The 57671-nt window shown below is 36.0% G+C and carries 53 protein-coding genes (1 of these 53 running past the window's edge); 9 read left to right on the forward strand and 44 right to left on the reverse strand.

Translation table 11 applies throughout. The features are described 5' to 3' along the window. Positions 1-42: 42 nt before the first annotated feature. From HMPREF3106_RS06490 to HMPREF3106_RS06545, 12 genes are all read right to left on the reverse strand, one after another. Positions 43-669 carry a DUF624 domain-containing protein gene (locus tag HMPREF3106_RS06490; RefSeq protein ID WP_070445183.1) on the reverse strand — a complete coding sequence of 209 codons (627 nt, stop codon included), beginning with the start codon at positions 667-669 and terminating at the stop codon, positions 43-45. 204 nt (positions 670-873) lie between these two features. Next, positions 874-4569 (reverse strand): helicase-exonuclease AddAB subunit AddA, encoded by a 3696-nt coding sequence (gene addA, locus HMPREF3106_RS06495; RefSeq protein WP_070445187.1) that lies wholly within the window; start codon positions 4567-4569, stop codon positions 874-876. Then, positions 4566-8135 (reverse strand): PD-(D/E)XK nuclease family protein, encoded by a 3570-nt coding sequence (locus HMPREF3106_RS06500; protein WP_070445190.1) that lies wholly within the window; start codon positions 8133-8135, stop codon positions 4566-4568. The genes addA and HMPREF3106_RS06500 overlap by 4 nt, the downstream gene beginning before the upstream one ends. 126 nt (positions 8136-8261) lie before the next feature. Beyond that, positions 8262-8498: a glutaredoxin-like protein NrdH gene (nrdH, locus tag HMPREF3106_RS06505; protein WP_070445193.1), complete on the reverse strand. Its 237-nt coding sequence runs from the start codon at positions 8496-8498 to the stop codon at positions 8262-8264. 126 nt (positions 8499-8624) lie between these two features. Beyond that, positions 8625-9269 (reverse strand): thermonuclease family protein, encoded by a 645-nt coding sequence (locus tag HMPREF3106_RS06510; protein WP_049555425.1) that lies wholly within the window; start codon positions 9267-9269, stop codon positions 8625-8627. A 52-nt stretch (positions 9270-9321) separates the two neighbouring features. After that, entirely contained in the window at positions 9322-9882 is a 561-nt protein-coding gene (gene frr, locus HMPREF3106_RS06515) for a ribosome recycling factor (protein WP_049555424.1), read from the reverse strand. A 3-nt stretch (positions 9883-9885) separates the two neighbouring features. Next, positions 9886-10608, reverse strand: coding sequence for a UMP kinase (pyrH, locus tag HMPREF3106_RS06520; RefSeq protein ID WP_070445197.1), 723 nt, complete (start codon positions 10606-10608; stop codon positions 9886-9888). A 77-nt stretch (positions 10609-10685) separates the two neighbouring features. Further along, a complete protein-coding gene (gene tsf / locus HMPREF3106_RS06525) occupies positions 10686-11567 on the reverse strand; it encodes a translation elongation factor Ts (protein ID WP_070445202.1) in 882 nt (293 codons plus the stop codon). A 115-nt stretch (positions 11568-11682) separates the two neighbouring features. Next, on the reverse strand, positions 11683-12453 hold the full coding sequence (gene rpsB, locus HMPREF3106_RS06530; RefSeq protein ID WP_039848780.1) for a 30S ribosomal protein S2: 771 nt from the start codon (positions 12451-12453) through the stop codon (positions 11683-11685). A 163-nt stretch (positions 12454-12616) separates the two neighbouring features. Continuing rightward, complete coding sequence (locus HMPREF3106_RS06535) at positions 12617-13030, reverse strand: hypothetical protein (protein ID WP_070445203.1); 414 nt, start codon at positions 13028-13030, stop codon at positions 12617-12619. A 14-nt stretch (positions 13031-13044) separates the two neighbouring features. Beyond that, entirely contained in the window at positions 13045-14337 is a 1293-nt protein-coding gene (locus HMPREF3106_RS06540) for a hypothetical protein (RefSeq protein ID WP_070445206.1), read from the reverse strand. Between the two features lie 26 nt (positions 14338-14363). After that, positions 14364-15644, reverse strand: a complete 1281-nt coding sequence (locus HMPREF3106_RS06545; RefSeq protein WP_070445209.1) for a hypothetical protein — start codon at positions 15642-15644, stop codon at positions 14364-14366. 139 nt (positions 15645-15783) lie between these two features. On the opposite strand from HMPREF3106_RS06545, the gene HMPREF3106_RS06550 reads away from it, so the two are divergent. Continuing rightward, on the forward strand, positions 15784-16407 hold the full coding sequence (locus HMPREF3106_RS06550; RefSeq protein WP_070445212.1) for a lysophospholipid acyltransferase family protein: 624 nt from the start codon (positions 15784-15786) through the stop codon (positions 16405-16407). A 61-nt stretch (positions 16408-16468) separates the two neighbouring features. Here HMPREF3106_RS06550 and HMPREF3106_RS06555 read toward each other — a convergent pair whose 3' ends face one another. The 5 genes from HMPREF3106_RS06555 to mgtE form a co-directional block, all read right to left on the reverse strand. Beyond that, positions 16469-16702 (reverse strand): YneF family protein, encoded by a 234-nt coding sequence (locus HMPREF3106_RS06555; protein WP_005605509.1) that lies wholly within the window; start codon positions 16700-16702, stop codon positions 16469-16471. 121 nt (positions 16703-16823) lie between these two features. After that, positions 16824-17711 (reverse strand): fructokinase ScrK, encoded by an 888-nt coding sequence (scrK, locus tag HMPREF3106_RS06560; protein WP_070445215.1) that lies wholly within the window; start codon positions 17709-17711, stop codon positions 16824-16826. 105 nt (positions 17712-17816) lie between these two features. Then, positions 17817-19175, reverse strand: coding sequence for an MATE family efflux transporter (locus HMPREF3106_RS06565; RefSeq protein ID WP_070445218.1), 1359 nt, complete (start codon positions 19173-19175; stop codon positions 17817-17819). Positions 19176-19234: 59 nt separating this feature from the next. Continuing rightward, positions 19235-21064 (reverse strand): translation elongation factor 4, encoded by a 1830-nt coding sequence (gene lepA, locus HMPREF3106_RS06570; protein ID WP_070445222.1) that lies wholly within the window; start codon positions 21062-21064, stop codon positions 19235-19237. Between the two features lie 49 nt (positions 21065-21113). Beyond that, positions 21114-22445 (reverse strand): magnesium transporter, encoded by a 1332-nt coding sequence (gene mgtE, locus HMPREF3106_RS06575; RefSeq protein WP_070445225.1) that lies wholly within the window; start codon positions 22443-22445, stop codon positions 21114-21116. Between the two features lie 116 nt (positions 22446-22561). On the opposite strand from mgtE, the gene HMPREF3106_RS06580 reads away from it, so the two are divergent. Next, positions 22562-23056, forward strand: coding sequence for a cupin domain-containing protein (locus tag HMPREF3106_RS06580; RefSeq protein WP_070445228.1), 495 nt, complete (start codon positions 22562-22564; stop codon positions 23054-23056). 43 nt (positions 23057-23099) lie between these two features. On the opposite strand, the gene dnaJ is transcribed toward HMPREF3106_RS06580, so the two are convergent. The 4 genes from dnaJ to hrcA form a co-directional block, all read right to left on the reverse strand. Then, positions 23100-24272, reverse strand: coding sequence for a molecular chaperone DnaJ (gene dnaJ / locus HMPREF3106_RS06585; protein ID WP_005605523.1), 1173 nt, complete (start codon positions 24270-24272; stop codon positions 23100-23102). Positions 24273-24360: 88 nt separating this feature from the next. Next, the gene (dnaK, locus tag HMPREF3106_RS06590) at positions 24361-26196 is read right to left on the reverse strand and encodes a molecular chaperone DnaK (RefSeq protein ID WP_070445231.1); all 1836 of its coding nucleotides are present in this window, start codon (positions 26194-26196) and stop codon (positions 24361-24363) included. A 53-nt stretch (positions 26197-26249) separates the two neighbouring features. Next, positions 26250-26804 (reverse strand): nucleotide exchange factor GrpE, encoded by a 555-nt coding sequence (gene grpE, locus HMPREF3106_RS06595; protein ID WP_070445235.1) that lies wholly within the window; start codon positions 26802-26804, stop codon positions 26250-26252. 17 nt (positions 26805-26821) lie between these two features. Continuing rightward, positions 26822-27865: a heat-inducible transcriptional repressor HrcA gene (gene hrcA, locus HMPREF3106_RS06600; protein WP_083281622.1), complete on the reverse strand. Its 1044-nt coding sequence runs from the start codon at positions 27863-27865 to the stop codon at positions 26822-26824. Between the two features lie 348 nt (positions 27866-28213). Here hrcA and HMPREF3106_RS09560 point away from each other — a divergent pair, with 348 nt between their 5' ends. Together HMPREF3106_RS09560 and HMPREF3106_RS06605 are read left to right on the forward strand one after the other, a co-directional pair. After that, a complete protein-coding gene (locus tag HMPREF3106_RS09560) occupies positions 28214-28369 on the forward strand; it encodes a hypothetical protein (protein WP_168160701.1) in 156 nt (51 codons plus the stop codon). Positions 28370-28387: 18 nt separating this feature from the next. After that, positions 28388-28720 (forward strand): hypothetical protein, encoded by a 333-nt coding sequence (locus HMPREF3106_RS06605; RefSeq protein ID WP_070445238.1) that lies wholly within the window; start codon positions 28388-28390, stop codon positions 28718-28720. A gap of 263 nt (positions 28721-28983) precedes the next feature. On the opposite strand, the gene HMPREF3106_RS06610 is transcribed toward HMPREF3106_RS06605, so the two are convergent. The 7 genes from HMPREF3106_RS06610 to truB all read right to left on the reverse strand — a co-directional run bounded on the left by HMPREF3106_RS06610 (position 28984) and on the right by truB (position 34606). Next, a complete protein-coding gene (locus tag HMPREF3106_RS06610; RefSeq protein ID WP_083281623.1) occupies positions 28984-29625 on the reverse strand; it encodes a hypothetical protein in 642 nt (213 codons plus the stop codon). Continuing rightward, positions 29622-30284: a glutamate racemase gene (locus HMPREF3106_RS06615; protein WP_070445240.1), complete on the reverse strand. Its 663-nt coding sequence runs from the start codon at positions 30282-30284 to the stop codon at positions 29622-29624. Before HMPREF3106_RS06615 ends, HMPREF3106_RS06610 begins: the two co-directional genes overlap by 4 nt. 64 nt (positions 30285-30348) lie before the next feature. Next, a complete protein-coding gene (gene efp, locus HMPREF3106_RS06620; RefSeq protein ID WP_005605540.1) occupies positions 30349-30912 on the reverse strand; it encodes an elongation factor P in 564 nt (187 codons plus the stop codon). An 84-nt stretch (positions 30913-30996) separates the two neighbouring features. Next, the gene (purB, locus tag HMPREF3106_RS06625; protein ID WP_070445242.1) at positions 30997-32292 is read right to left on the reverse strand and encodes an adenylosuccinate lyase; all 1296 of its coding nucleotides are present in this window, start codon (positions 32290-32292) and stop codon (positions 30997-30999) included. A 9-nt stretch (positions 32293-32301) separates the two neighbouring features. Next, entirely contained in the window at positions 32302-32733 is a 432-nt protein-coding gene (locus HMPREF3106_RS06630) for a GNAT family N-acetyltransferase (protein ID WP_070445245.1), read from the reverse strand. A gap of 6 nt (positions 32734-32739) precedes the next feature. Next, positions 32740-33690, reverse strand: a complete 951-nt coding sequence (gene ribF, locus HMPREF3106_RS06635) for a riboflavin biosynthesis protein RibF (protein ID WP_070445248.1) — start codon at positions 33688-33690, stop codon at positions 32740-32742. Between the two features lie 13 nt (positions 33691-33703). Next, complete coding sequence (truB, locus tag HMPREF3106_RS06640; protein ID WP_070445251.1) at positions 33704-34606, reverse strand: tRNA pseudouridine(55) synthase TruB; 903 nt, start codon at positions 34604-34606, stop codon at positions 33704-33706. 138 nt (positions 34607-34744) lie between these two features. Here truB and HMPREF3106_RS06645 point away from each other — a divergent pair, with 138 nt between their 5' ends. Then, positions 34745-35593, forward strand: coding sequence for a DegV family protein (locus tag HMPREF3106_RS06645; protein ID WP_070445254.1), 849 nt, complete (start codon positions 34745-34747; stop codon positions 35591-35593). Positions 35594-35639: 46 nt separating this feature from the next. On the opposite strand, the gene HMPREF3106_RS06650 is transcribed toward HMPREF3106_RS06645, so the two are convergent. The 11 genes from HMPREF3106_RS06650 to HMPREF3106_RS06700 form a co-directional block, all read right to left on the reverse strand. After that, complete coding sequence (locus HMPREF3106_RS06650; protein ID WP_070445257.1) at positions 35640-36794, reverse strand: DUF819 family protein; 1155 nt, start codon at positions 36792-36794, stop codon at positions 35640-35642. A 112-nt stretch (positions 36795-36906) separates the two neighbouring features. Beyond that, a complete protein-coding gene (rbfA, locus tag HMPREF3106_RS06655; RefSeq protein ID WP_070445262.1) occupies positions 36907-37266 on the reverse strand; it encodes a 30S ribosome-binding factor RbfA in 360 nt (119 codons plus the stop codon). Between the two features lie 348 nt (positions 37267-37614). Beyond that, positions 37615-40068, reverse strand: a complete 2454-nt coding sequence (infB, locus tag HMPREF3106_RS06660) for a translation initiation factor IF-2 (RefSeq protein WP_049555492.1) — start codon at positions 40066-40068, stop codon at positions 37615-37617. A 12-nt stretch (positions 40069-40080) separates the two neighbouring features. Further along, positions 40081-40407, reverse strand: a complete 327-nt coding sequence (locus HMPREF3106_RS06665; protein WP_005605555.1) for a L7Ae/L30e/S12e/Gadd45 family ribosomal protein — start codon at positions 40405-40407, stop codon at positions 40081-40083. Further along, entirely contained in the window at positions 40391-40696 is a 306-nt protein-coding gene (gene rnpM / locus HMPREF3106_RS06670; protein ID WP_048712070.1) for an RNase P modulator RnpM, read from the reverse strand. The genes HMPREF3106_RS06665 and rnpM overlap by 17 nt, the downstream gene beginning before the upstream one ends. A 17-nt stretch (positions 40697-40713) precedes the next feature. Then, positions 40714-41814, reverse strand: a complete 1101-nt coding sequence (gene nusA, locus HMPREF3106_RS06675) for a transcription termination factor NusA (protein ID WP_005605559.1) — start codon at positions 41812-41814, stop codon at positions 40714-40716. A 19-nt stretch (positions 41815-41833) separates the two neighbouring features. Beyond that, entirely contained in the window at positions 41834-42307 is a 474-nt protein-coding gene (gene rimP, locus HMPREF3106_RS06680; RefSeq protein ID WP_070445265.1) for a ribosome maturation factor RimP, read from the reverse strand. A 131-nt stretch (positions 42308-42438) separates the two neighbouring features. Next, positions 42439-46773: a PolC-type DNA polymerase III gene (locus tag HMPREF3106_RS06685; protein WP_070445268.1), complete on the reverse strand. Its 4335-nt coding sequence runs from the start codon at positions 46771-46773 to the stop codon at positions 42439-42441. Positions 46774-46831: 58 nt separating this feature from the next. Continuing rightward, positions 46832-48097, reverse strand: a complete 1266-nt coding sequence (gene rseP / locus HMPREF3106_RS06690; RefSeq protein WP_049555490.1) for an RIP metalloprotease RseP — start codon at positions 48095-48097, stop codon at positions 46832-46834. A 14-nt stretch (positions 48098-48111) separates the two neighbouring features. Beyond that, complete coding sequence (locus tag HMPREF3106_RS06695; RefSeq protein ID WP_049555489.1) at positions 48112-48912, reverse strand: phosphatidate cytidylyltransferase; 801 nt, start codon at positions 48910-48912, stop codon at positions 48112-48114. Next, complete coding sequence (locus HMPREF3106_RS06700; RefSeq protein ID WP_070445272.1) at positions 48913-49695, reverse strand: isoprenyl transferase; 783 nt, start codon at positions 49693-49695, stop codon at positions 48913-48915. Between the two features lie 164 nt (positions 49696-49859). Here HMPREF3106_RS06700 and def point away from each other — a divergent pair, with 164 nt between their 5' ends. The 4 genes from def to rnjA all read left to right on the forward strand — a co-directional run bounded on the left by def (position 49860) and on the right by rnjA (position 53105). After that, positions 49860-50420: a peptide deformylase gene (def, locus tag HMPREF3106_RS06705; protein ID WP_070445275.1), complete on the forward strand. Its 561-nt coding sequence runs from the start codon at positions 49860-49862 to the stop codon at positions 50418-50420. Further along, positions 50410-51117: an HAD family hydrolase gene (locus tag HMPREF3106_RS06710; RefSeq protein ID WP_070445278.1), complete on the forward strand. Its 708-nt coding sequence runs from the start codon at positions 50410-50412 to the stop codon at positions 51115-51117. Before def ends, HMPREF3106_RS06710 begins: the two co-directional genes overlap by 11 nt. Positions 51118-51190: 73 nt before the next feature. Next, positions 51191-51406: a DNA-directed RNA polymerase subunit epsilon gene (locus tag HMPREF3106_RS06715; RefSeq protein WP_005605573.1), complete on the forward strand. Its 216-nt coding sequence runs from the start codon at positions 51191-51193 to the stop codon at positions 51404-51406. Position 51407: 1 nt separating this feature from the next. Then, entirely contained in the window at positions 51408-53105 is a 1698-nt protein-coding gene (gene rnjA, locus HMPREF3106_RS06720; RefSeq protein ID WP_005605575.1) for a ribonuclease J1, read from the forward strand. Positions 53106-53183: 78 nt separating this feature from the next. Here the strand turns inward: rnjA and HMPREF3106_RS06725 are convergent, their stop codons facing one another. From HMPREF3106_RS06725 to rpoD, 5 genes are all read right to left on the reverse strand, one after another. Then, positions 53184-54152: a siderophore ABC transporter substrate-binding protein gene (locus tag HMPREF3106_RS06725; RefSeq protein ID WP_070445281.1), complete on the reverse strand. Its 969-nt coding sequence runs from the start codon at positions 54150-54152 to the stop codon at positions 53184-53186. Next, positions 54149-54916, reverse strand: a complete 768-nt coding sequence (locus tag HMPREF3106_RS06730; protein WP_070445284.1) for an ATP-binding cassette domain-containing protein — start codon at positions 54914-54916, stop codon at positions 54149-54151. Before HMPREF3106_RS06730 ends, HMPREF3106_RS06725 begins: the two co-directional genes overlap by 4 nt. Beyond that, positions 54903-55880: an iron chelate uptake ABC transporter family permease subunit gene (locus HMPREF3106_RS06735; protein WP_070445287.1), complete on the reverse strand. Its 978-nt coding sequence runs from the start codon at positions 55878-55880 to the stop codon at positions 54903-54905. Before HMPREF3106_RS06735 ends, HMPREF3106_RS06730 begins: the two co-directional genes overlap by 14 nt. Next, on the reverse strand, positions 55877-56839 hold the full coding sequence (locus HMPREF3106_RS06740; RefSeq protein WP_070445290.1) for an ABC transporter permease: 963 nt from the start codon (positions 56837-56839) through the stop codon (positions 55877-55879). The genes HMPREF3106_RS06735 and HMPREF3106_RS06740 overlap by 4 nt, the downstream gene beginning before the upstream one ends. 159 nt (positions 56840-56998) lie before the next feature. Further along, positions 56999-57671 carry the 3' portion of an RNA polymerase sigma factor RpoD gene (gene rpoD / locus HMPREF3106_RS06745; RefSeq protein ID WP_070445415.1) on the reverse strand. Its footprint extends 401 nt past the window's final position, so only the last 673 of its 1074 coding nucleotides appear in the window; its start codon lies off the right edge, out of view — the gene reads right to left on this strand; the stop codon is at positions 56999-57001.

A 57671-nucleotide genomic window follows, 5' to 3' on the forward strand; every position in this document is an offset into this window, starting at 1 on the left:
AATTCTTCATCAACACTATTTGACAAAGAGCCATAAAGATATCTATTTTACTTTTGTGAAAAACTCACGAACTAAAGGTGCAAAGCTATAAGCTAAAGCAGCAAAACCAATTACAAGGAAAAATGATAAGACAGGCACCGTTTGATAGATAAAGAATAAGGTTGAAGCTACTAAAACTGCAGCCATAATAAAAGCCTGAATCGGCAATACAATAATTAATAAGTAACTATTCTTTACTAATCGTTTAATCGGACTGAAATATCTTGTCGTCATTGCAAGACCAATAATTGAAGCTACAATAGTTGCAACTAAAATCAACGCTGATAACACAAATAACATAAACCCGATAATTCTCAATAAATCAACGTTATTATTCGCAAAATTCCAGTAGAATTGAGCCATATATACCATAGCAGCGATTAAAACTAAATACACAATCCATAAGACCATCTTTTTAGTGATATCACGCTTAAATTCATTCCAGAAAGGTTTGATAATAGTTCGATTTTCATCCTCAGAAAGTTTAAGTGTTGTATGAATTAAGGCAGAAATTGCTGGACCAATCGTAACAACAGGTATACATAGAACGATAAATAATAGATTTAATAAAATAAAATCAGCAACTAATGTAGCAAAATGCCAAAACTTGCTGTCTTGATTATATTGCATGAGAGACCATCCTTAATAATTAATTACTTTAATAGTATACGTTGAGGGGCTTTAAAATGCAATGATGTTTCTTTATTCTATTTCAAATAAATAATTAGGTTTACATAATATATATTATACTAAGTTGTTCATCAGAAAGTTAATATATCCTCCATCATCAACAAAATACGCTCAGCATTTTTAAGAAACACTGAGCCCATAACGTTATATAGCTTTTAATGTATCGATATCTATATTCTTATTGATTGATAATAAACATAGAACTTTTTTTGTAACTTTTTTGTTACAACTAATGCTTAATGCATCGGCGTATATATTCAATTGGTCCTTATATTTACGGACAATGCTTTGAATTCCTTCTATAGAATCTACGACAAAATCTGTCTTATAGTCAAATACAATAATCTCATCGTCTAACTCGACATATCCATCGATAATACCGTGAATCATCATCAAATCATTTGTCTGAATCGATTTGAAGAATTTGCTAGCTTCAAGTACATATGAAAATGCTTGCTCACGGACTAATGCATGTGAATTTTGAACAATCCATTGACCAAATGTTGATTGGAAGAATTCGAACGCTTGTGTCACTGGAACTTTTGCAGCAACTTCTGGTGTAATTTCATTGGATTCCACTAAACTTCTAAGTATTTGTTCTAACGAATCTATTGTAATGGTACTTGAAAAGTCAACTTTCTGCATTAATAGGTGAAGAGCGCTACCTCTTTGAGCTCCAGAAACAGTTGTTGAACTAGTTTCCATAAAGCGTGGTTGTTCCAATGTAGGAGAGAGATAAATGGCTCTTCTCCCCTCTTCTATCAAGCTATTTTGCGATAATTCTTCGATGATTGGATCTTCAAGTACACGTTTTAATTCAGACACACTTTGATAGCTTGTTGTCTTGCTTTCAACGTCAAACTGGTAATCTTGTTGAATGGTTTTTAGAATTCTTTGAACTCGACTCTTCAATTCACCCGGAGAATTGGCTTCATTATAATATTCATGCCAATCTTCTTGGAAGACTTCCTTATCACTGATTTCATGGATATAGTGTTTGCTATTAGATACAATATCCGCCTTAGCAACAATTTCAGGAGTAATCTTGTATTGTTCGCGAATCGCACTCAGTAGCATCCAATTAAGGAATGTACTGCTTTTGAATCGTGCTTGATACGGTAAAATTTCACTAGATTCGTTTGTTAAAAAAGCATATTTCTTCTTAAATGACTCGTAGTTTTTAAGCGTACCTACAATAATTAGCTTTTCACGTGCACGGGTCATTGCTACATACAATTTACGCATTTCTTCGGATAACAATTTCTTTTTCTCGAAGTTTCTTGTGGCTACAGCTTGTACAGTTGGATACGTAATACGAGTATTTAAGTCAAAGTAATTTGTACCTACACCAATCTCATCAGAGCACATAATAGATGCTTTTAAGTCTTGCATGTTAAATTTACGATTCGTATCGATTAAGAATACGACTGGGAATTCCAACCCTTTACTTGCGTGAATCGTCATCACTTGAACAGCATTTGAATCCGTTGCAATTGGCGCTTCATCTAGATCTTTTTCTTTCTTTTGAAGAGCTTCAATGAAGCGAATAAAGTTACGAACGCCCTTAAAACTGCTGGATTCATATTGATGGGCATGTTCATATAATGCATGCAAGTTTACAGCTCTTTGCGTACCATTGGACTGTCCATGAACATATTCCAAATAATGAGTATCCATATAAATTTCCCAAATTAACTGAGCAATCGATTCGTTATTAGCGCTGTCTCTCCATTTATTTAATAATGTTAAAAAGCCTTCAAGACGTTCTTTAAGCGCTAATTGTTGCTTAGAATCATAATAGTCTACGTCCTTGAGTTTAAAATCAGAAATAAATTGACAAACAGCTTCATAGTAACTTGTATTTTTGGATGTTGTACGAATATGAGCTAATGCGATTTCGTCTAATCCAACAAGTCCAGAACGCAATACAGCAACTAATGGAATATCTTGTAATGGATTATCAATCACTTTTAGTAAAGAAACCATTGTCGTAATTTCAGTACGTTTAAAGTACGATTGCGCCTTTTGAACGTTCACTGGAATCCCATATGCTGCAAAAATAGATTCGATTTTATCATTATTACTCTTTGTAGATGAAAGGATGGCGAAGTCTCCATAATTTACTGGACGTTTGGCATCCGCGTTATCATTCATCACTTCAAAAGGAGTATGAATCATCTCTTGAATGCGTTGAGCGACATAATGAATCTCATTTTCTACCTTTTCGAACCCTTCAGCATCTTCTAAATCGTCCGTGCTTTCATCTAAATCCACATCTTCAATTAAAATAATTTCACTGGATTTATCATCATCTTGAGAATATGAAAGATTCCCTGTTTTTAATGCAGCGACATCGTCATATTCCACTTGTCCCAACTCTTTATTCATAATTTGTTGGAAAACTTTATTCGTAAAGGAAAGAACTTCATCTCTAGAACGGAAATTCTCTGCTAGGACGATTCTCTCCCCACTCTTTCCTTCGGCATACGCTTCGTATTTTTCGCGGAAAAGAGACGGGTCTGCTAGTCGGAAGCCGTAAATAGATTGTTTCACGTCACCTACCATAAAACGGTTAACAGGCTTACTTACGAGCTCTAAAATCGCTTCTTGGACACGGTTAACGTCTTGATACTCATCTACCATGACTTCTTTAAAGTGATTTTGATAGTATTCTGAAGCAATCTTTAACCCATTTTGATCCAATTTCGTCAAAATTCTCAAAGTATCATGCTCTAAATCTGAGAAATCGAGCTTGTTTAACTGATGCTTTTCATCCTGGAAACGGTCATAGAACATCACTGCAATATCTGATAGCTTCGATAGAATTCGATTCACTTTCGTCAATTGTTGAAGCTGAACTTCTGGCGAAATCACAAAGTAATCCTCTTTGATCTTTTGGAAGTCTTTTTTCAAACCTTCACGAATCGCTTTAATCTCATCTAGGCTTTCTTTAACGGTTTCATCCACTTTAGCTGTAGACCAGTTCTTAAATTTTCTATCTTCGAATGTTTGATACGCAAAAACATAGGATTCTTCTTGGATATGTACCAGAACAGCTTTAACAAAATCTAAATCATCTTCTAAAACTGCTTGATGCTTCGGTGCTCCAAGAAGTTCAATTTCTTTAAGAAGTTGATTATATTGAGCGATGAGATAAGTTAATTCTTCAATGAGTGCCGGTTTCACGTATGTTTTAACAAAAGGTGTTGAAGCATAATCAGTTCCTACAGCATAGTTCTGCGTTAAATTCGATAACCATGTTTTAGGTTCTCTTTTTGAACGAGAATATTGATATAGATGGTAAACAGTATTAGTAATGCCATCGTCAGAGCGATCGTTTGAGAATGTTGCAAATACTTCTTCATATTCTGGTTGTTCAAGAAGCTCTTCTTCCAACGCTCTCCAGACCTTTTCTTGCAATAGTTGCCCTTCAATTTCATCCATCATCGTAAATACGGGGTCAATCCCTGCTAAATAGAAATAACGACGAATCACCTTCATACAGAAACTATGGATTGTTGAAATCATAGCAGACGGAATCAGTTGTAATTGTTTAGAGAAACGTTGCTGAAGAACTTCATCCGTTGATTTTTCAATCGCTTCTTCTAATTTAGAACGAAGACGCTCCTTCATTTCTTTTGCTGCAAGTTCTGTAAAGGTTACAACTAGCAACTCATTAATGTCGATCCCCTCTTGGATATGCATGAGAATCCGTTCTACAAGAACTTTTGTTTTCCCTGAACCAGCTGAGGCAGAAACAAGAAGATTGTTCCCACGAGTAGCTATCGCTTTCCATTGATCAGGGGTTGCTTGTAATCCTTTTGGTTTCTCTGGAATCATTCTTCTGTCTCTCCTTTCTTCTCTTGTAATTCGTCTTGAATAAATGTAATTCCCTCTTCTTTTTCAAATTTAGGAAGAGTACGATATCTATTTTCTGGTTTTGTAGCATCGAACTGTGCAATACTACTAAATTTACCGGATACAGAATCTGCATATTGTTTAAAGTCCTCGTAAGGAGCTAGTGTGATATCCCCAGATAGGATTCCTTTACCTGCTTCTTGAATCTTTTCCCATACGAAATCTTTGAATAACTTCAATTCTTCTGTCGTATAAACACCATTTTTATAAGTTGCACTAATGCCTCCGTCTTTCTTAAGAGCAACATTCAAGACATTCGACTTACTCGTCTCAACTAATTCTGGATTAAGTCTAGCAATCTCATCAGAATTGATTAATCCACGGTGTTTAAACGCTTTTGTCCATTCTTGCATAAACTTATCTTCCGTTGGCACTTCTTTAATGCTGAATTTAGGATTATGCACATGGATATAGCTTGCTTCTAAAGGCGTTGGAATTACGCCTTTTTCACTGCGAATGATTTCTTCTGAAACTTTTAAATACGTTAATAGTTGGATTTGAACTCCTGCAATGAGTTTAGCGATTTCGAATTTTTGTTCAGAAGATTTATAATCAATAATTCCGTTAAAAATTCCATTATCTGCTTGTAGTAAGTCGATACGGTCAATCTTCCCACGTAAATGAATCGACTGATCCTTACCAATTGGAATATAAATTGGGTAGTTTCCAGAAGTCCCGAATACCACTTCAGTCATCCAAGGTTTTGTCTCTAGCGCTAAGGCTTGTTTTTGAAGCGCATTTGTCGTTTGCATTAGAGTTTGGTGTAACAATCCTTGGACAAAGTTTAAACGTCTAGAAGAGGCTAAAATCGCAAATTTCGGATTGTCTTTCATTTGATTGAAGATATCTTTTTCAATAGCCAACTTTTGCTCTAACGTTAAGTCTCTTAGAGATATCCCACGTGCATTTAACTCTTTAATAAACTGATCAAAGAATTCATGGAAGTATTCACCAGTATTGGCTGGTGAAAGCTCAAATTCTTGACGTTCTTTCAGTCTTAATCCGTATTGTAAGAAATGACTAAATGGATCTTTATAGTACGTTTCAATTTGAGATGTTGATAAATTTAATTGATTTCCATAAAGCTCTTGCGCAAGAGAAAGTGGCAATTTACTTGCTACATTCAATCTAAAGACAGACGCTAGTAATGCGTGATAGTTAGCGCTGAATGTGGCGTCAACTTTTAGTAAATGCGGAATTAATTTCCACAAGAAATCAATCTCTTCTTTTTCTTTGAACTTGTTTGCTCTCATCTTCAATAGAAGCGTTGTAAAGAGTTCATATGGAACAACGAAATCACCTTGTTCTAAGCGGTTTTGTCGGTTCAACGACCCATCCATTTCTTCTAGTTCATAGTGTTTTAATAAACGTTGAATGAAATTTGAAACCAGTTGTTCCTTACCATCTTTAGAAATAGCACAAGAGAGATATAGGTGATCTGTTGCGCTCATGAGTAACTGATAGAATACAAACGGCTCAACGGATTGCAGTTGACCTGTTGTTGGCGCAAGGAAGCGTCCACTATCTAGCTGGCTCGAAAAAAGTTCACGTTCGTCGTCGGTTAATAATCCTGTTTCATCGATATTTCGTGGCATTACACCTTGCGAGAGCCCTACTGCAAAAGTGATTTTCTTCGGTGTATAACGAACGGAATCCATCCCAGTAATGGTTAATTCATCTAATGTAGATGGTGCTAAATTATAGTGCGTTTGTTCAAAACCAGTATGAAGTAACATCATAAAAGTTTCCCAATCAAAGGATTTTTCACCAAAAATATAAATATATTCATCTAGCAATCGGATAAATTCGGACCAAACTTGTTCTTGACGTCTAGCTGTTTCTACATCTCCTTCTTCAGCAGCAACATCTCTCCAATAAATAAAGGATTGATCAACGCCTAAAGTTAATAGTAATTGATATAGTACAGAAACAGCTTCTTTCGTTGTAGCTGCTTGTTCTATTTTTTTGAATGCAGGTAATAATACACTTGTTAATTCATCGCGAAGTTGCTCTGCTTTTAGTAGAACTCGTGTATTTTTATCAGTCTGTTCCACTTTCGAATCTTCGTCAATGGAATCTTCCACATACGCCCACGGTTTTCCGTTTGTCCATTGATACCCTTCGTAACCATTTGCAAGAATAACCGTTTCTGTTTCATCTAATTGTTGTCTAAACGCTTGTAATTGGTCCTTAAGTGAAGTTTCATCATCTTTATGCCATAAGACATATTCACTACGAAGAAGACTCATAATATCGGCATAACGCCAATCATATTGCCAAATAGCAAAAAGCGCGTCTAGTACTTGAATGATTGGATGATGTTCCATAGAATCTGATAAATCGATAAATCCAGGAATATCGTATTGCTTTAAAAGCGATTCTAAGAATAAATGATTCTCTTCTAAATTACGTCCTAAAATTTGGATATCTTTGTAGCGAACTTTTCCAGTTTGCACCATTCTTTTAATTTGGGCAAAAGTTTCTTGGTACTCTTCTCTTTCGTCCGTATATTTAGTAAAAGTAATCTTTTGTAATGGAATTTTTTGTTCTGGTGTTCTTTTCACCTTTGGAAGTCCACCATTTGTTTCTAGCCAGAACTGTTCCACCTCTTTAAATTCTTCACCAAAGATAGATTCAGTATTTTCCCATTCGATGATGCGTGCTAAGTCATCTCCTCTATTGATCCATCTTGAGAGTCTCTCCAGGAGAATTCTATTTGAAGTAAACAGTGAATCTCCTATTTCATTCTTGGCAGTATGTACACCATAAGTTGTTAATGTAGCATGAAATTCAACAGTGGCACCACTTCTCACTAAAGCTTCAATTACTTCCATTTCAGCCTTCGATAACGTAACCATTTCATCAATCGCAATAAAGGTATTGGATAAATCTTTAGAAGCAATGACACAACATAACTGGGCATAACTTTCTTCTTGGTGAACAAAATCTTGTTTGAGTGCATTCGTATAGTAACGATAAATAATTCCAAATTCCTTTAATCGTTGCTCATTTTCAGTAGGGTTGGTTGCTTCAAAAAAGCTTGAGAAATCCTCAATTTCAATTCCTCCTGATTGTAATTCATTCATTACTTTGCTTAGTTGTTCAAGAAAACCTTTATGACGAGCTTCGTTTTTAAAGAGTAATAGTTCGTCAGAATGTTCCTCCAAAATAGATTTCAAAAGCATTGTAATTCCTACTTTTGAAATGGAAATCTTTTCTGTAATAGCTTCATTACGAAGGAGATACCATAATAAACGTTTAAAACTATAAACTTGTAGTCTCGTAGAAGCATAACTTCGGTTGGTTGAATTCGATAACAACTCTCCGACATTTCGAATCATTTCCATTTCAGCAGTAAATTTAATATGATCTGGAACGATATAGAACACTTGGTGTGTTTCTTTTTCTTTCAACCAATTTGAAAAACGTTCAGCAATCATCTTTGATTTATTGGTTGATTTTTTTGAAATTACAGCTTTAAATTCCATCATTATCCCTCCACTTAAAGTCTTCTTTAGTATATCATGAAATCAAACAAATACGGCTATTTATTTCAATAAAAAAACACCTTTAGTAGTTTTCTACTAAAAGTGTTTTTCCATATAAAAATAAAATTATCCCACTAATTTTTCTAAAAGATCGGGACGGAATCCAAAGAATGGTTCAACGCCATCAGCAACAATTACAGGTAATGATTGGAACCCTAATTCCTTCACTTCTGCTAAAGCCTCTTCTGACTCGAAAACATCTTTTACAATGAATTCCACATTGTTATTTTCAAAAAATTGTTTTGTAAAATTACATTGCATACAATTTGGTTTAGAATAAAGAATAATATTGCGATTTGACATATTACTTCTCCCCCTTTTATTTTTTCTGACAGAAGTTATCATACATCATTTTGCTTCAAAATACAATATATAGTTCTTATGAAAATACAATATCCATTTTCAACACAATATATAGTTTTTCACAAATTACTTATAAACGCTGATATCATAACCTTTATTCGTTACATATCCCTCTTTTTCCCATATATTTTTCTTTTGTTTTTTTGCTTTCTTTTCAATTTCTTGGAATTGCTTTAATAAACTTGTATTGGGTTCATATGCATAACCAACTCTCGCAAGCCCTTCTTCAATTAGAATATCTTGAAGTAACTTACCATCCACATATACGTACATTAATGCACGGTCATACTTATCTGCATGGTCCCCGACATCGAAACTTCCTTCAATTTTCTTTGCATTCTTCAACAATTCTTCAGTACGTTTCTTCGCCTCATCCGCAAATGGTTGTGCTTCTTTTCCCTCTTTAGCAGTTTCAGGCGCATCTACAATCAATAAGCGAACTTTGAACTCTTTTCCTTCATAACTGAGGTGGAATGTATCTCCATCAGCTCCGTACACATATTTAAAAGGATACTTTTTCATACTTTCAAAGAAATCAAAGTTTTTTCCCGTAAAAGAAGAATTAGACGTATTCTGAGAGGTTTTGGACGAAGAATGAGCATTTGATTTGTTGATAGCTTTTTGCTCTCCAAAAGCTTTATAAAGCGCAAATACGATTAAGATAATAATTGAAATAATAGTACTAATCATTTTCCATTGTTTTTGTGTCATTACCCTTCTCCTTTATAAATAAAAAAGAGGCAAATGCCCCTTTTTATTCAAATTATACTTCTAAAAGTTCTTTCTCTTTAGTTGCAGCTAATTTGTCAATGTTCTTAACACTGTCATCCGTAACTTTTTGGATGTCTTTTTCAAGTGTGTGTAATTCATCTTCAGTAATTTCTTTAGCTTTCTCAGCTTTTTTCGCTTGGTCAATTGCATCACGACGAATATTACGTACGCTAACTTTTGCACTCTCAGCTTCTTTACCTACTTGTTTAGCTAATTCTTTACGACGTTCTTCTGTTAATTGCGGAATAATTAAACGAATTACGGAACCATCACTTGTTGGAGTAATTCCGATATCGCTCATCAAAATTGCACGTTCAATGTCATTTAATGAAGATTTGTCATAAGGAGTAATTAAAAGCATGCGAGCTTCAGGAACTGTAATTGAAGCTAATTGGTTTACGGGAGTTAATGCTCCGTAATATTCCACTTCTAGACGGTCTAAAAGACTTGCATTCGCGCGTCCCGCACGGATTGAACCTAATTCACGTTGAAGCGCATCTTCAGATTTTTTCATACGCTCTTTTGTATGAGCTAAAATTTCGCTAGTTGACATATCCTATTTCCCCCTAACTGTTGTACCAATGTTCTCCCCTAATACAACGCGTCTAATATTTCCTGGTTCATTTAAATTAAACACCACTAATGGAATATTGTTATCCATAGAAAGTGAGCTTGCAGTCGTATCCATTACTTTTAAGCCTTTTTGAATAACATCTAAGTGTGTTAATTCATTGTATTTCTTCGCATTAACGTCTACACGTGGATCAGCACTATAAACACCATCTACATTGTTTTTCGCCATTAAAATTGCATCTGCTTCAATTTCAGCAGCACGTAAAGCAGCGGCTGTATCTGTTGAGAAGTACGGATTCCCAGTACCACCGGCAAAGATCACAACACGTTCTTTTTCTAAGTGACGAACAGCTCTACGACGGATATAAGGTTCAGCAATTTGGCGCATATCGATAGAAGTTTGAACACGCGTTGGAACTCCTACGTTTTCTAAAGCATCTTGAAGTGCTAATGCATTCATAACAGTTGCTAACATTCCCATATAGTCTGCTTGAGCACGCTCCATACCAACTTCTTCACCAGTAATTCCACGCCAGATGTTACCACCGCCAACAACAATTGCGATTTCAACACCAAGATCATGAACCTCTTTTAATTCTTTAACAACTTCTTTAATCGTTGGTGGATTAATCCCGAAGCCTGCTTGGCCAGCTAAAGCCTCACCACTTAATTTTAAAACCACACGTTTATATTTTGGTTCAACCATTGCTTTGTCTCCTTAATCTTTATAAAAAAAGGGAATAGCGGGTAGTGGACTACCATATTCCCTATCTTCAACAATAATTATTTTCTAACTTGTCCCATTACTTCTTCAGCGAAGTTATCAACACGTTTTTCTAAACCTTCACCAACTTCATAACGGTGGAATAATTTAACTTTTCCGCCTTTAGAAGCAACGAATTTAGAAACTGTTTGATCTGGATCTTTAACAAATGGTTGATCGTTTAAGCTGATTTCAGCTAAAAATTTATTTAAACGTCCAGCGATCATTTTTTCTACGATGTTAGCTGGTTTGCCTTCGTTTAATGCTTGTTCAGTAAGAACTTTCTTTTCATGTTCTAATTCTTCTTCAGAAACTTGTGAACGGTCAATATATTTAGGGTTGATTGCAGCGATGTGCATTGAAACATCTTTAGCTGCTGATTCATCAGTAGAACCTTCAACAACTGTTAACACACCAATACGTCCGCCCATGTGTAAGTATGCACCGAAAGCATCTGCATCAGATTTTTCAACGATTTCAAAACGACGTAAAGTGATTTTTTCACCGATAACTGTAGTAGCTTCAGCAATCACATCAGAAATTTTTCCGTTTGGAGTTTCAACTTCAAGAGCTTCCTCTAATGTAGCAGGGTTTGCTTTTAAGATTGCTTCAGAAACTTCTTTAACTAATGCTTGGAATTTATCGTTTTTAGCAACGAAGTCAGTTTCAGCATTCACTTCTAAGATAACTGCGCGGTTTCCTTCTACTAATACATTAGTAATCCCTTCAGCAGCGATACGGTCTGCTTTTTTAGCAGCTTTTGCCAATCCTGCTTCACGTAAGAAATCAACTGCTTTGTCGATATCTCCTTCAACTTGAACTAATGCTTTTTTAGCATCCATCATACCTACGCCAGTCATATCGCGTAATTGTTTTACTAATTGAGCTGTAACTTGAGCCATTCTCAATTCCTCCTATAAATTTCTTTAAAATTTTTATGAACTTTTTAAAAAAAGCTGTTTGAATTGAAAAGTCTATTTCGCCTCTTTCTGATTCAAACAGCTTAACAGTTAGTGATTATTCAGCGTTGTCGCCTTCAACTAATTTTTCGATATCTTCTAATGAAGTATCTTTATCTAAGTCTTCAACGTCTACTGCTACGTCTTCACCTTGGTTACCTTCGATGAATGCATCAGCCATTTTAGCAACGATTAATTTAACCGCGCGGATAGCATCATCATTTGATGGAATAACAACATCAATTTCATCTGGATCACAGTTTGTGTCAACCATAGCAACGATTGGAATGTTTAATTTGTGAGCTTCTTGAACAGCAATGCGTTCTTTACGAGGGTCAACGATAAACATTACATCAGGAATGCGTGGCATATCTTTAATACCACCTAAGTATTTTTCAAGTTTGTCTAATTCTTTTAATAGAATACCAACTTCTTTTTTAGGTAATACTTCGAAAGTGCCGTCTTCTTGCATTTCTTTGATTTTTTTCAAACGTTTGATACGTGTTTGGATTGTATCCCAGTTAGTTAAAGTACCACCTAACCAACGATGGTTAACGTAGTATTGACCTGAACGGATTGCTTCGTCTTTAACAGCATCTTGTGCTTGTTTTTTAGTACCAACGAATAATGCAATACCACCGTTTTCAGCAACTTCATGCATGTAGTTGTATGCATCGTCCACTAATTTAACAGTTTTTTGTAGGTCGATGATATAGATACCATTTCTTTCTGTGAAGATGTATCTCTTCATCTTAGGGTTCCAGCGACGTGTTTGGTGACCGAAATGTACACCAGCTTCTAACAATTGTTTCATTGAAATAACTGCCATTTTTGTTTTCCTCCAATTTGGTTTATATTTTCCTCCCCAATTTTCAGCGATAAGACCTCTTCTAAAAGAAGCACCAATCTTAACATCCAATTAGGTGTGAATTTTTTTGGTTTTTACACCATCAATGATTGTACATGAAAGTTATTTAAAATGCAAGAAAATTCTATTGTTTTCCTTCTGCGAAAACGTAAATCATTAAACACAAAAGATTAAATACTAATAAGAGTACAAACGTTAATACTGCTCCGCTTTTTCCAGTAACAATAGATTCAAATGGTATAATTACCGTAAAAGGATATTTTAATTCGTTAAATGTAAAATATAAGAATAGAACAAACGCCATAGTTCCTGGAATTCGGACCTTTGCATTGTCTTTTGCAACTACAAAGTTAATAATATAGAGTTCACGCAATACAGCAAATAGAATTACAAAAAACAAAATGATAAAAACAATAAAATAAACTGTAAATAATGCTTTTGTAATTCCATGACCAATAACAACTTCAAGCATAAATAGGACGAAATAAAGAATAGTTGGAAGTAATAAGTTAATATACTCAATCTTTTTATTATTCATAAAAACCTCCTCTTCTATTTCAATTCATCTTCTTCAAAATAACCTAACCCATTTTCCACAACAAAAGTACTAATCACATCTCTGGTTTTTCCATTCACCTCAGCACTACCCTTGAATTGATAGACTCCATCCCAGAAGGTGCCTCTTGGTAATGCTTCTAGTACTTCTTTAAAGTATTCTAGGTTAGATAACCCTGCTTTCTGCGCTTTAGAAGTTAATTCAGAATAGAAAATGAGATCAATATTTGCGTAAATTTGATCGTTCTTCATCGCTTGCTTTACATCAATATTGTAAAACCCAGCAGCGTCTTGATTCCCTTTTTCGACATTTCGAAGAGATTCGGAAATTAAAAATGCCGTAAATTCATACCCGTCTGTTGGATGAAAATCAACTCTAGATTCTTTTACCAGCTCCACTTTAAAAGCTGTATTAATGGTATCAGCAATTGTATAAGGCACTTTTAATTTATTTAATTTCGCTTTATAAAGAGTGAGTAAGAAGTTAAACTCCTTATATTTCACTTTATCAAGACGTTCGCGCTCTTTATCAGTTGTTAATAGTTCCTTGATTTTTTGAACATTCTCATTTGAAATCGCTAGTTCATATTGATCTCCAGCCTCTTCAGAAATTGTATAATTTTTTGAATAAGAATATCCGTCCGAAAACTGTTCAGTATATTCCAAACTCACTTCATATCCTGGAAATTCAAATGCATGCTTTTTATTTTTTACTTTCACAGTTCCGTTCAGTCCGAAGTCTTTAAACTCTTGAGGATAGTTTTTCCCAGAATTGAAAAGTGATGGTGCTGAAATCGATGAAAATGCAGTTGATACTAACAAAATATTCGTAATAATAATTAAAAACAATCCAAATACAAAATGGTATTTTGCATCATTATTGTCCTCTCTATGGAGCCATAGCTTTTGATAAACCGCAATGATAAAAATCAATGTAAGAATTAAACTTAAAGCGAATGTTTCAGAAAAATGATTCATAAAATCAATGAACTTTAGCTTCCCTTTCATTAAATCCGCGCTCTGAATAAAGTAGCTTACAATTACAAGAACCAACTGAATAAAACTTGAATTCCTGATATTTCTATCCTCTTTAAATCCAACCATTAATCTTATCGGATCAATGAGTAAAAAGAGATTTCCAAAAGCAATCAGTGCCCACGATACAATAACAAAAAGCCATGCAAAAGAAGGAAACTCTCCAGATGGATACAAATAGAAAAGAACATTATAGATTAAATATCCAATGATCACTAAACTCAGCCGAAAAAAACTAACTGTATTTCGTTTCATCAAAGCTCCTCCTTACTTATCATAGATTACGGTTTTCTCATTTCATCTGGTTCAAAATGACTACTTCCATTTTCAATTACCATCGTGACCGTCACTAATTGATCTCTACCATCAACTTTTGTCGTGCCAGTGAATTTATAAGTCCCATCCTCAAGCGTTCCAGATGGAATCTCAGATAGTATCTTTTTAAGATAATCTACACGACTTGCGTTTTTATCCTTAAGGAATTGATCGAACTCAAGGTAATTCACATAACCAAAGTGAGCAATCATCGTTTTATTTAAGACATCAATATTATAAAAACCAGCGACTTCAGTATCCCCGTTTGCTCTATTTTTCAGAGCGTTTTTAATAATCAAGCTATAAAACTCTGGAGGATTTTTTGGATAAAGACTCAAACCGTATTTTTCTACTAGTTTAAACCCAACCGCATTATTAACTTTATCGATTAGTTCTGTATCAATGTTACGTTTTCTGATTAAGTCCTTATAAAGGAATAGCACAAATTGAAATTCTTGTTTCTTTACTTTATCGAACAACTGTTTTTCCTCATCGGTCTCAAGATACTTACTAATTTCTTCAGCAAGCTGATCGTCTAGTTTCGTCACGTGAGTCCCGCTTCGAACTTCTACAACATCAATTAACTCCCAGAAAAAACTACCATCCGATAATTTCTCATCATAATGTAAACTAGTACGAGAACCAACATACGGTTCAATTAATTGCGTTTTTTCTCGAACCTCAACTTTTCCAGTGAAGCCGAAATCTTTAAACTCCTCTACATATAGTTTATTTGAATCAAAAACAGACGCCTTGCTATTCGTGAATAATAAGAAGTTACAAAGTAAGACCACGGAAAACCCGAAAACTAAACTGAAAACGGATGACAACTTTTCTTGTTGCTCTATTGCTCTTTTTTGAATAACGCCTATTATGAAAATAACCGAATAAATGATGCTTGTACCAACTAAAAGCGGATAATGTTCGACATAATTAATTGGCCACAATATCCCTGCACTTAAGTTCGTTAGTTGGAAACATAAACCAATACTAGCAGAGATGACTTGAATCATACTGGTTACTTGAATCATTTTATTCTTTTCATAAGTAGCTCTTAATTTAACGATGTCTCTAAAAAGTAAGATGTTTCCTAAAACAATCATGGCTAAAGATAAAAAGAAAATCGGCCAAACAATAAAGAACGCATAGCCTCCGGAATAATCAAGCATATAATAGACAAGATTATAAATTAAATACCCTAATAAGACTAAACTTAGTCGAAAACAACTGATTTTATATTCTTTCATAGGAAATTCTCCGTAAAATTCTTACCATTATTATACCATATATAACGAAAAAAGAGAGGGTTTCCATGAGTGTTTTGAACTTGCAAAAAACGTTGAATTCACGCATACTACAATTACAGAGAAACTAAAGGAGAATTCTATGATATACAAAATCACTTTATGGATTGTTCGAGGCCTTCTTGTTTTACTCAATGGCTTTGGCGATTACCAAGGAAAAGATAAGTTACCCAAAGATACAGGATATGTTCTTGTTGCTCCTCACCGTTCTTGGTTAGATCCTGTGATGATGGCGATTGCTGTTTATCCGCAACCTCTTGTCTTAATGGCAAAACAAGAATTATTCAAACCAAAACCATTCGCTTGGTTTATTAAAAAACTTGGTGCTTTCCCAGTGAACCGTGAAAAACCAGGACCAAGCGCGATTAAATATCCTGTCCAACAAATTAAGGAAAATCAAAAAGCCCTTGTTATCTTTCCTACTGGGACTCGTTATTCAAACGAAATGAAAGGCGGCGCAGTAACCATTGCGCGTCTTGCTAAAGCGCCGATTGTTCCTATGGTCTATCAAGGCCCACTCAGTTTAAAAGACATTCTCAAGCGTCAAAAAATGCATGTGAGAATCGGTGAACCTATTTATATTGCAGATCAAAAACTAACAAAAGAAGAAATTGCTAATTACGATCAAGTGCTTATTCAAAAATTTGACGAACTTGATAAAGAAATTGATCCAAATTATGTATATGAATTACCAGTAAAAAAATAACGTTATACCGTATACGGTATAACGAGAAAAACCATCGGAGTATTCCGATGGTTTTTTGACTTTATTTTTTAGCTCTTTTTTTAGCTTGTGCTTTCATTGAAGCAGCAATTTGACGAACTTTTTGTTCTGATGGTTTTTGACCCATTTGAGTCATCATGCTACGAATCATATCTTCATCAAATGGTGGGTTTTCTGCGAAGTAATTCATCATTGTACGACGTGCGATAAAGAAACCACCGATCGCACCTGCGATTGCAGCAAGAATCACGATTAAAATCCATGCTCCTGTTGACATTTGGCTTTCTCTCCCTTCAATATGTGTATCCTTAACTATTGTACTAAATTATGAAGAAAATGAAAAGCCTCGCGGTAAAGTTTCCATTAGTTAATTTCATAAATTTTAGATACTTAGAAAATTACTGAACTAAACTTTTCGCTAATACAAAGTTACCTAATGTAGCTGACCCATTATTCTCAACGGCAGGTGTTACAATAAAGTCCTTCACTGGTGGCGTTGGTACATACCCGTTTAGTAATTCCTCAAACATGCGATGTACTCGGTCCACCATATGATTTTGAGCCATTACTCCCCCACCAAATACGATTTTTTCAGGACGGAAAGTTAGTGTTGCTTGAATGGCTGCTTGAGCAATATAACTTGCCTGAACATCCCATACATCACTCGTAATATCTATATGTTCCCCACGAACTCCAGTACGTGCTTCTAAACTTGGACCAGCAGCTAGACCTTCAAGACACCCTTTATGGAAAGGACAAACACCATCGAAGTTATTAGCAACATCGATTGGATGCTTACAAACATAAACATGTCCCATCTCAGGATGACTTGTGCCTCCAATAAATTCACCTCGTTGAATTACACCTGCACCAATTCCAGTACCAATTGTGTAATAGACAAGCGTTTCGATATTTTCCCCACGGTTATTACGAGCATAGACTTCTCCATACGCAGAACTGTTTACATCAGTTGTAAAATAGATAGGCACATCTACTCTTTTCTTTAATGTTCCGACCACATCAACATTTGCCCAATTAGGTTTTGGGGTTGTTGTGATATAACCATATGTTTTCGATTTTGGATCAACATCAATTGGTCCAAATGATCCGATTCCAATCGCTGCTAGATTTTTGAACTTAGCAAAAAAATCTGCCGTTTTCTTTAATGTTTCTTGCGGAGTTGTCGTTGGAAATTGAAGTTCCTCAACTGTGTTAAATTCTTCATCAGCTACCGCACAAATAAACTTTGTACCACCAGCTTCTAAGCTTCCATATAAGTTTGTCATAGGCCTTTAGCTCCTCATTTATTTTATATTATTGTATCATATTTCAACCTAAAAAAAGAAGACGAACCTATTTAGAATAAGTCCGTCATAATCCGTTAAAAATTCTTATGAAGCTTCTACCAATCTGTGAATCCATTTTCCTGAAAAAACTCGTTTTAATCCAATTACGGCTTTACATAGTTCCTCTGCTCCTGCACAGATAACGACCAGTTGTACTGGAAAATGCCAAATTGCTGCTGCAAGTAATGCTAATGGAACACCCACTAGCCACACACAAGCCATTTCAAGTTTCATGCCGTATTGTGTATCTCCTCCACCACGTAAAATACCGACAAGAATAATTGAATTTAAAGTTTTAAATACAAAAATAATTCCCATAATTTGAAGTAATTGCATTCCAAGTTCAAATACTTCTGGGCTTAAATGAGCAAACATTAATAAAGTCCATTGCGGTGTTAAACTTTGAATAGCTCCAATGACTACTCCAATAACAAGAGAAATCATTAAAAAGCGGTTGGCTTCCTGTTGAGCTTGTTCCAGTTCATTCCGTCCCACTCGGTTTCCTAACATTATGCTACAGCTACTACCCACACCCCGTACTAAAATAAACGATAGATTTTGTACAGCAACGGCAACTTGAACAGCAGCGGTTGCTTGAGTTCCTACCATTGCGTAAGCCGCACTATAAAAGACTTGTCCTAATGCCCAGAAAGTTTCATTGACAATGACTGGGAATGTTGTTACCCAAAAACTCATCCAAAAACCTCTTGAAATTTTAGACCAATAACGTCCAATAGGTAAATGAATTGGTCCGTTATAAAAACTCACAACTCCAAAGAGCACACCCACTTCAACCATACGAGCAATTAAAGTCGCCACTGCAGCTCCAACGACTCCAAGTGCAGGTGCCCCAAACTTACCAAAGATAAAAACATAGTTAAAGAAAGCATTTGTGATAAAACTACAAATGGTGGCAACTAGAGGAACTTTAGGACTTCCTGTCGTACGAAGTGCATTTGTCATCGCAAAGCTCCAAGCTGTAAATACATAACTTAAAGCAGCTACTCGTAAGTAATCTCCTCCAGCTTGAACCACTAGCGGATCCTGAGTAAATAAACGTAAGATTTCTTGAGGAAATAGTATACCAAGAAGCATAAATACAACACTGACTGCAGTAGATAGGAGTAAACTCATTTGATTAACTGCTTGAACTTTCTTTGTATCTCGTACTCCCCAATATTGAGAGAAGAGTACTGCAGATCCTGTATGAATCCCAAAGCAAATTAACGTGAATAGAAAAAACACTTGGTTCGCAAGCCCTACACCTGCTATACTCGCATCCCCCAGAGAAGAAATCATTATTGTATCTAATGTATTTAAGAAAGACGTTAATAAGCTTTGAAGAGATACAGGGATTGCAATAGCAAGCATTTGCCGATAAAAATGTTGACGTTCTTTATCCATTCATAATCTCCTTTCAAATTCAAAGTAAAAAGGCGCACCTGACGCCTTTTTACAACTCATTATTTTTCTTCTTCGTTTAAGTTTAGAACCGACATGAAAGCTTCTTGTGGAACTTCAACAGACCCCACTTGCTTCATACGTTTCTTCCCTTCTTTTTGTTTCTCTAATAATTTACGTTTACGAGAAACGTCTCCTCCATAACATTTTGCAAGCACGTTTTTGCGAAGGGCTTTAATATTTGTACGTGAGAGAATCTTATTTCCAATAGCCGCTTGAATAGGAACTTCGAATTGCTGACGTGGAATTAAAGTTCTTAATTTTTCTGTGATGGCTTTACCACGTCCATAAGCAAAGTCTTTATGAACGATAATACTTAAAGCATCGACAACTTCTCCATTTAACATGATATCCATTTTCACTAACTTACTTGGTCTATAACCGATTAAATCATAATCCAATGATGCGTATCCCTTAGTACTTGATTTCAACGAATCAAAGAAATCAAAGATAATTTCAGAAAGTGGCATTTCGTATATCACATTCACGCGGTATTCATCTAAGTAATCCATCGTTACAAAGACACCACGCTTACGTTGACAAATATCCATTACGCTTCCTACATATTCGTTTGGCACCATAATAGATGCTTTTACGTATGGCTCTTCAATCGATTGAACACTGGATTGGTCCGGCATCTCAGCTGGGTTTGATACAATCACCTCTGTACCATCTGTTTTTTGTACATGATAAATTACAGATGGTGCTGTTGTAATTAAATCTAAATCGAATTCGCGCTCTAAGCGTTCTTGAATAACATCCATATGAAGTAATCCTAGGAATCCACAACGGAAACCAAATCCAAGAGCCTGAGAAGTTTCTGCCTCAAACTGAAGCGCAGCATCATTTAATTGTAATTTTTCTAAAGCATCACGTAAGTCATTATATTTCGATGAATCGATTGGATATAAACCACAGTATACCATTGGATTCATTTTACGATATCCATCTAAAGGTTCACTAGCAGGATTATTCGCTAAAGTAACCGTATCCCCTACACGAGTATCTTGAATCGTTTTGATAGATGCAGTGATATAACCAACATCACCAACCATTAGGTAATCACGGCTGATTGGTTTTGGTGAGAAAATACCAACATCCACTACATCAAAAGTCTTTCCATTACTCATCAATTGAATTTTATCGCCAGGTTTTACAATCCCGTTTTGAATACGGACATTTAGCACAACCCCGCGATACGCATCATAGACAGAGTCGAAAATCAACGCTTGTAGGGGTGCTTCAATATCACCAGTAGGCGCAGGTACTTTTTCTACAATCTGTTCCAAAATTTCTGGAATACCAATCCCGACTTTAGCACTCGCTAAAACCGCGTCACTAGCATCAATACCAATAACATCTTCAATTTCTGTTCGTACGCGTTCAGGGTCCGCCGCAGGAAGATCGATTTTATTAATAACAGGAATGATTTCTAAATCATTATCAATTGCTAAATATACATTTGCCAAAGTCTGTGCTTCAATTCCTTGAGCAGCATCTACTACAAGAATGGCCCCTTCACAAGCTGCTAAACTACGTGAAACTTCGTAAGTGAAGTCCACATGCCCTGGCGTATCAATTAAATGGAAGATATACTCTGTGCCATCTTTAGCATCATAAGTTAATTCCACAGCGTTTAATTTAATGGTAATGCCACGTTCTCTTTCAAGATCCATCGAGTCTAATAATTGGTCTTGCATCTCACGGTCAGCAACAGTATCAGTTGCTTGTAAGATACGATCGGCCAATGTAGACTTTCCGTGGTCAATATGAGCGATGATCGAAAAGTTTCGAATACGCTTTTGTCTTTCTTTCATTTGTTCTAAATTCATGAATAACTCCTTAAAACTACTACAATAAAATTCAAATAATTCTATCAAACTAAATTAATAATGGCAAGAACAATTCAGCTAAGTATAAGAAGATAAAAAATCCTAATACGTCTGTAGCTGTTGTTACAAAAATCGTTGATGAAATGGCTGGGTCTAAATTCAGTTTCTTTAAGAATAAAGGTACAAAGAAGCCGAAGAACGCACCTACCATCAAGTTCATCGCCATTGCTAAAATGACAATAATCGATAAGAAAAAGTTTTGATATGGGATGTAGAGTGCAATCGCTGCAAAAATCCCTGTAATAATCCCATTCACTAATCCAAGCCAGATTTCATTTAATACATACTTTTTATCTTTTTCCCAAGTTAGTTGACCAATTGCAACTTCTTGAATAACCAGTGCTAATGTTTGAGAAGCTGAATTCCCACCCATCCCTGTAATAATTGGCATGGCAACCGCTAAAACAACAACTTGTTCAATCGTGTCTTGGAATAATCCGACAACCGCACTTGCCATAAAGGCTGTAATTAAGTTGATTAATAGCCAAGGGGTCCGTTTTTGAATCGATTCTTTAAAAGGTCCACCGATTCGTTCTGTTCCTTCAACCCCACTAATTAATAACATATCTTCGTGGTGCTCTTCTTGTAAGACGTGAACGATATCATCGATTGTGATGATCCCAAGTAACACATTTTGCTTATTGACTACTGGCACTACAGATAAGTCATACTTAGTAGAAATACGGGCCACTTCTTCTTGGTCTTCTTCTGGTAAGACGGAAATAATATTCGTGTGCATCACATCGTGTAAACTCTCATCTAAATCATGCGTGAATAAATCACGTATATCAATCCAACCAATTAATTTCCGTTGTAAACTCGTTACGAAAATAATATTGATAATTTCTGAGTTTGGAGAAATCTCTCTTAGTTTAGAAAGAGTTTCTTCTACGGTTAAGTGTTCTTTTACCGTAATGTACTCCGTTGTCATAATCCCCCCGGCAGTATCCGGAGCGTAATTTAACATCGTTTGAATATCATCTTGAGAACTTTGCTTCATCATTTTGATGTAACGCTTACGTATTCCCACTGGTAAATTCCCTAAAATATCCACGACATCATCGTTTGACATTTGCTGGAACAGTAAAATTACACGTCTAAATGGTAATTTCTCAAGCATTCGTAATTGGAATTCAGGTTCAGCAACTTCTAAAATCGAAGCAAGTCTTGTATTCGAGATAGAGAACATGAAATTCTTTAAAACGTCATCATCCACTTCTTCTAACGCTAAAGCGATATCAATCGGATAATTCTCATTAAAAAGCTCTCTTATTTTCTTAACATCTTTATTCGAAACAATAAGTGCAATATTATCTTTCATGACTCTTCTCCTTTCTTTTCCAATAGTACCAGTATAGCATAATTACCATTCTCTCAACAATTCACAAGCAGAAAAAGTTACGCTATAATATAAGAAAATAACTTAGGAGGTCTCTTATGAAAACGAAAGAAGAATGGATTGAAGAATTAGCCTTAGAACCACATGTAGAAGGTGGTTATTTCAGACAAACGTATAAAGCTGTTGAAACTGTAGAACTGCCTGTCGGACGCATCCGGTCTCTTTCTACCTCTATCTTATTTTTATTAACGAACCAAAACCCATCCCACTTCCATCTCCTCTCGTCTGATGAAATTTGGTACTATCATTTTGGACATGCCCTTACCGTACATATGATTCATCCTAATGGTACTTACGAAGCTGTAGAAATCGGACCAGGAGAAGGTCAAAAACTTCAATTCACCGTTCCTGCGGGAGTCGTCTTTGGATCTACCATTGAATCGGACAACGAAGAAGATTTTGCGATTGTGAGTTGCAGCGTTACACCTGGTTTTGAATACGAAGATTTTATACTCTATACCCAAGATGAATTATTAGAAAATTATGCGGAACACGAAGAGATCATTCGTCGTCTTGCTGTCGTTTCAAAATAAGAAAAAAAGAACTTAGCATATTCGTTGCTAAGTTCTTTTTCTATTATTCAAATGTATCCTTAAATGCGTTCTTCATCTTGTCGAAGAAATTCTCCTCACCATTATGAAGTTGCGTTCCTTCCTCATTAGCAAATACTTGTAAAGCTTGTCTTTGCTTATCTGTCAGTTTCTTAGGAGTATCTACGATGACTTCAACATGTTGGTCACCGTTTCCTGTACCACGTAGTTTAGGAGCCCCTTTTCCACGTAGTCGTAAAATCGTTCCTGATTGTGTCCCAGCAGGAACTTTTAATTTCACTTTACCGTGTACAGTTGGTACGTCTACTTCATCTCCAAGAGCCGCTTGAGCAAAGTTTACATGAAGTTGATAATAAATATCCGCTCCTTGACGTTTGAATGTCTTACTTTGAGCAACTCGGAAGATGACATAAAGGTCACCATAAGGACCGCCATTGAAACCTACTTCCCCTTGTCCTTGAAGGCGCATTTGGTTTCCATCTTCAACACCTGCAGGGACTTTCACTTTGACTTTATGTGTTTCATCTACTTGTCCATGGCCGTGACAGGTTGGACATTTTTCTTTGATTTCTTGTCCTGTACCATGACACACATCACAGGTTGTTTGACTCATCATACGACCGAATGGTGTATTTCTTTCAACATTAATCACACCTGAACCATGACATTTAGAACAAGTCGTTGGATGCGTCCCAGGTTTTGCACCAGTGCCATGACACGTTTGACATTCGTCACTACGGTGGTAATGAATCGTTTCTTCCTTACCAAAGATAGCTTCTTCAAATGTTAAATCCATGACATACTGAAGGTCAGCCCCTTGGCGTGGCATGTTCGCACGATCAGCACGACTGCCTCCACCGCCGAAGAAACTACTAAAGATATCTTCGAATCCGCCAGTAAAGTTTCCATTACCGCCAAATCCTCCGAACCCATCAAATCCACCACCGAATCCGCCACCACTAAATCCAGAGTTTGGATCGTAAGAAGCGTGTCCGTATTGATCATAAGCTGCACGTTTTTGTGCGTCACCTAAAATCTCGTAAGCTTCAGCGATTTCTTTGAATTTCTCATCCGCTCCAGGTTCTTTATTAATATCAGGATGGTATTTTTTAGATAATTTCCGATAAGCTTTCTTAATATCTGCTTCAGAGGCATCTTTGGATACGCCTAAAATTTCATATAAATCTCTTTTGGCCACTAATTGCCCCTCCTTTTCTTTCTTAGTTTACAAAGGATATGGGCGTAAGACCACTAAGTAGTCTTACACCCTATCATTTTAGCAAATATTAGTCTACTTCTTCGAAGTCAGCATCCACAACGCCATCGTTATTTGAAGATGATTGTTCAGTTGCTCCTTCTTGAGAAGCACCAGAAGCTTGTTGAGCCGCAGCTGCTTGTTCATAAAGTTTAACCGTTAAGTTTTGTACTACTTCATTTAAAGCATCACGTTTCACTTTCATAGCTTCTAAGTCGTTTGCTTCTACAGCTGCTTTTAATTCGTCACGAGCTGCTTCAGCTTTTTGAACATCGCTAGCATCTACTTTACCTTCTAATTCTTTCAATGTTTTATCAACAGTGAAGATTAATTGGTCAACTTCGTTACGTAAGTCTACTTCTTCTTTACGTTTTTTATCTGCTTCAGCATTTGCTTCTGCATCTTTTACCATACGTTCGATTTCTTCATCTGATAAACCTGAAGAAGATTTAATTGTAATTGCTTGTTCTTTACCAGTTCCTAAATCTTTTGCACGTACATTTACAATACCGTTTTTATCGATATCGAATGTTACTTCGATTTGAGGCACACCACGAGGAGCAGCAGGAATATCTGTTAATTGGAAACGACCTAAAGTCTTGTTATCCGCTGCCATTGGACGTTCACCTTGTAATACGTGTACGTCTACTGCTGGTTGGTTATCCGATGCAGTTGAGAATACTTGTGATTTGCTTGTTGGGATTGTAGTGTTACGATCGATTAATTTAGTGAACACGCCACCCATTGTTTCAATACCAAGTGATAAAGGTGTTACGTCTAACAATACGATGTCTTTCACATCACCAGAGATAACCCCACCTTGGATTGCAGCACCCATCGCTACTACTTCGTCTGGGTTTACTGATTTGTTAGGTTCTTTACCAGTTTCTTTACGTACTGCTTCTACAACTGCTGGAATACGAGTTGATCCACCAACTAATAATACTTGGTCGATATCTGAAGCTGATAAACCTGCGTCAGATAAAGCACGACGAACTGGTTCTTTTGTACGTTCTACTAAATCTTGAGTTAATTGATCAAATTTAGCACGAGTTAATGTTACTTCTAAGTGTAATGGGCCAGCTGCACCAGCAGAGATAAATGGTAAGCTGATTTGTGTTTGAGAGACACCTGATAAGTCTTTTTTAGCTTTTTCAGCAGCATCTTTCAAACGTTGCATTGCCATTTTATCGCTTGATAGATCAACACCATTATCACGTTGGAATTCTTCCACTAAGAAATCAATGATTTTTTGGTCGAAGTCATCCCCACCTAGATGGTTGTCACCAGCTGTTGATAATACGTCGAATACGCCGTCCCCTAATTCAAGGATTGATACGTCGAATGTACCACCACCAAGGTCAAATACTAAGATTTTTTCTTCGTGGTCTACTTTATCTAAACCATATGCAAGAGCCGCTGCAGTTGGTTCGTTAACGATACGTTCTACTTCTAAACCAGCGATACGACCAGCGTCTTTTGTTGCTTGACGTTGAGCGTCGTTGAAGTATGCAGGTACAGTAATAACCGCTTTTTCAACTTTTTCTCCAAGATATTCTTCAGCATATCCTTTTAAGTATTGTAGAATCATCGCTGAGATTTCTTGAGGCGTATAAGATTTACCTTCAATTTCTACTTTATAACCAGCTTCACCCATGTGACGTTTAATTGATGAAATTGTATTTGGGTTTGTTACAGCTTGACGTTTTGCAACTTCACCTACTTGAATTTCTCCATTTTTGAACGCTACAACAGATGGTGTTGTACGGTTTCCTTCTGGGTTAGCAATAATTTTTGCTTCGTTACCTTCTAAAACAGCTACTGCTGAGTTTGTTGTTCCTAAGTCAATACCAATAATTTTACTCATATTTAATTCACTCCTATTAATGAAATTTATTATTTATTTTAAGATTCGTCTTCTTATTGTGAGACGATGACCATCGCTGGTCGTAATACTCGATCTTTTAATTTATAACCTTTTTGAAACACTTGCACTACTTTATCTGCTTCTTGACCTTCTTCAACAGGAACAGTCTGAACAGCGTGATGCAATGTTGGATCAAAAGGTTGATCTAATGCATCAATTTCTTCAATACCTTCTTCTTTTAGTGCATAAAGAAAACTTTCATACACCATCTCAACCCCTTTTTTAAGGTTTTGAGCTTCTTCTGATTCACTTGGAGAAGCAATGGCTCTCTCAAGATTATCAATCACATTTAATAAGTTTTGCGCTAGACTTTGGCTGCGATATTTTGCAGCATCTTGTCTTTCTTTAGCATTTCTTTTTTGAATGTTTGAGATTTCAGCAGAAAGTCGATACACTTGATCGTTTAATCTTTCGACTTCTTGTTGTAATTTCTCTTCATTCGAAAGTTCTGTCGTGGTTTCTTCAGTAACTTCTTCTTGAGGAGTTTCATCTGTCACTACATTTTCTTTATTTAATTCTTCTTTAGTATTATGTTCATTTGTTTCCAAGATTTCATCTCCTTACTCTATAAGTTACGATAATAATCTTCTATCGTGGTTGCTAACTCTTCCCTGAGTCCTTTTACAATTGATAATACATTCGAATACGGCATATTCTTTGGTCCAAGAAGTGCAATCATTCCTGTATCTTGGTTTGGGGTTTCGTAACTAGCAGTTACCAAACTAAAGTCACCAAGTAACGGATGATCCATTTCTGAGCCGAGCCTAATTTGAATATCTTGATGATCATTGGTTACTAGTTGATGTAACTTAGACTGATCATCCATCAATTGATAAATTCCTTTGAGTTGATCCACATTAGCGTGATGATCAAAGTAATTTAACAAATATCTTCTTCCTGCAACATGCATTCGATCATTCTCGAAACGATTCATCATTTCTTGAATTACTTTGACGATTTGAATTTGTGAATTCATGTAGCGATTCATAAGGATTGGAAGATCCGTCTTTAATCGTTTAGCAACGATATCTAGCGGCACTCCAATTAATTCATCATTTATGATGCGAACCACTTTTTCTAAATCACTATCGTCAATAGATCCCGGAATTGTATAGACTTTATTTTCTACCAAACCATTACTGATAACAACGATTGCCATCACTTGATTTGGGTTTAGGCGAACAAGTCTAAATCCAGATAACGTGGCAGTTTTCACTTCCGGTCCAAAAGAAATTGCGGTGTAGTTCGTTAATGTTGCTAGTATGTCAGCAGATAAACGAAATACATCATGAATCTCTAATGTTGACTGTTGGAAAACTTCACGAATATGATTTCGAACGCTTAAAGAAACAGGTTGTTTTTGTCTAGGTAGAATATTGTCGATGTAGTAACGATATCCTTTATTAGAAGGAACTCGCCCAGAAGAAGTATGGTTCTTTTCAAGATATCCCAACTCTTCAAGCTTCATCATCTCGTTACGAATCGTCGCTGAACTAAATGGTAATTCTGCAACTTCCATCAACTTCTTCGACCCGACCGGCTCCAAAGTTTCCGTATATAATTGTATGATTAATTGTAAGATTAGCAATTGTCTATTGGTTAACATCATAGTCACCTCTCTTTAGCACTTGACTAAGACGAGTGCTAACCACATTTATAATTTAACACATTGGTCAAATTAAGTCAACATGAAAACACTAGGACTTTAGACTGATTTTCAGTTCATTATTTTCTAGTTCAGCAGATGTATAACGCTTATAACATCAACGATTCTAGCATCTTATGTGACTTGTAATTAAGATTCTTTCGAAAAAATTTTTGTCAATATGAACGTCAAACGTCAAACAAAAATATGACGTCATAATTTCCTTTGAAAGGAATAACAATAATTTCATATTTTTCTGCAAATTTTCAACATTTCCATTATATTTTCATAAATAAAAGTAAAGGATCAATTATGAAATTATTCAAAAAATTAGTAGCCCTAATTTCTCTAGCGTTTTTAACAGCAATTTTCGCTTCTAATTTCACTACTGCATATGCAGATGGTACGACTCAAGTTAATATCACGAATATTGATGTTGATTCACTTTCTAATTCTGAAAAAGAATAAAACATTTCTGGGAAACCTTTGGGAGATGTTAATTCTACTACTTCTGTAAAATTAATTTACAAAAAAGTAGAATGCTTTGTTAATAAACCTTTTCTTCCAAACACTGAGACATCAACAGGTTTAGTGACACTTGGTGCAGGAATCCTCGTCTTAGGCGCATCCTATGCTCTATTAAAATCAAATAAAGGTAAAAAGTTAGTTACTATTTTATTTGTAATTGGAGCTGGTAGCATCCTTTTTGGATCTGTAGATGCTTCGCAAGTGACTTTAAACGGTGAAACTAAAGTAGTCTTTATTTCACAATTAGAAGAAATTACTGTAGATGACATTGATTGTTATGATTATGTTTGATATATCATTGTTAAAGGTGATGAAACAACAACAGTCACTACAGAAAGTGGAACAACTAAAGTAACAACAACTGAAACACCTACAACAGGGACACCTACTACTGAAGGTCCAACAACTGGTGAAACAACTACTGAGGAAACTACAGAAGAACCAACTGAGGAAGAACAAACGGAATCAGAAGAAGAAGTAACGATAAAACCAGGAACTCCTTCTGCAACATAAAAATTTAATTCAAAAAGAGGTAGATTTAATATCTACCTCTATTAATTTACTTCACTCATATAAATGGCTTCATAAAACGGAATTAATTCCTTCAATGCGTCCGCAAGTTCTTCTTCAATTCCATCTTTGATACTTTCAAGAAATACTGGCCTTCTTAAAATGACTTTACGAATTTCCCCCTCTTTAACAGCTCTTGTTAATTTATATCTATTAGATTCGTTGCCTTCATAAGCCATTGCATTCTTTTGAAAATCGGATGCTACATATAGAATATTACTATTAGGTTCACACTCTAATACTTTATTTTGCAATCTCAGAGAGTGATCATTCTTTTTACGTTCGATAAAACTCAATTCTACATATACGCCCAATTTATCGTCATTATAAAACAACCGTAATGCAAAGGATGGATTTCCTTCATCTTGCCCCTCTTCGATAAAGTATCTCCAAAAAGCAGGTCTTGCGACTTGGGCTTGATTCATCCATTGACTAACTCGGTCCATGCGAAATGACTTAAAGTTCTTCTGAAACGCTTCTGTTAACTTCGTGAATTCCTGTCTTGCATCTTGGCCAGCCTTCTTCAACAGTTCCATTTCTCCTGCAATTTCTGGAAATTTTACTGGATTTTTATATTTAACTTTGTCATACCGAAAGAAATAACTCATCTTTTCAATTGAAATCATGATTTTCCCCCCTGAATGTGACTATTCAATCGGTCGATCATATAGACACCCACATCTATAATTGGAATATTCGAGAGCTGCTCTAATTCTGTCTTTACATATGGGAAATGCGTACATCCTAGTACGACAGCTTCAATCTCTGTACTTTCAAAATAGTGGAATAAACTTTGAAAATCGAATTGTTTAATAATCTCCTCTTCTGGTTTTCCTGTTTCAATCGCTTTAACCAGTTCTAGCATCGTCACACCAAACACCTTAAGATTAGGATTAGCAATATATAGATTGTTTTCTACTCCTGTTAATCCATGAGAATTCGCGGCCATTACTGCTAAATAATCATGTTCGACGCCTAGTGTGCGATACATTTGCATCGGAGTAATCATAGGAAGTCTATATTCTTCTTGCAATGAATCGAAATTCACAACTGAACTTAGTGAGTTACAGTATACAAAAACGGCGTCAATGTCGTTTTTCAGCCCGTTAATCACATTTCTAATATATTGTTCTCTTTCTTCGTCTTCTAACGCTTGAAAAGTCGTTTGTTCGACTGGATTTTTAGAAATCGGAACAGAAATCGTTTGAGTAAAGCCATTTTCCATCAATAAATCAACGCCTAACTTCGTGTCCATAGGTGTTCCTGCCATCACAGCAATCCGCATACACATTTCTCCTTTATAAAAAAACAAGGATGAACGCTAGGCTCATCCTTGTTTCAATAAATCATTATTTAGTTGCACGACGTACGTATGTACCTTCTGCAGTGTTAACTTCTAAGTATTCTCCTGCTTCAATGAAGTCTGGAACGTTAACTACTAAACCTGTTTCCATTGTTGCTGGTTTACCAGAACCTGTAACTGTAGCACCTTTAATTGATGGTTGAGTTTCAGTAACTTGCAGTACAACTGTTGATGGTAATGAAACCCCAATTACTTCTGAACCGTAGAATTGGATTTTAACTTCCATGTTTTCTAGGATGTATTTTAATTCTTGTTCGATTGTTTCTTCAGGAATTTCGTATTGTTCGTATGTTTCTAAGTCCATGAATACTCCAACGCCATCTTGGCTGTATAAGTATTGAACATCTTTTGTATCGATGTGTGCACGTTCTACTTTTTCATCAGGACGCATTGTTGTATCTACTGTTGAACCGTTACGAACGTCACGGATTTTCATACGCATTACAGTGTTCCCTTTACCTGGTTTGTGGTGGCTAATTTCCAACACTTTAATTAATTTTCCATCAAGAATGAATGTCATTCCAGCTTTTAAATCACTTACGTTAATCATTTTATGACTCCTTTTGTTAAATTTTACCTTCTATTTATACCACATTTTCGTTCAAAATGCACTATATTCAGTAAAATTTGAATTTTATAAAATACCAACTCGTTTAAAAATTAAATCTACATTTTTAATATGGTAATGATAATCAAATGCATCATCGATCTCTTCTTTTGAAAGTGTCGACATAATTTCTGGTTGGTTTTCTAAAACAGAACGGAAAGCTAACTTTTCATCCCATGCTTTTGCCGTGCATGGCTGTACTAAATCATACGCTTTTTCACGGCTCATTCCTTTGTCGATAAGTTTCAATAACACCCGTTGACTGTAAATAAGTCCGAAAGTCGCATCCATATTGCGTAACATGTTTTCTGGGAACACCGTCAAGTTTTTAACAATATTACCGAAACGACGAAGCATATAGTTGAGTAGAATTGTGCTATCCGGAATTATGATACGTTCTGCTGAAGAATGTGAAATATCACGTTCATGCCATAAGTTCACGTTCTCATACGCTGTAACCATATGTCCTCTGATGACACGAGCCAGTCCTGCCATATTTTCAGATCCGATTGGATTACGTTTATGTGGCATTGCTGAAGATCCTTTTTGCCCTTTTGCAAAGAACTCTTCTACTTCACGTGTTTCAGATTTTTGTAGTCCACGGATTTCTGTCGCAAATTTTTCGATACTTGTCGCAATTAAAGCAATTGTAGAAATATAATCCGCATGTAAATCACGAGGCAAGATCTGTGTCGAGATTTCCTGAGGACGAATTCCAAGTTTTGCACACACATATGCTTCCACTTCTGGCGGAATATTCGCAAATGTCCCCACAGCCCCGCTAATTTTACCCGCTTCAACCCCTTTTGCAGCACGTTCGAAACGTTCGATATTGCGTTTCATTTCTGAATACCATAAGGCTAATTTCAAGCCGAAAGTTGTTGGTTCAGCGTGAACTCCATGCGTTCTTCCCATGCAAACTGTATCTTTATATGCTAGTGCTTTTTCTTTAATGATTTCTAGGAAGTCCGCTAAGTCCTTTCGTAAAATGTCGTTGGCTTGTTTTAATTGATAGCCGTAAGCTGTATCCACTACGTCGGTACTTGTTAGACCATAGTGAACCCATTTCTTTTCTTCTCCAAGACTTTCAGAGACACATCTTGTAAAAGCAACGACATCATGTCTTGTCTCTTCTTCGATTTCAAAAATACGTTCAACTGTGAATTTCGCATTTTTACGAATCTTCTCTACGTCTTCTTTAGGGATTTCTCCTAATTCAGCCCAAGCTTCATCTGCTAAGATTTCAACTTCTAACCAACAGTTATAACGATTTTCATCGGACCAAATTTTCGCCATTTCTGGCCGTGTGTAACGTGTAATCATGATTTCCTCCTAATACAATTCCATCGTAATATGTGAAATACCAACAATGTCATACGGTTCTGAAACAACTTCAAATCCAAGTGACTCATATAGTTTTTGCAAGTGTGTTTGAGCGTGTACTACAACAACTGTATCTACAAACCACTCTTTACAAACTTCTTTAGCGCGCTCTAACAACGCACGGCCTTTTCCTTGTCCTTGGAATCGCTTGTCTATTAACACTCTACCAACACGAACTTTATCTTTTTCAGGGATAATGCGTAAATAAGAAATCACTTCCTGAACATCATTCATCTCAAATAGATGCCATGATTTTTTATCTGTATCGTCAATTTCTTGATAATTCAAATCTTGTCCGACAATAAAGGTTTCGATTCTGGCTTTGTAAATCGCGACAATCTCTTCCTTCGTTAGTTCATCATAGTTTTTTAAATACCACATCGAGAATCAACCTCTCTTTGTCTTGAAATAATTTCTTGTATCTTGTTCATCTTTCTTTAATTGAGCGATTAACGCATCGATTCCTTCAAATTTCAATTCTGGTCTTAAGTATTTTAACCATTTCACGCGAACTGGAAGGTGATAAATATCTTTATCAAAATCGAGCAAGTTCACTTCAATCGTTACTTTATGAACATCATCAAAGGTTGGATTGATTCCAATAGAAGCCATACCAGGAATCCATTTACCTTCCACAAACATTTCAACAATATAAACTCCATTTTTTAAAAGGAATGTATCATTGGAAACTTCAATGTTCGCAGTTGGGAACCCCAACATCTTACTACCGCGACCAAAACCGTGAACAACAACACCATCCATAATGTAGTCGTAACCTAACAACTCATTAGCTTTTTCAATCTCACCTTGGAGCAGTAAATCACGCACAGCGGTAGAACTAATCTTTCCATTATCACTCTTTTGTTCAGCAATTGAAATAATCTCAAAACGATTAGAAGCGTACTTTGGTAACAATTCCATATTCGCAATATCTCGTTTCCCGTAAGTATAGTCAAATCCCGCTACGACAACTTTTGCGTTTAAACCGAAAATATATTGATCTACAAATTCTTGTGGTGAAAGAGCCCCAAATTCTTTTGTAAAATCAACCAAATAGAAAATATCGACACCAAGTTCTTTTAATAGTTCTTTCTTGCGTTCTAGAGGAGATACATATTGAATGCTATCAGGATCTACATTTTGGAAAATAACAGATGGATGCTGATTAAAAGACATCACTGCTACTTTATAACCACGTTCCTCTGCGACCTTTTTTGCTGTTGTAATCACTTCTTTATGTCCTAGATGAATTCCATCAAAGAATCCTAAAGCGAGGACAATTGGTTCCTGAATAATACACTCTTTAGCATAAGGGTGTGATAACTCAATTGTTTGCATTCTTCTCTCCTTTCTAAAACATTTTTATTGGTTTTAATAAGCCTTTTTTGACTGGATGAGGACCATAAATTGCTATAAGTTGGTCTCCATAATAACAAGCAGTCGGTGAAACAATTTGTGGAAACTCATCTTGCGTTAAAAGGGCACCGTTTTTAAATCGAACGAATTCGTCCTTTGTTAAAATCATTCGAGGATATTCATCGAATACAATATCTACTGGCTTTAGTACTTCTTGAATTTTATCGTTTACTACAAGTTCATTTAGCTGCTCTAATGTAATGCAATCATCTGCATGGAAAGGTCCGCTTTTTACACGGGTTAATTGCGACATATGCGCCTCAACACCCAATGATTTTCCTAAATCGACAGAAAGTGTTCGAACGTAAGTCCCTTTACTACAGCTCACCTCAAACTTCCATGATTGTGTCTTCCTATCTTCATTATACACTGGCTCTGAAATCCGTTTGAAGTCGTATAGTGTAGCTTTTCGAGAAGGTCGTTCCACTGCTTCTCCGGCTCTTGCGTATTCATACAGACGTTTCCCATTCACTTTAACTGCAGAATACATAGGAGGAATTTGAGTAATTTCTCCAATAAAGCCTTGCATTTTTTCATCAATCTCTTGAACTGAAAACGGCGTTTCGATAGGTGTTGTTGACACAACTTTTCCATGAGCATCCTCTGTTTCGGTAGAAAACCCTAATGTAATCTCACCTTGATAGACTTTGTTAGCTTCATGAAGGTTCTCCACAACTTTAGTCGCTTTACCGATACAAATTGGTAAGACGCCATCCACCTCAGGATCAAGAGTACCAGAATGACCAACTTTTTTCGTTTTCAATATTTTTCTGACTTTATAGACACAGTCAAACGACGTCATGCCTTTCTCTTTCCATAACGGAAGGATTCCGTCCATCACTTTCATCCTTTCAAGCTTACATTTGCTTACTTATTGTAACATAATTCAACCTTTTCCTCATTGATATTGAATACAGGTTTTTATCAGAAAAATATGCTATTATAAGATGTAAACTAATTTGATAGGAGTGACTTTATGTCCAGAGTATATATTGTAACGGACTCGACAGCAGATTTAACTGAAGAGGAAGTAAAACAATTTGAAATCTCCATCGTCCCAATGAATATTTCAATCGATGATGAAAACTATATCGATGGTGTAACGATTACAAAAGATGAATTTAAACAAAAAATGATTGCAAGCAGCGAGCTTCCCAAAACTGCTCAACCTTCTATTGGTCGTTTCGTTGAAGTGTATGACGAACTTGGTAAAAATGGGGACTCTGTTATTTCCATTCAAATGATGCGTTCGATTAGTGGTACTGTGGATGCCGCTCGCCAAGCAGCTGATATTACTGAGACAAACGTCAAAGTAGTTGATTCAGACTTCACTTCCAGATCTATGGGTATGATTGTTAAAGAGGCCGCAAAAGCCGCTCAAGAAGGAAAAACAGTAGAAGAAATTCTAGAAATTATTGAAGATGCCAAGAAACGCACTACTCTTTATTTAACCGTAGTAAACTTAGATAACTTAATTAAAGGTGGACGAATTAGCCAATTAATGGGGATGTTTTCAAATTTACTTAATATTAAATTATTCCTACAAGTCATCCACGGAAAAATTGAGATTATTCAAAAAGGTCGAGGTTTAAAATCCCTTCAAAAAAAATATGATGAAATCTTTGAACAGATGAAATCCGCTCCAAATGGGATTCAAGAAATCGGAATTATGCATGCTGGTTTAAGTGAATTTAACGAAGGAAATATTGCACGTGTACGTGAACTCTTCCCTGATGTGCCACTCACAATTGTAACAACTTCTCCAATCATTATGAGCCACACTGGCGTTGATGCAATGGCGATTACTTACTTAGAAAATAAATAAAAAATAAAGCAACTAACTCTGGCTTTCAGAATTAGTTGCTTTTTTGTTAGTTCAATAATTGTCCGATAAAGATACCTACATAAGTACCGATGATGTAACCTAATGTTCCTACAAGCATTGTAGGGGCTACGAATCGATGCCATCCTTTAGAAATAGCCATCGCTGCAGCTGTTGTTGGTCCACCAATATTCGCATTTGAAGCAAGAATCGCTTCTTCTACTGTGAAACCGAAGATTTTTGCACCAGCAAAAGTCACTGCCATGTTCACAAAAACCATGATTGCACAGAACACAAGTAATAATGGAGATTTTTCAATGATTGCTCCGATTGAAGCTGGAATTCCGATGACTACAAAGAATAAGTAAATCAAGAATGTTCCAATTTCGTTTGCCCCACTAATCTTCTTGAAGTATTTTGCAAAAATCGTTGAGCAAGCTACTGTTAATGTTGTTAGAATTAAATATTTATTCGAAACTAATTGAATAAGACTGTTATCACCTAGACCTGAAATAATTTCAGATAATGTAAAGCTAATAGTTACGATAATAACAGAAATTGCAAAAACAAAAGCTACATCTTGAACCGTAATCACAGTATCTTTTCCATAAGCTTTTTCTTCTTCCTCTTTCACACCTTCAGTATACGCAAATTTGAAATGTTTCTTGAAGAATCCAATCGAAGGAATCATCAGTAAAATTAAGAAGTAGAATAACATTAACAAGTTATCCGCAACTGTTGCTGCAGAAATGAGTTCTTTTGGAATTTCGAAAGCTGATGAAACGGCAACAAAGTTCACTCCACCACCGATATAACTTCCGACCATCATCCCAGCAATATGGTTTAATACTGGAATCGATTTTGACAAGGCTAAATATCCTAATACTGCTCCAAGAACAGTTCCTACAGAACTAATGAGGAAGATAGCTAGTAAACGTCCACTTTCTTTCCAAATTTGTTTTAAATCACATTGGAACAATAACATTGGAATGGCTAATGGAACAACAACTCCCCATACTTGATCGTATACTGGTGAATCAGTTGGGATAACGCCTAAATTACTTAATGTCGCTGCCATTAACAGTCCAATAATGGCTCCGCTAATCTTTGCAGCCCATTTATATCGATTTTCTAAAAAGATACTAATGGTCGCAATTCCAACGATAATAGACCACAGTACCCATGTATTATTTGCATCAATCATGAAACACCTCTTCTGCCTTATTTAACATACTAGAAAATTATCATATATGATAATTTTCACTAAAAGAGCAAAAGAGATATTTATGATTGGTGTACTTTTGCTCTTTAAGACATTATCTTTGTTCATCTTCTTCATGAATCGATTTTAAAAGCTCGTCAATATGATTGCCGTAATCAACTGATTCATCACGTTTAAAAATCAATTCAGGAGTTTTATACAAGGATAATCGCTTCCCTAATTCACGACGGATTAGGCCTTTTGATTTTTCTAAACCACGTTCAGTCGCTTGACGTTCACTAGCTAGTTTTTGAAGTGTTGTGTAGTAAATAGTAGCAATTTGAAGGTCACCAGTTACTTCAACTTCAGTAATTGTAATTTCTTGTACACGTGGATCACGAACCTTTTTAGATAAGATATCATTTACTTCTCGTAAAATTTCTTGTGACACACGTCCAACTCTAAAGTTTGCCATTTTGTCTCCTTTCCAACGAAAGAGGCACTGCAATCAGTCCCTCTTCGTTCTACTAAATCATAATAATTTATTAGTAATTGCGATCGATTCATAACGAATTTTCTCGCACTATTTTATAACGGCTTGACCTCCTAGCTTTGGCGTCCACTTCGTTAAGCTTCGTAAAATCTTCTCGATTTTCCTCTCCTTAACTCCAGTGTTCCAAAGCTGAGCAGTCGGTCTCGCACTATTTGGATAACGGCTTGAAAATTCTGAATCGACGTGCGTCTCCCGAAACATCCGCTCGACTATTCTAGTCGCTTACGGTGTTCCGGTCCAACGGTTCGATTCATAACGAATTTTCTCGCACTATTTTCTTTTAATCTCGACCATTTCGTACGCTTCAATGATATCATCTACCTTGATGTCGTTGTAGCCGTCAATCATGATACCGCACTCGAATCCAAGTTTAACTTCTTTAGCGTCATCTTTGAATCGTTTTAAGCTTGCTAATTCTCCTTCGTAAATAACAATGTTATCACGGATTAAACGAACTGAGCTTGAGCGTTTAACAACACCTTCTAATACATATGAACCAGCAATTGTTCCAAGTTTTGAAACAGTGTATGTTTCACGAACGATTGCTTGACCAGTAATTTTTTCTTCAAACTCTGGATCTAACATACCTTTCATCGCTGTTTCAATTTCATCTATTACATTATAAATGATGCGGTGTAAGCGAATATCTACTTGATCAGATTCCGCTTGTATTTTCGCTTGTGGCGTAGGTCTCACGTTAAATCCGATGATAATCGCGTTACTTGCTGTTGCAAGAGTAATATCGCTCTCGTTGATTGCCCCTACAGCTGTATGAATAATCTTCACGCGAACGCCTTCAACTTCAATCTTTTGTAAGCTTGATGCTAATGCTTCAACAGAACCTTGAACGTCAGCTTTGATAATCACGTTAACTTCTTTCAATTCTCCTTCTTTCAATGTAGAGAATAAGTTGTCTAATGTAATGCGGCTTGAAGCGTTACGTTGTTCGATTAACGCACGTTTTGCACGTTCTTCACCGGCAGCACGAGCAGTCTTTTCGTCTTCAAATACTACGAAGCGGTCCCCGGCTTGAGGTGAAGCGTTAAGACCTGTAATTTCAACTGGAGTCGCAGGTAAAGCAGTTTTCACACGGCGTCCTTGGTCATTCACCATTACACGAACACGACCAAATGTGTTACCCACAACGATTGGATCCCCAACTTTAAGAGTTCCTTCTTGAACCAATAATGTTGCGATAGGCCCTTTTGATTTGTCTAAACGTGCTTCAATTACAGTACCTAAAGCTAATCGGTTAGGATTTGCTTTCAATTCTTGAACTTCAGCTACTAATAGAATCATTTCTAGTAATTCTTCGATGTTTTGGTTGAATTTTGCTGAAATCTCAACGAAGATTGTGTCCCCACCCCATGCTTCAGGCACAAGTCCTAAATCTGAAAGTTCTTGCATCACACGTCCAGGGTTTGCTGCTGGTTTATCGATTTTGTTCACAGCAACAATAATTGGAACGTCTGCCGCTTTCGCATGGTTAATGGCTTCAATTGTTTGTGGCATTACACCGTCATCGGCTGCTACTACAATAACAGTGATATCAGTGATGTCTGCACCACGCGCACGCATTGTTGTGAAAGCCGCGTGACCTGGAGTATCTAAGAACGTAATCGGTTTTCCATCAATTTTGATTTGGTACGCACCAATATGTTGAGTAATTCCCCCTGCTTCTCCCGCTACAACTGAAGAGTTACGTAATTGGTCAAGCAATGTTGTTTTACCGTGGTCAACGTGTCCCATGATAGTTACAACTGGAGGACGTACAGTACTTTCAACGTTTTCAGAAGCTGCTTCTTCAAAATATACATCTAAATCAGAAATATCTTTTTCGATTTTTTCTTCAGCATCCATACCGTAGTCAGCCGCCAATAATTCAATAGCGTCTTTTGATAGACCTTGGTTTAATGTTGCCATTACGCCTAGTAAGAATAATTTTTTGATGATTTCTGCAGGTTCACGTTTGATTTTCTTCGCTAATTCAGCAACAGTCATACCATCTGTGTATACTAATACATCTGGTAATTCATGGAATTTACGTGCAGGAACAGCTGGTTTAGTTTTTTGTTCATCACGACGGTTTCCTTTTTTACCTTTTTGGTTGCGGTTTTTCTTGCTAAAGCCATCATTGTTAGAATCGCTATAACGTTGTTGATTTCTTCTGTCATTATTACGATTGTTTCTTGGTGATTCAAAACGATTGTTGTTATTGTTTTGTTTTTGGTTATTACGAGGACGTTCTGCTTGTCCTTGTTGGTTTGAATGAGCTTCAGTGCGTGCTGTTTCTTTCTTAAATGAAGGACGGTTTCCATTCGCATTTTGTTGTTTTTGATTTGGACGTTCTTGATTTCTCTTATCATTTTGGTCATGACGTCTTTGGTTGTGAGAATGGTTTCGTTCTTGATTTTGTTTTTGATGCCCTTGTTTTGGAGCGCGATCTTCTCTCTTCGTGAATTCTTGCTTAGGAGTTTCCTTTTTAGTTTCAGCTTTTTTCGCTTCTTGTTTTGGAGCAGGTTTTACTTCTTGCTTTGGCGCTTTTGCTGCTGGTTTATTAGCAGGTTTAGAATTCCAGGCTCCTTTAATTTTTGAGATTTCAGATTCTTCCATAGTAGACATATGGCTATTGTATGAAATACCTACTTCTTTTGCTTTTTCAATAATTTCTTTACTAGCCACATTCAATTCTTTCGCTAATTCGTATACGCGAGTTTTCGACATAGTCTCACCTTCCTATTCGTTCATATCGTTAAATCCCTTCATCTTCAGTAGACTCTTTGTAAACCCTCGATCATCAATTAAAACGATAGAACGTCTTTTGCCAATCGCTAAAGACAATTCATCTGTTTCAAATTGCTGAACAAAAGGAATTTCATAATATTCACATTTGTTTTTGATTTTTTTAACCGTGTTTGCACTACAATCTTTGGTACAAATCACTAAATTTCCTTTTTGTCTTTGAATACTTTGGATAACTTGCTCCTCGCCACTAATGAGCTTACGAGCAGCTGTTGCCATTCCAAGTAGATTCAAAGCTCTTTGTTTAACGAGCTCTTCCATCACTAAACAACTCTTTTCTTGCTTTTTGATGTTCTACATAAGCGAGAAGCTCTTCATAAAATGCATCTGGAATTTCAATTTCTAATTGTTTTTCAAACAGACGATTTTTCCAAGCTTTCTCAACTAAAGTAGGTTCAAGAGTAATATAAGCGCCACGGCCGTTTACTTTACCAGTTGGATCGATTTGCGCAACACCTTCAGCATTACGAACAATACGAACCAACTCTTTCTTCGGCATCATTTCACCAGAAGCGATACAACGGCGCATCGGAATCTTTTTCTTTTTCATCGTGCACCTCCTGTATTTTATTCTTCTTCAGAAGAAGCTTCTTCTGTTTCTTCAACGACTGGATTTGCTAAGTTTTCTAAATACTCTTCATAAGCAGTTTCAGATTTAATATCAATACGGTATCCTGTTAATTTTGCTGCTAGGCGTGCGTTTTGACCGCGTTTTCCGATTGCTAAAGAAAGTTGATGGTCAGGAACCACGACGATACAACCGTTATTATCCGAATTAAATTCAACTTTCAACACTTGAGCTGGATTTAAAGCATTTTTAATATAGATTGCTGGATCTTCATTCCATTCAACAATATCCATATTTTCACCATTTAATTCTTCAACAATGTTATGAACTCGTTGCCCACGTGGCCCTACACATGTACCGACTGGATCCAAGTTAGCATCGTTAGTACGAACTGCAACTTTAGCACGATCTCCCGCTTCACGTGCAATAGATACGATTTCTACTACACCATCATAAATTTCAGGAACTTCTTGCTCAAATAAACGTTTTAATAAATCTGGATGCGTACGACTCACAAAAATTTGAGGTCCTTTAGTAGTGTTATCTACTTTAGAAACTAAAACTTTGATTCGTTGATCTGGTAAGTACTCTTCTGTAGGAATTTGATCTTGTTTCGCCATTCCAGCCACAATACGTCCAAGATTCACATACACATAACGGAAATCTTGACGATCTACAACACCCGTCATGATTTCATTTTCGTATTGAATGAATTCATTGTAGATATTTGTACGTTCAGCATCACGAAGACGTTGCATAATTACTTGCTTCGCTGTTTGAGCAGCAATACGTCCGAAGTCTTTTGGAGTTACTTCAAAGCGAATTTTATCTCCAACTTCATAGGCTTTATGCTTTTCGTGTGCTTCTTCAAGACTGACTTCTAGCGTTGAATCGAATACATATTCAACTACTTCTTTTACAGCATATACATGCATATTTCCTTTCTTTTGGTCAAACTCAACTTCTACATTTTGTGCTTGTCCATAGTTTTTCTTATACGCAGACACTAATGCTGCTTCTAAAGCTGTAATCACGACATCTTTAGAAATTCCTTTTTCTTCTTCGAGAACTGTTAATGCTCTAAGCATTTCTTTACTCATGTGTTTACTCCTTTACTCCTTAGAATTTAATTGCTAGACGTGCTTTCGCAATGTTTTTTCGTTCAATGGTAAATTCTTTTGTTCTTGTTTTGATTTGTACGTTCAACGTAACGGTTTCCTCGTCAACAGAAAGAAGGGTTCCTTCAAGGAATTTTTCACCTTCAATGTTTTGATAAAACGATAAGTGTACATACGAACCAATAGCTGCTTTTAATTCTCCCTCATTTCTTAATGGGCGTTCTGCACCAGGTGAAGAAACTTCTAGGAAGTATGCCTGTGGAATTGGATCTGGATTTTGAGCATCAAGAATCTCACTGAATTTTTCACTCATAAAAGCACAATCATCTAAATCGATTCCACCTGGTTTATCCAAGTAAAAACGTAGAAACCAATTTTTTCCTTCTTTAACAAATTCTAAGTCGAATAACTCAAAGCCTTCTTTCTGAATTACCTCTTTAGTAAGCTCGGTTACCGTCTCAGTTACTTTACTCATAGCCTCAACCTCCTTATTAATCGAGTCCATGTCGATAAAAAGAGTGAGCGTTTCCGCTCACTCTCCTCTCAACTACTATTCTACTGTTTCAGTATATCATATTATTTGCGAATTTCGCAACTATTCTGATATTAGAACAAATCATCAAATAAGGATAATTGGTTTTCATCCGGCAGATGGTCTAAGACTTTATTTTCTGTCATATAATCAATTAAAGTCTTAGAAACTTTACCTCGAGTAGCTAAATCTTTCTTAGATAAGAAAGGTTGTTCTTGTCTAGCCTCAACGATTTTATTCGCAACGTTCAGTCCTAATCCTTGAATTGCTCTAAATGGAGCAATCAAAGAGTCGCCTTCTATCACAAAATTACTTGCCTTAGACTTATCAACATCCACCATCTTAAAGTGGAATCCACGTTCTACCATCTCGTTAGCAAGTTCAAGAACCGTTAACAAGTTTTGTTCCTTCGCACTAGCTTCCATTCCTTTTTCCCTAATTTCTTTAATTCGTTTCTTAATCATCTCTTTTCCTTGAGACATTGCAACGATATCAAAATCTTGTGCACGCACTGAGAAATAAGCGCAATAGTATAACAATGGTTTATGAACCTTAAACCAAGCTACACGTAATGCCATTAAAACGTAGGCCGCGGCATGGGCTTTCGGGAACATATACTTAATTTTTAAACAAGATTGAATATACCATTCAGGTACATTATTTTCTCTCATGATAGCCTGGAAGTCATCAGGAATCCCTTTTCCTTTACGAACACCTTCCATAATTTTGAAAGCTACACCTTCTTCAACGCCTTTATGGATTAAGTACACCATAATATCGTCACGACATCCAATAACTTCAGAAAGTGGAATATTATGAAGTCGAATTAATTCTTCGGCATTTCCAAGATACACGTCCGTACCATGGGATAGACCAGAGATTTGAAGGAGCTCCGTAAAAGTGTTTGGTTTTGTCTGTTCAAGCATCCCTCGAACGAATTTTGTACCAAATTCTGGAATCCCAAGAGTTCCTGTATTCGAGTCAATTTGTTCGGGTGTAACACCTAAAACTTCAGTACCACCGAAAATTTTCATTACTTCTGGATCATCTGGTGGAATTGATTTTGGATCCATTCCTGATAAGTCTTGCAACATACGAATCACGGTTGGATCATCGTGTCCAAGAATATCTAGTTTTAATACATTATCGTGAATCGAGTGGAAGTCAAAGTGTGTTGTTCTCCATTCAGCACTTAAATCATCAGCTGGATATTGAATTGGTGTAAAGTCGTACACATCCATGTAATCCGGAATAACAATAATCCCTCCAGGATGTTGGCCTGTACTTCTTTTCACGCCAGTACAACCATTAGCAAGTCTTTCAATTTCAGCTTGTCTGAACTCTAATCCTAAATCTCTTTCGTATCCTTTCACATACCCAAATGCGGTCTTATCAGCAACGGTACTAATAGTTCCTGCACGATATACGTAATCTTCCCCGAATAATACTTTTGTATAGTTATGGGCTTGTGGCTGATATTCCCCACTAAAGTTTAAATCAATATCGGGAACTTTATCTCCGTAGAATCCTAGGAAGGTTTCAAACGGAATGTCGTGTCCATCTTTCACCATCCTCGTATTACATCTTGGACAGTTTTTTTCAGGTAAGTCAAAACCAGACCCAACTGATCCATCATCAAAGAATTCTGATAATTGGCACTGTGGACATCTATAGTGAGGTGCTAACGGATTCACTTCGGTAATTCCAGTTAAAGTAGCTACTAAGGATGAACCTACCGATCCACGTGAACCGACTAAATAACCGTCTTGATTACTCTTTAATACAAGTTTTTGAGCAATTAAATAAATTACCGAAAAACCATTTCCAATAATACTCTTTAGCTCTTTTTTAATACGATCATCCACAATTTTAGGAAGAGGGTTTCCATACCATTCATGGGCTTTATCATAACTTAGTTTAGTTATCTCATCCTCTGCTCCTTCAATTTTTGGAGTATATAAATCATCCTTTACAGGTGTAATTTCCTCTAATTGTTCGCTAACCCAATTAGAATTTGTAACGACTACCTCATAAGCTTTTTCTTCTCCAAGAAATGCGAATTCTTTCAACATTTCATCTGTTGTTCTTAAATGAGCATCAGGATACTCTTGTGGAACTCCATTGTTGACTGAAGTTAACAGTATTTCTCTATAAATCTTATCTTCAGGATTTAAATAATGAACATTCCCAGTTGCCACAACTGGTTTTCCAAGTTCATCCCCTAATCTCACTAAGTTTTGGATAATTTCTTCTAAGTGGTGTTCATTTCGAATTAATTCTTTTTTTATAAGAGGACGATAAATAGCTTTTGGCATAATCTCGATGTAATCATAAAACTTCGCTTTTTCTTTGGCTTCGTTATACCCTTTTTGCATCATCGCTTCAAAAACTTCACCTTCAGAACACCCCGAACCTAGCAAGAATGAATCTCTTCGACTAGAGAGCATGCTCCTTAAAATACGAGGAACTCGGTAATAGTACTGAATGTTCGATTGAGAAACCACCTTGAATAACTCTTTTAATCCAGCTTGATCTTTTGCAAAAATCGTCGCATGAAAAGGACGGCCATTCTTAAACACTTCTTCAGGATGAATATTTGTATTTAATTCATCATGATATAAAAGTTGATGGTCATTTGCTGCTTCTTTCAAGAAAATGTGACATAAATAGCCCGTTGTTTCAGAATCATATACGGCACGGTGGTGTTGTTCTAAAGCAACATTATAACGTTTTGCAAGTGTATTTAAACGGTGTGATTTCAATTGTGGATGAAGCATACGAGATAATTCTAAAGTATCGATAACTGGCTGTTCAGTTCGCTCAATTCCAACATTTTCATAGCCTGTATTTAAAAAGCCCATATCAAAGCTAGCATTATGCGCAACTAAGATACAATCTTTAGAAAATTCATGGAATTCTTTTAACACTTGTTCAACAGATTTAGAACCTCTGACCATATCGTCGGTAATCCCCGTTAGTTGAATCGTTGTTGCAGATAATGGATGACCAGGATCAATAAATTCTTCGAACTTGTCAATTACAACACCATTCTTCATTTTGACAGCTGCTAATTCGATAATGCTATCATAAATTGCAGAAAGCCCTGTTGTTTCAACGTCAAAAACTACATAAGTCGCATCTTCTAATAAAATATGTTGAGGATTGTATGCTACATTCACATGGTCATCGACAATGTTTCCTTCTAAACCATAAAGAATCTTAATTCCGTTTTTCTTTCCAGCACCATGAGCTTCAGGATAAGCTTGTAAATTCGCATGATCTGTAATCGCAATCGCCTTATGTCCCCATTTAGCAGCTTGACTTATTAAATCACTTGGAGAATTCGTTGCATCCATTACAGACATATTCGTATGCATATGTAATTCAACACGTTTTTCTCCTTCAAATGTATCCTTTCTTCCTTCGTGTTTAACTAAATTCATATCACGAATGATCATTCCCAGTTCTTGAGAATATTTATTAACCTCAATACTACCAAACGCCTTCACCCAGGTTCCTTTTTTTAATCCTTCTAACGCGGCTTCATCTTCAGGAGTTGAAGGAAATAAAGTAGCGCTGATTGATGAAGTGTAATCTGTTAGTTTAATATTTCCGAAAAGCTTTCCTTTTGCTTTCCCTCTGCGAAGTTCAATATCAAAAATTTTGCCTTCAATAACTACATTTCGTTCTTCTTCAAAAATATCAGCAATGGCTCTCGTTCCAGAATTAGATTTGATGAGCTTCCCATAAATGACGCCGTCCTGCTTGGATGAAGTTGGCATAGACTTATTCTTTGAGGAAAAAGTCGTCATCATTTGTGCGTTCTTTTGAGCTTCATTAAAATCATCCTGAATTTGCTGTTCCTTTTGTTCAAAAAGCTCCGTCATCTTTTCATGCATTTCATCATCTAGTTGGATGTGAATTCCTACTTTTGGAAACCCAACTTCCATATATGCTTGCTGAATCTTTGGAATACAGTTTTTGACTAAGTGAGTTTTCGTTAATTCATTTGGACAATGAATTTGAATTAGATTATTTACAAACTTCGGTGTTTGTCCTAACAATATTTGATGAGAAACGGATGATTCATCCTTTATAGCATCAAGTATATAAGCCCAATAATCCTGAATTAAAGTTTCATTGACAAACACGTTTTCTTCAGTTGTTATAATTGCTTTTGCTCCACCAAAACGTTCGTAATTTTTACTCAATAATTCAGTAAACAATTGAAATTTTTCAAAGAGAAAAATATTTGGATTATGAATATGGAAAATCCAGTTTTGATTTGATTTTGAAATGTCAATTCGTAATAACTTAGCGTCATCAAAATCCGGTGAGAAAACATTAACATCAGCAATATCAAATTGTTCAATTACTTTTTTCATTAAATCCTTATGTGATTGGCTCATTGTTTCCTCCTTTTTTTACATAAGAAGAGTGTTCTACAGATGTAGAAACACTCTTAGGTTAATTAAATAATTTCATAATATCATTCCAAGTAACAAGAAGCATTAACGCAAAAAGGAAGATAGCTCCTGCAATCGTTAAATAGCCCTCTTTTTCAGGATCTAATGGTTTCTTTCTTATTCCTTCGATAAAGTTTAAAACAAGTTTTCCTCCATCTAAAGCAGGAATTGGTAAAAGATTCATTACTCCGAGATTCGCACTAATCATTCCCATAAATGAAAGTAAGTCTATTAAACCATTCTTAGCAACCTGTGAGGTCAAACTGTAAATAGCCACTGGTCCACCAAGTTGATTTAAATTAAAACCTTTAGTAAAAATTGATCCTAATGCAGACAATACCAACACAATTACACTGATTGTTTGCGTAAATCCATATCCAAGAATCGATAAAATACTATTATCTAAAGTTCTAGTTACACCTAGTTGGCCTATTTTACTTCCGTTCTGACCTTCAACTGATTTTGGAGTGATACTGACATTTTTTGTATCACCATTTCTTTGAATTGTCATCGAAAGAGTCTTATCCGCGCTTGAACGAACAATTGAAGTCATTTCATCCCATGAGTGAATATCTACTCCGTCAATCGAAATGATTTTATCCGATGTTTGAAGTCCCGCTTCATGAGCAGCTGATTGATCACTAACTTGGCCAATTACAGGATCATTAGAAGGTACTCCACCTTGCATAAAACCTACGATAATAAAAATGATGATGGATAAAATAAAATTATTCATTGGCCCTGCAGCATTCGTTTTAATTCGATTCCATAAACTGGCAGAGTTAAATTGACGTTCAATCGGTGCGACAACAACCTCCGTACCATCACTCTCAATGATTGTTGCTTGCTTAGAAACCGTTAAATTTACTTTTTCTTCTGAATTGACAAAGTAGCCACTTAAAGTCATTGAACGATGCAAATCAGCTTCTTCTATTTGGAAAGGGACTGAATTTTCAATGATTAAATGTTCATCAAAGTTTAGTTTTTGAACAATATTTTCTTTATCCAATTCAATAGTAATCATCATTCCAGGTTTAATTTCTTGTTCATCCTCATCATGACCTGCCATTCTAACATAACCACCAATTGGCAATAATCTTAATGTATAAACCGTTTCACCTTTACGAACCTGAAAAATTTTTGGCCCCATTCCGATTGCAAATTCTCTAACTAAAATTCCAGCTTTCTTAGCAAAATAATAGTGACCAAATTCGTGAATTATAACAATAACACTAAAAACAAACAAGAATGCAATAATTGCTTGCAACTCTTTCACCTCTCTTAATTATTTCCAAAGAATTTATAAATAATTTGGAACATAAACATTGCAAAAAATGTAGAATCAAATCGATCTAAGACTCCACCATGTCCAGGAAATAGTTTTCCCGAATCCTTGACATTAAACTGTCTCTTATATGCAGACTCTACTAAATCTCCCAACTGTCCAAAAACTGATAAGCTAACGATTAATAAAACAAACTCTAAAACGGAAAAATTAACTGGATTATAGAATGGTACAACTAGTAATCCTAATCCTAAAGAACCAATCACCCCTCCAATAGAACCCTCAATTGTTTTATTCGGACTGATATCAGGTGCTAATTTATGTTTTCCAAATTTTCGTCCAAAAATATAAGCAAAGGAGTCTGTCCCCCAAATGATTAAGAACACAAAAATTGCCATTCCAAAACTAATACTTCTTACAAATAAAATCCCTGAAAAACCTCCACCAACGTATAGAGAAATGAGGGAGCAAAAAGCAGCATCTTCAAATGAGAATCGATCACTTTTATATACTGTTAGTGTCATTAATAGCATGACTATAAGGAAATAAATGAAGAAATAATCTATTCCTCTAGGTAATGCTACTAGCGGTCTTTGTGAAAATAAAAATGACAATGTTGCTAATAAAGTTAATACACCTTCAACAGAAAATATGTTCATTTTTTTCATTTGGAAAAATTCATAAATCCCAACAGTAGATAATAAAAGAAATAGTGTTCGAAGGCCTATTCCACCTTCATATAATAACGGAAGAAAGATTCCCAAAGCGATTAAAGCAGTAATAACTCTTTTCCCCATCTAAGCAAGTCCTCCATAACGTCGATGTCTACTCTGATATGTTTGAATAGCTTTATGCAAATCGTCTTCAGAGAAATCAGGCCAAAAGATATCCGTAAAATAGTATTCACTATAAGCTAATTGCCATAGTAAAAAATTACTCAATCTAACTTCTCCGCTCGTACGTATCATTAAGTCAGGGTTTTGTAATTCTCCTAAAAATTGAGTTTGTAAATGCGATTCAAAAATAGCCTCATCAATATTTTCGATTTCCAATTCGCCTTGTTTTACAAGCGTAGATATTGCCTTCGTTGCCTCAATAATTTCAGCACGCGAACCATAATTCAAAGCAAATGTTAAAACCATTCCAGTATTATTTTTGGTGTCTTCTACAGCTTTTAAAACAATGCTTTTTGTTGCTTCAGGTAATTCATCAATAAACCCAATTAATTGAATCTTCATATTTCTCTCTTGGAGCTCTGGCATGAATGTTCCAAAAAAATCACCCGGTAATTTCATTAAAAAACTGACTTCTTCAGTTGGTCTTTTCCAATTTTCAGTACTAAAAGCATATAAAGTCATTGCTTTCACGCCCAATTCATCAGCAGCAATAGCAATTCTTTTAACAGTGCTCATTCCCTCTTTATGTCCTGCTATTCTAGGAAGATTACGTTTTTTCGCCCAACGCCCATTTCCATCCATAATAACGGCAATGTGTTTTGGGATATTATTAGAATCTAAAGAAATTATTTCCGTTGCATCTTCTTTCTTTGATTGTTTCTTCCAAAAAACCATGGCATCCATTCCTTTTCATGTATTTCCTTTCTATTGTAACAGATGTTGCAGTTCTTTTATAGTATTCTATTTTCAAGATTAAAAAAAATATAACCTACTGAATACATTGGTTTATAAAGGGAAAAATGTTATACTTATAGACAGATTTATGAAACAAATAAAGGAGTCATGCCATGATTACTATGAAGGATATCGTGCTAGAGGGACATCCTGCTCTAAGAAAACGTGCAGAAAAACTTACCTTTCCTCTTTCACCTGAGCATCAAGAATTAGCTAAAGAGATGCTTGAATTTTTACATAACAGCCAAAATCCTGAAATTGCAGAAAAATACGGATTACGCGCAGGTGTCGGCTTAGCAGCACCTCAACTTGGAAAAAGCATTCAAATGATTGCTCTACTCGTTCCAGGTTTTGAGGAAGAAGAAGCGATTTTAGATGAAGTCTGGATTAATCCTCGTATCATGAGAGAATCCGTTAAAAAAGCTTGTTTGAAAGACGGAGAAGGATGCTTATCTGTTAATCGTGAAGTTCCAGGTATAGTACTTCGCCCAGAACGGATTACAGTTAAGTATCAAGATGTTAACGGTGATGAATTTGTTCGTACTTTAAATGATTATGAAGCCATCGTAGTTCAACATGAAATTGATCATTTAAATGGCGTTATGTTCTATGATCATATTAACCAGTCACAACCAATGTATATCCCTAAAGGAGCCGTTGTCATTGGAGAATAAGAAACCCATTCTGGTGTTTGATTTAGACGATACTTTATATTCTAAAAAGAAAGTATTTTTGGATACTTTAAAAGAAATCTATCCAAATACTTCATTTGACGAGAGTTCGTATAAAATTTATCAAGAGAAAAGTGATGAAGCTTTTGAATTGTTTTCTAAAGGAAGTATATCATTAGAAGAGAATCATTTCTCACGTGTTCAAAATACGTTAACAGCTTTAGAGTTGCCCTCTTCATCACAAGAAACGATGACTTTTAAAAAACAATACCAGTTTATGATGGATCATATCCAATTAGATAAAGATTGGTTCTCATTTTTCGATTACCTATCACCAAGAGCCAGTTTAGTTCTTCTAACCAATGGACCAACAGACCACCAATTAAAGAAAATTCATTCACTAAACTTATATAAATGGTTTACTTCAAAAAATATTTTCATTTCTGAAGATACAGGGGTTAAAAAACCGGAACCTGAAGCTTTTATAAATGTTGAAAGATTATTTCCTAATAATTCTCCATCAAAATTTTGGATGATTGGCGATGATTTGAAAAACGATATTTTTGGTGCTAAACAAAGAAATTGGAATACGATTTATTTCAAGTATGAAGAAACCATACAGTCTCTAATGAGCTCTCCTCTTTCAACTCCCAATCAATTATTAGAAAAATTGCTAGACGAATGTTCTTTCGACTTATAAAACTATGAAAATAGAAGCATTCTATGCTAAAATATGATAGAAACATTATGAAAAAAATTAAAGGAGTACATACATGATTTTTAAAATTACTTACCAACCAACAAAAACAGAGGCTCCACGTCGTGAGAACACAGAAGCTTTGTATATCGAAGCAAGTGACAAGGTAGAAGCCCGCCGCCTTGTTGATGAAAATACTGAATACAACGTAGAGTTCATCCAAGAGCTAGATGAGAAACACCTAGCTTACGAAAAACAAAACCCAGAATTTAAATTAACGGTGTTCAAATAAAATGAAACCAAATATTAAAAACAACGAAACGGGCGTATTTGCTTTTGGCGGTTTAGGCGAAATCGGTAAAAACACTTATGGCGTTCAATTCCAAGATGAACTTATCATTTTGGATGCCGGTATTAAATTCCCTGAAGATGATTTACTCGGAATCGACTACGTGATACCCGATTATAGTTATATCGTTCAAAATATTAATAAAGTAAAAGGGCTATTTATTTCACATGGACACGAAGACCATATTGGTGGGATTCCTTTCTTAATTAAGCAAGCGAACATCCCTATTTATGCGACGAAACTTGCGATGTCTTTAATTCGAAATAAATTAGAAGAACACGGACTTTTAAGAGATGCGATTCTTCACGAAATTGATGAAGATAGCGTGATTAAATTCCGTAAAACACAAGTGAGTTTCTATCGCACGACCCACTCTATTCCAGATGCATTTGGGATTGTGATTAAGACTCCTCCAGGAAATATCGTGTTTACAGGTGACTATAAGTTTGACTTCACTCCAGTTGGAGAACCAGCGAATCTTCACCGTATGGCACAAATTGGTTCAGAAGGTGTCCTTGTTCTCTTAGGAGACAGTACAAACTCTGAAGTTCCTGGATTTACTCAATCTGAACAAGTTGTTGGAAAATCAATTAAAGAAATTATCCAACGTGTGGATGGACGAATCATTTTTGCGACATTCGCTTCAAACGTTTCTCGTCTAAAACAAGTAACAGATGTTGCTGTTGCAACTGGACGTAAATTAGCTGTATTCGGACGTAGTATGGAAGCTAGTTTCCGAACTGCTAGAGAATTAGGCTATATTCAAGCGCCAGATGATACTTTTATTGATGGACGAGAAATCAATCAATACCCTTCTGAGAAAGTCATTATTTTATGTACAGGCTCTCAAGGGGAACCAATGGCGGCCCTTAGCCGTATCGCTAACGGGACTCACCGTCAAATCTCTATTCAACCTGGAGATACAGTCATCTTCTCTAGTTCACCAATCCCTGGAAACACTTCAAGCGTTAACCGCGTCATCAACCTTCTTTCAGAAGCTGGTGCTGAAGTCATCCACGGTAAAGTTAACAATATTCACACATCTGGTCACGGTTCTCAAGAAGAACAAAAATTAATGCTTCGCTTAATGAAGCCTAAATACTTCGTTCCAGTTCATGGTGAATATCGTATGCAGAAGATTCAAGCGAACCTTGCAACTCAAGTGGGAATTCCAAAAGAAAACTCATTTATCTTAAGCAATGGTGATGTTCTTGCAGTCACAGCTGACTCAGCGCGCCGAGCTGGTCACTTCTTTGCCGGAGATGTTTACGTTGATGGTAACGGAATTGGTGATATCGGAAACATTGTTTTACGAGATCGTAAGACACTTTCTCAAGACGGTTTAGTTATCTGTGTAGCTACTGTTGACTATGAAAACCGTGAACTAGTGGCTGGTCCAGATATGCTCTCTCGTGGATTTATCTACATGAAAGAGTCTGGTCAACTTCTAAATGAAGCACAAGCTATCCTTCGTGATGAAATTGAAGAATTGCTTTTGGACACTGAAGAAGTACTAAACGAACGTTCTCTCAGAAATAAAATCACAGACGTTTTAGGTCCTTTCTTATTTAAGAAAACGGAACGTCATCCAATGATTCTTCCAGTAATTCTAGGAGTTACTGAGGCAGATACTTTAGAATAAATAAATTAAGAGGTGTACCGCAATCGCGGTACACCTCTTTTCTATTGAACTTAAACTAGCTGTTATAGTTTACTTTCATTATTGGAGTACTTTTTGAACATCTTCAATCATTAATTTAGTAGATTGTAATCCACCACCGCTGAGATACCATAAGTCAGAAGTTAATTGGATGACACGGTTATTCTTTACAGCGTTTGTTTCTTTGAATAATGCATTATTTAGAACTGTGTCTGCATTTGAGTTATCTCCTCCAATTGCTAAAGTTCTGTTTAATAAAATAATAGTATCAGGATTGATTTCTTTAATCCCTTCAAAACTCATTTCTTGTCCATGACGACTATCTTCAATCTTAGCATCAGTTGCTTTGAATTTGAGTGATTGATAAAGGAATGCAAAACGTGAATCTGCGCTAAAAGCGGACATCTTCCCTTCGTTAAGCATTAAAGTCAATGTTTTATTGGTTGATTTCTCATTCACATCAGCCACTTTCTTAATCGAAGCTTCTAGTGATTTAATTTCTTCCTCTGCTTTTGTCTCAGCCTCTTTACCAAATAGTGATGCTACCAAGCGGATGTTTTTAGACACCGAATTCCAGTAGTCTTTTTGGTCCACTGAGAAAATAACAGTTGGTGCGATTTCTTTTAATTGGTCTAAATATTTAATCGTACGACCTGAAGCGATGATTAAATCGGGTTCTAATGCAGCAATAGCCTCAATATCTGGTTCCACCATTGATCCTGTTGGTTGGATACTTGATGGTAAATCTTTTAAGTACGCAGGCAAAGTTTTTAAAGGCATCCCTACAATATGATCGACAAAACCAAGTTCGCGAATTGTATCGGCAACTCCTAAATCAAATACAACAATTTTCTTTGGTTTTGTTTTAACAGTTACGTCTTCTTTCCCGTTAGTAAGAGTCACTTCACTCTTTTCTTCTGCTGCAGCAGCTTGAGTTTGAGTCGTAGCTCCATCTGTTTTTGTTGTTTGTCCGCAAGCTGCAAGAATCAATACAGCTACTAAACTAATTAAAGCTAAAATTTTTTTCATTCTAATTCTCCATTCTTAATAATACATATTTTTTTGCCATTCATTTCAACCACTTCTAGTGGAATTTCATATAAAGCTGATAACACATCATCTTTCATCACTTTATCGACTGTATCATGGATGATACAGTTTCCATTTTTAAAACAACCAATATCATCTGAAAAATTACTTGCCATATTTAAATCATGCATCACAATCACAATCGATTTTTCTCTTTCGTCGACTAAGAATCGTAATAAATTCATTACTTCATACGCTTGCTTTAAATCGAGATGATTTAATGGTTCGTCCAGTAAAATCCATTCTGTATCCTGAGCTAAAACCATCGCAATGAGCGCTCGTTGGTACTGCCCTCCAGATAAAGTTCCAATGTCCTGTGTTCTAAAAGAGGTAAGATTTGTATTCACTAGCGCCTCTTCTACAATACGCTCGTCCTCTTTGGTAATTTTCCCTTTCGTATAAGGGAAACGACCAAAACGAACAAATTCTTCAACTGTCATACTGACATGTACCTGCTGATTTTGTTTTAAAACGGCAAGTTCTTTTGCTAGTTCTGTTGAATTCCACGCCTCAACTTCTTGTCCGTTAATATATATAAACCCTTCATCTTTCGGCAGAAGTCGACTCATCATCCCAAGAAGTGTTGATTTCCCGGCGCCGTTTGGTCCAATAAAAGAAGTCAGTCGATGTTTTGAGACTTCTAAATCCACATGATCAACAACAGGATGACGATATTTTTTTGTAACACCTTTAAGCTGCACCAGGATTCTCTCCTTTCACTAATAAGACTAAATATAAAACTCCACCAATCCCTTCAATAAACACGCTAATCGGAATCGTAAGTTGGAATACGCGCTCAACAATTAACTGGGAAGCCATCACAATCGCAAGGCCTAAAATAGCTGAAAACAACCATAAAATACCATGCTTATACTCTTTCGTTAACTGGTAGGTTAAATTGGCAATCATAAAGCCTAAAAATGGAAGTGGCCCTACTAGAATCGTTGATAAACTTGTCATAATAATCACGATAACAATCACTATATTACTGAGTCGTTTCGTATCGATTCCTAACATCTTTGCACCATCAACACCTAAATGAAGAGCATCGAGTTGATGTCGTATTTTATAGAAAATGACCATTAAAAGGATGAATAATCCAATCGCTACACCAATCATCATTGGTTGTGCATTCATTTTTTGGAAAGATGGATAAAGCGAACTTTGTAATTTATCAAACTCGTTTGGATCCATTAATACTTGTAAGAACGTACTTGCATTTCGAAAAAGCATCGAAAACGCCATTGTTAGTAGCAATAACACTTTGAAGTTCGATAGCATCATTCCTTTTGACGCATTCATTAAGAGCAGAAGTAAAATAATTTGAATTCCAATTGTAACTGCATAGATGATAACGGATTGTTCTACTTTTACTCCAAGTAAACTCTCAAAATAATAGAGACCACTTTGAATAAAGACGAATAAACTTTCAATCCCTAAAACACCCGGCGTTAAAAATCGATTTTGCACAACGGTTTGAAAGCTAATCGTCGAAATCGGAATAGCACAAGATACAATCACCATTACAAGTAGTTTCAATAAGCGACGTTGCATAATAAAGTTAGAAACATTTGTACTATTCTTCGTCGGAATTAGTAAATACGCCGCAATTAATAAGACGATGATTACACAGAGGATTCCTAATAAAATTTGTGTTTTCTTTTTCATAGGTCTCCTCCCCTCTTTTCCAGGCGAATCACTTGGAAAATAAAGAGTGCGGCCCCAAGAATACTTAAGATGATACTTACGGAAATTTCGTAAGGCGCAATCACTAAACGCGCGAGAATGTCACAACTCAATACAAGGCAAGCTCCAACGAACATTGTGAGTGGTACTAAATCCTTCATCTGAGATCCAAAACGAATGCGTACAATGTTTGGAACAATCACACCTATAAACGGTAAACTGCCCACTGTAATCATTGTTACGCTCGTTGTTAATGCGATTAATACTAATGTTAAGGACTCCATTCGTTTAACAGGAACCCCAAGATTTCTACTGATATCTTCCCCCATGCTGACCACTGTATAATAATGGGCAAATACAATACTAAGGACCAGAACAAATAAACATAAGTAAAGCCATTCATACTGATTTGTTTGAATCATCGAAAACGATCCTTGCATCCATGACGATAGACTTTGGACTAATTGAAATTGATATGCAATAAACTGTGTACATGCTCCAATGACTCCGCCAAAGATTAGACCAATTAAAGGAATCATCCATTTTTGTTTTATAGACAGATGGTGCTGTAAGGCGACAAAAAGGGCCGAGAAGCCAATCGCAAAAACAAAAGATGTTGCCATTTTTTCTAACAGACCAGGCGATGGGAATAATAATAAACTCATCATCAGTCCAAGTTTTGCAGCATCGACAGTCCCTATTGTACTTGGCGAAGCAAACTCATTTTGAGTGATCGTCTGCATTAATAATCCAGATACACTCATCGCCGAAGCTGATAATAAAATGCTGAATAATCTTGGAACCCTTGATTGCCAAAATAGTTGAGTCGCACTTTCTCCTCCACTAAACAATTCATTCCAAGAGAAACTAGACGCTCCGACTGAGAGCGAAATAACGCTTAAAAAAACTAATAATATGAATAAATAAATAACTCTTTTCATTTTCTCTCTTTCTAATTGATAATCATTCTCAATTACCATATTTGTTAGTTTACCAAATAATTCACTTGATTTAAACCCTTTTCCGTTAAAATAATGAAGTTTTCATAAAAATTGCAAAAAAAGAAGCAGTCCTTAAAGACTGCTTCTCAAACTCATTTCTTAATCTAAGAAATCTTTTAATTGTTTAGAACGACTTGGGTGGCGTAATTTCCGTAATGCTTTCGCTTCAATTTGACGAATACGTTCTCGAGTTACCCCGAATACTTGCCCTACTTGTTCTAATGTACGAATTTCACCGTTTTTATCAAGACCGAAACGTAAACGAAGAACGTTTTCTTCACGGTCTGTTAATTGTTCGAGAACTTCATCGAGCTGCTCTTTCAACAATGCATATGCTGTATGATCAGCTGGGCTTGTTGCGTTATCGTCTTCGATAAAATCACCTAAATGTGAATCATCCTCTTCCCCAATTGGAGTTTCAAGAGAAACTGGTTCTTGGGCAATTTTTAGAATTTCACGAACTTTTTCAGTTGGTAAATCCATTTCTGCTCCAATTTCTTCCGGTGTAGGTTCGCGTCCTAAATCTTGTAATAGTTGTCTTTGAACACGTACTAATTTGTTGATTGTTTCAACCATATGTACTGGAATACGAATTGTACGCGCTTGGTCTGCAATAGCACGTGTGATCGCTTGACGAATCCACCATGTCGCATAAGTCGAGAATTTGAATCCTTTCGTGTGGTCGAATTTCTCAACAGCTTTCATTAATCCCATATTTCCTTCTTGGATTAAATCTAAGAATTGCATTCCACGACCTACATAACGTTTTGCA

The organism is Granulicatella sp. HMSC31F03, assembly GCF_001807725.1.
Classification (GTDB): Bacteria; Bacillota; Bacilli; order Lactobacillales; family Aerococcaceae; genus Granulicatella; species Granulicatella adiacens.

Bases quoted from the DNA above. Each gene is read 5' to 3' on its own strand.
- rnpM (WP_048712070.1), bottom strand. From the start codon at position 40,696: ATGAAAAAGAAAAAGATTCCGATGCGCCGTTGTATCGCTTCTGGTGAA.
- mgtE (WP_070445225.1), bottom strand. From the start codon at position 22,445: ATGAAAGATAATATTGCACTTATTGTTTCGAATAAAGATGTTAAGAAA.
- rbfA (WP_070445262.1), bottom strand. From the start codon at position 37,266: ATGGCAAACTTTAGAGTTGGACGTGTGTCACAAGAAATTTTACGAGAA.
- HMPREF3106_RS06630 (WP_070445245.1), bottom strand. From the start codon at position 32,733: ATGTGGTATTTAAAAAACTATGATGAACTAACGAAGGAAGAGATTGTC.
- HMPREF3106_RS06700 (WP_070445272.1), bottom strand. From the start codon at position 49,695: ATGGATGCCATGGTTTTTTGGAAGAAACAATCAAAGAAAGAAGATGCA.
- HMPREF3106_RS06650 (WP_070445257.1), bottom strand. From the start codon at position 36,794: ATGATTGATGCAAATAATACATGGGTACTGTGGTCTATTATCGTTGGA.
- pyrH (WP_070445197.1), bottom strand. From the start codon at position 10,608: ATGGTTGAACCAAAATATAAACGTGTGGTTTTAAAATTAAGTGGTGAG.
- def (WP_070445275.1), top strand. From the start codon at position 49,860: ATGATTACTATGAAGGATATCGTGCTAGAGGGACATCCTGCTCTAAGA.
- HMPREF3106_RS06615 (WP_070445240.1), bottom strand. From the start codon at position 30,284: ATGCGGATTGCTGTGATGGCAGGAACACCTATGGACACGAAGTTAGGC.
- HMPREF3106_RS06645 (WP_070445254.1), top strand. From the start codon at position 34,745: ATGTCCAGAGTATATATTGTAACGGACTCGACAGCAGATTTAACTGAA.
- ribF (WP_070445248.1), bottom strand. From the start codon at position 33,690: ATGCAAACAATTGAGTTATCACACCCTTATGCTAAAGAGTGTATTATT.
- rpsB (WP_039848780.1), bottom strand. From the start codon at position 12,453: ATGGCAGTTATTTCAATGAAACAATTGTTAGAAGCTGGTGTACATTTC.
- HMPREF3106_RS06510 (WP_049555425.1), bottom strand. From the start codon at position 9,269: ATGACACAAAAACAATGGAAAATGATTAGTACTATTATTTCAATTATT.
- HMPREF3106_RS06550 (WP_070445212.1), top strand. From the start codon at position 15,784: ATGATATACAAAATCACTTTATGGATTGTTCGAGGCCTTCTTGTTTTA.
- HMPREF3106_RS06580 (WP_070445228.1), top strand. From the start codon at position 22,562: ATGAAAACGAAAGAAGAATGGATTGAAGAATTAGCCTTAGAACCACAT.
- rnjA (WP_005605575.1), top strand. From the start codon at position 51,408: ATGAAACCAAATATTAAAAACAACGAAACGGGCGTATTTGCTTTTGGC.
- HMPREF3106_RS06500 (WP_070445190.1), bottom strand. From the start codon at position 8,135: ATGGAATTTAAAGCTGTAATTTCAAAAAAATCAACCAATAAATCAAAG.
- HMPREF3106_RS06540 (WP_070445206.1), bottom strand. From the start codon at position 14,337: ATGAAACGAAATACAGTTAGTTTTTTTCGGCTGAGTTTAGTGATCATT.
- HMPREF3106_RS06535 (WP_070445203.1), bottom strand. From the start codon at position 13,030: ATGAATAATAAAAAGATTGAGTATATTAACTTATTACTTCCAACTATT.
- HMPREF3106_RS06735 (WP_070445287.1), bottom strand. From the start codon at position 55,880: ATGAAAAAGAAAACACAAATTTTATTAGGAATCCTCTGTGTAATCATC.
- HMPREF3106_RS06715 (WP_005605573.1), top strand. From the start codon at position 51,191: ATGATTTTTAAAATTACTTACCAACCAACAAAAACAGAGGCTCCACGT.
- HMPREF3106_RS06740 (WP_070445290.1), bottom strand. From the start codon at position 56,839: ATGAAAAGAGTTATTTATTTATTCATATTATTAGTTTTTTTAAGCGTT.
- frr (WP_049555424.1), bottom strand. From the start codon at position 9,882: ATGTCAACTAGCGAAATTTTAGCTCATACAAAAGAGCGTATGAAAAAA.
- nrdH (WP_070445193.1), bottom strand. From the start codon at position 8,498: ATGTCAAATCGCAATATTATTCTTTATTCTAAACCAAATTGTATGCAA.
- hrcA (WP_083281622.1), bottom strand. From the start codon at position 27,865: ATGATGTTAACCAATAGACAATTGCTAATCTTACAATTAATCATACAA.
- HMPREF3106_RS06565 (WP_070445218.1), bottom strand. From the start codon at position 19,175: ATGGATAAAGAACGTCAACATTTTTATCGGCAAATGCTTGCTATTGCA.
- HMPREF3106_RS06490 (WP_070445183.1), bottom strand. From the start codon at position 669: ATGCAATATAATCAAGACAGCAAGTTTTGGCATTTTGCTACATTAGTT.
- efp (WP_005605540.1), bottom strand. From the start codon at position 30,912: ATGATTAACGTAAGTGATTTAAAAGCTGGAATGACATTCATTCTTGAT.
- dnaK (WP_070445231.1), bottom strand. From the start codon at position 26,196: ATGAGTAAAATTATTGGTATTGACTTAGGAACAACAAACTCAGCAGTA.
- addA (WP_070445187.1), bottom strand. From the start codon at position 4,569: ATGATTCCAGAGAAACCAAAAGGATTACAAGCAACCCCTGATCAATGG.
- HMPREF3106_RS06695 (WP_049555489.1), bottom strand. From the start codon at position 48,912: ATGGGGAAAAGAGTTATTACTGCTTTAATCGCTTTGGGAATCTTTCTT.
- HMPREF3106_RS06725 (WP_070445281.1), bottom strand. From the start codon at position 54,152: ATGAAAAAAATTTTAGCTTTAATTAGTTTAGTAGCTGTATTGATTCTT.
- scrK (WP_070445215.1), bottom strand. From the start codon at position 17,711: ATGACAAACTTATATGGAAGCTTAGAAGCTGGTGGTACAAAGTTTATT.
- HMPREF3106_RS06545 (WP_070445209.1), bottom strand. From the start codon at position 15,644: ATGAAAGAATATAAAATCAGTTGTTTTCGACTAAGTTTAGTCTTATTA.
- tsf (WP_070445202.1), bottom strand. From the start codon at position 11,567: ATGGCTCAAGTTACAGCTCAATTAGTAAAACAATTACGCGATATGACT.
- nusA (WP_005605559.1), bottom strand. From the start codon at position 41,814: ATGAGTAAAGAAATGCTTAGAGCATTAACAGTTCTCGAAGAAGAAAAA.
- HMPREF3106_RS06610 (WP_083281623.1), bottom strand. From the start codon at position 29,625: ATGATTTCAATTGAAAAGATGAGTTATTTCTTTCGGTATGACAAAGTT.
- truB (WP_070445251.1), bottom strand. From the start codon at position 34,606: ATGGACGGAATCCTTCCGTTATGGAAAGAGAAAGGCATGACGTCGTTT.
- rimP (WP_070445265.1), bottom strand. From the start codon at position 42,307: ATGAGTAAAGTAACTGAGACGGTAACCGAGCTTACTAAAGAGGTAATT.
- infB (WP_049555492.1), bottom strand. From the start codon at position 40,068: ATGTCGAAAACTCGCGTATACGAATTAGCGAAAGAATTGAATGTGGCT.
- HMPREF3106_RS06665 (WP_005605555.1), bottom strand. From the start codon at position 40,407: ATGGAAGAGCTCGTTAAACAAAGAGCTTTGAATCTACTTGGAATGGCA.
- purB (WP_070445242.1), bottom strand. From the start codon at position 32,292: ATGATTACACGTTACACACGGCCAGAAATGGCGAAAATTTGGTCCGAT.
- HMPREF3106_RS06685 (WP_070445268.1), bottom strand. From the start codon at position 46,773: ATGAGCCAATCACATAAGGATTTAATGAAAAAAGTAATTGAACAATTT.
- HMPREF3106_RS09560 (WP_168160701.1), top strand. From the start codon at position 28,214: ATGAAATTATTCAAAAAATTAGTAGCCCTAATTTCTCTAGCGTTTTTA.
- lepA (WP_070445222.1), bottom strand. From the start codon at position 21,064: ATGAATTTAGAACAAATGAAAGAAAGACAAAAGCGTATTCGAAACTTT.
- HMPREF3106_RS06555 (WP_005605509.1), bottom strand. From the start codon at position 16,702: ATGTCAACAGGAGCATGGATTTTAATCGTGATTCTTGCTGCAATCGCA.